Source organism: Microbacterium sp. NPDC056736, assembly GCF_042790415.1.
Lineage (GTDB): Bacteria > Actinomycetota > Actinomycetes > Actinomycetales > Microbacteriaceae > Microbacterium.
In genome coordinates this window covers 1-44,313 of record NZ_JBHTZE010000010.1, presented here as the reverse complement: position 1 = coordinate 44,313, position 44,313 = coordinate 1, and the positions used below count along the sequence as shown (strand labels likewise).

Annotated in this window: 34 protein-coding genes; 24 read left to right on the top strand and 10 right to left on the bottom strand. The window is 72.4% G+C overall.

Features of this window, described 5'->3' with window-relative positions; genetic code table 11:
* Window positions 1–168: 168 nt before the first annotated feature.
* A complete protein-coding gene (locus ACFRAL_RS16525; protein ID WP_336394548.1) occupies window positions 169–1,446 on the bottom strand; it encodes an extracellular solute-binding protein in 1,278 nt (425 codons plus the stop codon).
* 241 nt (window positions 1,447–1,687) lie between these two features.
* Between ACFRAL_RS16525 and ACFRAL_RS16520 the strand changes: the two genes are divergently transcribed.
* The 7 genes from ACFRAL_RS16520 to ACFRAL_RS16490 all read left to right on the top strand — a co-directional run bounded on the left by ACFRAL_RS16520 (window position 1,688) and on the right by ACFRAL_RS16490 (window position 12,128).
* On the top strand, window positions 1,688–4,594 hold the full coding sequence (locus tag ACFRAL_RS16520; RefSeq protein ID WP_378885005.1) for a glycoside hydrolase family 2 TIM barrel-domain containing protein: 2,907 nt from the start codon (window positions 1,688–1,690) through the stop codon (window positions 4,592–4,594).
* 58 nt (window positions 4,595–4,652) lie between these two features.
* Window positions 4,653–6,185, top strand: coding sequence for an alpha-N-arabinofuranosidase (locus tag ACFRAL_RS16515; protein ID WP_378885002.1), 1,533 nt, complete (start codon window positions 4,653–4,655; stop codon window positions 6,183–6,185).
* Complete coding sequence (locus tag ACFRAL_RS16510; protein ID WP_378884999.1) at window positions 6,182–7,486, top strand: alpha-galactosidase; 1,305 nt, start codon at window positions 6,182–6,184, stop codon at window positions 7,484–7,486. The genes ACFRAL_RS16515 and ACFRAL_RS16510 overlap by 4 nt, the downstream gene beginning before the upstream one ends.
* A gap of 228 nt (window positions 7,487–7,714) precedes the next feature.
* Window positions 7,715–8,917, top strand: a complete 1,203-nt coding sequence (locus tag ACFRAL_RS16505; RefSeq protein WP_378884996.1) for a Gfo/Idh/MocA family protein — start codon at window positions 7,715–7,717, stop codon at window positions 8,915–8,917.
* 12 nt (window positions 8,918–8,929) lie between these two features.
* On the top strand, window positions 8,930–10,147 hold the full coding sequence (locus ACFRAL_RS16500; protein WP_378884994.1) for a dihydrodipicolinate synthase family protein: 1,218 nt from the start codon (window positions 8,930–8,932) through the stop codon (window positions 10,145–10,147).
* Complete coding sequence (locus ACFRAL_RS16495; protein ID WP_378884991.1) at window positions 10,144–11,022, top strand: sugar phosphate isomerase/epimerase family protein; 879 nt, start codon at window positions 10,144–10,146, stop codon at window positions 11,020–11,022. The genes ACFRAL_RS16500 and ACFRAL_RS16495 overlap by 4 nt, the downstream gene beginning before the upstream one ends.
* Before the next feature lie 8 nt (window positions 11,023–11,030).
* A complete protein-coding gene (locus ACFRAL_RS16490) occupies window positions 11,031–12,128 on the top strand; it encodes a dienelactone hydrolase family protein (RefSeq protein WP_378884988.1) in 1,098 nt (365 codons plus the stop codon).
* A 110-nt stretch (window positions 12,129–12,238) separates the two neighbouring features.
* On the opposite strand, the gene ACFRAL_RS16485 is transcribed toward ACFRAL_RS16490, so the two are convergent.
* A complete protein-coding gene (locus tag ACFRAL_RS16485) occupies window positions 12,239–14,563 on the bottom strand; it encodes a beta-L-arabinofuranosidase domain-containing protein (RefSeq protein WP_378884985.1) in 2,325 nt (774 codons plus the stop codon).
* A 106-nt stretch (window positions 14,564–14,669) separates the two neighbouring features.
* Here ACFRAL_RS16485 and ACFRAL_RS16480 point away from each other — a divergent pair, with 106 nt between their 5' ends.
* The 7 genes from ACFRAL_RS16480 (at window position 14,670) to ACFRAL_RS16450 (ending at window position 23,196) form a co-directional block, all read left to right on the top strand.
* On the top strand, window positions 14,670–15,704 hold the full coding sequence (locus tag ACFRAL_RS16480) for a LacI family DNA-binding transcriptional regulator (protein ID WP_378884982.1): 1,035 nt from the start codon (window positions 14,670–14,672) through the stop codon (window positions 15,702–15,704).
* Between the two features lie 468 nt (window positions 15,705–16,172).
* The gene (locus ACFRAL_RS16475) at window positions 16,173–17,183 is read left to right on the top strand and encodes a LacI family DNA-binding transcriptional regulator (protein WP_378884979.1); all 1,011 of its coding nucleotides are present in this window, start codon (window positions 16,173–16,175) and stop codon (window positions 17,181–17,183) included.
* An 87-nt stretch (window positions 17,184–17,270) separates the two neighbouring features.
* On the top strand, window positions 17,271–18,626 hold the full coding sequence (locus tag ACFRAL_RS16470) for a Gfo/Idh/MocA family oxidoreductase (RefSeq protein ID WP_336394537.1): 1,356 nt from the start codon (window positions 17,271–17,273) through the stop codon (window positions 18,624–18,626).
* Entirely contained in the window at window positions 18,623–19,573 is a 951-nt protein-coding gene (locus tag ACFRAL_RS16465) for an NAD(P)-dependent oxidoreductase (RefSeq protein ID WP_336394536.1), read from the top strand. The genes ACFRAL_RS16470 and ACFRAL_RS16465 overlap by 4 nt, the downstream gene beginning before the upstream one ends.
* On the top strand, window positions 19,570–20,472 hold the full coding sequence (locus tag ACFRAL_RS16460; RefSeq protein WP_378884974.1) for a 5-dehydro-4-deoxyglucarate dehydratase: 903 nt from the start codon (window positions 19,570–19,572) through the stop codon (window positions 20,470–20,472). The genes ACFRAL_RS16465 and ACFRAL_RS16460 overlap by 4 nt, the downstream gene beginning before the upstream one ends.
* Window positions 20,469–21,611, top strand: a complete 1,143-nt coding sequence (locus ACFRAL_RS16455) for a mandelate racemase/muconate lactonizing enzyme family protein (RefSeq protein WP_378884971.1) — start codon at window positions 20,469–20,471, stop codon at window positions 21,609–21,611. Before ACFRAL_RS16460 ends, ACFRAL_RS16455 begins: the two co-directional genes overlap by 4 nt.
* Window positions 21,612–21,735: 124 nt before the next feature.
* Window positions 21,736–23,196 (top strand): aldehyde dehydrogenase (NADP(+)), encoded by a 1,461-nt coding sequence (locus tag ACFRAL_RS16450; RefSeq protein WP_378884968.1) that lies wholly within the window; start codon window positions 21,736–21,738, stop codon window positions 23,194–23,196.
* Between the two features lie 117 nt (window positions 23,197–23,313).
* Here ACFRAL_RS16450 and ACFRAL_RS16445 read toward each other — a convergent pair whose 3' ends face one another.
* Window positions 23,314–24,444 (bottom strand): glycerate kinase, encoded by a 1,131-nt coding sequence (locus tag ACFRAL_RS16445; RefSeq protein ID WP_378884965.1) that lies wholly within the window; start codon window positions 24,442–24,444, stop codon window positions 23,314–23,316.
* Window positions 24,445–24,516: 72 nt separating this feature from the next.
* On the opposite strand from ACFRAL_RS16445, the gene ACFRAL_RS16440 reads away from it, so the two are divergent.
* Together ACFRAL_RS16440 and galE are read left to right on the top strand one after the other, a co-directional pair.
* A complete protein-coding gene (locus ACFRAL_RS16440) occupies window positions 24,517–25,218 on the top strand; it encodes a ThuA domain-containing protein (RefSeq protein ID WP_378884962.1) in 702 nt (233 codons plus the stop codon).
* A gap of 206 nt (window positions 25,219–25,424) precedes the next feature.
* A complete protein-coding gene (gene galE / locus ACFRAL_RS16435; protein ID WP_378884959.1) occupies window positions 25,425–26,405 on the top strand; it encodes a UDP-glucose 4-epimerase GalE in 981 nt (326 codons plus the stop codon).
* 224 nt (window positions 26,406–26,629) lie between these two features.
* Here galE and ACFRAL_RS16430 read toward each other — a convergent pair whose 3' ends face one another.
* The gene (locus ACFRAL_RS16430; RefSeq protein WP_378884957.1) at window positions 26,630–27,625 is read right to left on the bottom strand and encodes a LacI family DNA-binding transcriptional regulator; all 996 of its coding nucleotides are present in this window, start codon (window positions 27,623–27,625) and stop codon (window positions 26,630–26,632) included.
* A 122-nt stretch (window positions 27,626–27,747) separates the two neighbouring features.
* Here ACFRAL_RS16430 and galT point away from each other — a divergent pair, with 122 nt between their 5' ends.
* The 5 genes from galT (at window position 27,748) to ACFRAL_RS16405 (ending at window position 33,408) form a co-directional block, all read left to right on the top strand.
* Complete coding sequence (gene galT / locus ACFRAL_RS16425; protein WP_336395047.1) at window positions 27,748–28,932, top strand: galactose-1-phosphate uridylyltransferase; 1,185 nt, start codon at window positions 27,748–27,750, stop codon at window positions 28,930–28,932.
* Window positions 28,929–30,119 (top strand): galactokinase, encoded by a 1,191-nt coding sequence (gene galK / locus ACFRAL_RS16420; RefSeq protein WP_378884954.1) that lies wholly within the window; start codon window positions 28,929–28,931, stop codon window positions 30,117–30,119. The genes galT and galK overlap by 4 nt, the downstream gene beginning before the upstream one ends.
* 195 nt (window positions 30,120–30,314) lie before the next feature.
* Entirely contained in the window at window positions 30,315–31,157 is an 843-nt protein-coding gene (locus ACFRAL_RS16415; RefSeq protein ID WP_336394528.1) for an alpha/beta hydrolase, read from the top strand.
* A gap of 122 nt (window positions 31,158–31,279) precedes the next feature.
* On the top strand, window positions 31,280–31,912 hold the full coding sequence (locus ACFRAL_RS16410; RefSeq protein ID WP_378884951.1) for a TetR/AcrR family transcriptional regulator: 633 nt from the start codon (window positions 31,280–31,282) through the stop codon (window positions 31,910–31,912).
* The gene (locus ACFRAL_RS16405) at window positions 31,909–33,408 is read left to right on the top strand and encodes a carboxylesterase/lipase family protein (RefSeq protein WP_378884948.1); all 1,500 of its coding nucleotides are present in this window, start codon (window positions 31,909–31,911) and stop codon (window positions 33,406–33,408) included. Before ACFRAL_RS16410 ends, ACFRAL_RS16405 begins: the two co-directional genes overlap by 4 nt.
* A gap of 12 nt (window positions 33,409–33,420) precedes the next feature.
* Here ACFRAL_RS16405 and ACFRAL_RS16400 read toward each other — a convergent pair whose 3' ends face one another.
* The 4 genes from ACFRAL_RS16400 to ACFRAL_RS16385 form a co-directional block, all read right to left on the bottom strand.
* Window positions 33,421–34,407, bottom strand: a complete 987-nt coding sequence (locus ACFRAL_RS16400; RefSeq protein WP_378884945.1) for an LLM class F420-dependent oxidoreductase — start codon at window positions 34,405–34,407, stop codon at window positions 33,421–33,423.
* Between the two features lie 112 nt (window positions 34,408–34,519).
* A complete protein-coding gene (locus ACFRAL_RS16395; protein WP_378884942.1) occupies window positions 34,520–35,434 on the bottom strand; it encodes a DNA-methyltransferase in 915 nt (304 codons plus the stop codon).
* Entirely contained in the window at window positions 35,413–36,462 is a 1,050-nt protein-coding gene (locus ACFRAL_RS16390) for a biotin/lipoate A/B protein ligase family protein (RefSeq protein ID WP_378884939.1), read from the bottom strand. Before ACFRAL_RS16390 ends, ACFRAL_RS16395 begins: the two co-directional genes overlap by 22 nt.
* 29 nt (window positions 36,463–36,491) lie before the next feature.
* On the bottom strand, window positions 36,492–37,343 hold the full coding sequence (locus tag ACFRAL_RS16385) for an alpha/beta hydrolase (RefSeq protein WP_336394523.1): 852 nt from the start codon (window positions 37,341–37,343) through the stop codon (window positions 36,492–36,494).
* A 116-nt stretch (window positions 37,344–37,459) separates the two neighbouring features.
* Here ACFRAL_RS16385 and ACFRAL_RS16380 point away from each other — a divergent pair, with 116 nt between their 5' ends.
* Together ACFRAL_RS16380 and ACFRAL_RS16375 are read left to right on the top strand one after the other, a co-directional pair.
* Window positions 37,460–37,933, top strand: coding sequence for a MarR family transcriptional regulator (locus ACFRAL_RS16380; protein WP_336394522.1), 474 nt, complete (start codon window positions 37,460–37,462; stop codon window positions 37,931–37,933).
* On the top strand, window positions 37,930–39,285 hold the full coding sequence (locus ACFRAL_RS16375) for an MFS transporter (RefSeq protein WP_336394521.1): 1,356 nt from the start codon (window positions 37,930–37,932) through the stop codon (window positions 39,283–39,285). Before ACFRAL_RS16380 ends, ACFRAL_RS16375 begins: the two co-directional genes overlap by 4 nt.
* A gap of 27 nt (window positions 39,286–39,312) precedes the next feature.
* Here the strand turns inward: ACFRAL_RS16375 and ACFRAL_RS16370 are convergent, their stop codons facing one another.
* Window positions 39,313–41,742, bottom strand: coding sequence for a glycoside hydrolase family 2 TIM barrel-domain containing protein (locus ACFRAL_RS16370; protein ID WP_378884934.1), 2,430 nt, complete (start codon window positions 41,740–41,742; stop codon window positions 39,313–39,315).
* Window positions 41,739–42,500 carry a TetR/AcrR family transcriptional regulator gene (locus tag ACFRAL_RS16365; protein ID WP_378884931.1) on the bottom strand — a complete coding sequence of 254 codons (762 nt, stop codon included), beginning with the start codon at window positions 42,498–42,500 and terminating at the stop codon, window positions 41,739–41,741. The genes ACFRAL_RS16370 and ACFRAL_RS16365 overlap by 4 nt, the downstream gene beginning before the upstream one ends.
* Before the next feature lie 196 nt (window positions 42,501–42,696).
* Between ACFRAL_RS16365 and ACFRAL_RS16360 the strand changes: the two genes are divergently transcribed.
* Window positions 42,697–44,226: an ABC transporter substrate-binding protein gene (locus tag ACFRAL_RS16360; RefSeq protein ID WP_336394518.1), complete on the top strand. Its 1,530-nt coding sequence runs from the start codon at window positions 42,697–42,699 to the stop codon at window positions 44,224–44,226.
* Window positions 44,227–44,313 lie beyond the last annotated feature (87 nt).

The window sequence follows — 44,313 nt, the reverse complement described above, 5'->3', positions numbered from 1 at the left end:
CCCGGCCTAACCCCCCCCCGGAGCGGGTTTTTAGGGTGCGGGGCCCCTGTATTTTGGTCGTCGTGCGGCCCGGCGGGGGGGGGGGGCGCCCCGGCGCCCCCCCCCCCACGGTGATGAGCGCAGAGGTTTCGGCGCTGCGCCCATCGACGGTCTTGGTGGTGGACACGGTCACTCCAGAGCGCCCAGCTGGTCGGTGAACAGGGCGTTGATGTTCTCGATCGTGGTGTCGACGTCCTGCTCGCCGTTGAGGTACTTGACGGTCTCGTCGCGCACCGGGTCGCCGTCGGTCGTCACGCCCTGCGCGCCGTACTGCAGCTCCATCGCCTTGATCTCGCCCACGATGTCGGGAGAGGCCGCGATGTCCTGGTTGTAGATGTCGAAGGCGTCCGCGTGCGCCGCGTACTCGATGTCCAGGCCGCCGATGGCGGGGATGAACGACGACGTCTCCGACAGCTCGGTGTAGTTCTCGGGCTCGTACAGCCACTCGATGAAGTCGTGCGCGGCCTCCTGCTGAGGGCCCTCGAAGACGACGATCGATGCGGCGTTGCCGAAGTTGGTCGCGCGCTCCTCCTCCTGCGGCATGTAGACCGACGCCCACTCGAAGTCGGCGATGTTCACGGCGAAGTCCGCGATCTGCCACGAGCCGGAGAGGTACGACACGACGTCGCCGCTCTTGAACAGCGCGTTCGGGTCGGCATCCGACAGCCACACCGAGCGCGGCATGAAGGAGTCGTCGTTCAGCGAGCCGAAGAACTCCAGCGCGTCCTTCGTGTTGTCGTTCGTGCTGAAGACACCCTCGTCATCGGCCTGGAAGTAGTCCGAGCCGAATTCGTAGAAGAGGGCCTTGAGGCGGTGCGAGGACTTGTCCATCACCATGCCGTACGTGGTGCCGGTCGCGGCCTGGACCTCCTTGACCGCAGCGACGTACTCGTCCCACGTCCAGATGTCGTCCTCGCTGGTGGGGTAGGCGACGCCGGCCTCGTCGAACAGCGTCTTGTTGATGAACATGCCGACCGCGGTGATGTCGGAGGGGAGCGAGATGACGTTGCCGTCGTCGTCCTTGTCGGAGAGGTCCGTGCGGATCTCGCTGCCTTCGGTGATGTCCGACAGATCGGTCGTCGCGTTGCGCCAGACCGGGTCGACGGCGCCGACGCGAGCGATCGCCGGGAGGTCGTTGGCCTGCGCGGCGTTGCGGAGCTTGGTGGCGAGGTCGTCGTTCGCGATGTCGACGATCTCGACCTCGACGCCGGTCTCCTCCTCGTACTTCTCGGCCATGTGGGCGTAGCCGCCGCCCTGGTTGGCGTCGCCCGAGAGGAAGAACTGGATCGGCTCGTCGGTCTGGGCGGCTTCGCCGTTCGAGCCGCAGCCGGTGAGCGCGACAGCGGTGACCGCGGCGGCGGCGAGGGCGAGAGTCACCCGCAGGCGGGGCTTTGCTGAATGCTTCATTGGATTTCCCTTTCGCCCTGGATGTCCAGGGGCCAACGTCCTTGTCGATGCGGCGCGGGATTTCGCGCCTCTGGTGCGGAGCCGGAGCCGGAGCCCGGTGCGGATCGCTGATACGATGTTAGGACATTAGAGCAAAGTTCGTCTACCGGCAAGCGCCTTCCCTCAATTTCCCAGCGAATGGGTAAGCGCCTTCCGTGTAGGGTCGGTGCTTTGACGCTCTTCACTCACCGACGAGGAACCCATGGAGATCGCCACCACCAGCCCCGGCTCCGGCACCACCGCCCCGCGCGCTCGTCTGTGCTCCGATGCGCCCAGCCGGTCGCTCGACGGGCGCTGGAGATTCCGCGTCTCGCCCTCCCTCCGGGCCGCGCCCGAGGACTGGCGCGTCGCAGACGCCGACGGCTGGGGAGTCGTCGAGGTCCCCGGCCACTGGAACCTGCAGGGCTACGGGTCGCCGGCCTACTCCAACGTGCAGATGCCCTTCCCGGTGGACCCGCCGCACCCGCCCGACGTCAATCCGATCGGCGACTACCGGCTCGACTTCGCGGCGTCGGACGAGGTCATCGCGCATCGCCGCCGCATCCTCCGGTTCGACGGCATCGAGTCGGCCGCCGAGGTGTGGTTGAACGACGTGCTCCTCGGGACGACCCGTGGAAGCAGGCTCACGCACGAGTTCGACGTGTCGGACGTCCTCGTCCCCGGGACGAACCGGCTCGCGGTCCGCGTCGCGCAGTTCAGCGACGCCACCTACCTCGAGAACCAGGACATGTGGTGGCTGCCGGGGATCTTCCGGAGCGTGACGATCCTCGCCCGGCCCGACGGCGGGGTCGACGACGTGTTCGTGCGTGCGGACTACGACGCCGACACCGGAGCGGGCACCCTCGACGTCTCGGTCCGCGTCGACGGCGAGGCCGCGGCGCGCATCGTGATCCCCGAGCTCGGCATCGACGCGCCCGCAGCGGACACACTGCGGATCGCCGGGGTCGAGCCGTGGACCGCCGAGCAGCCGCGGCTCTACGACGCCGAGGTCCGCACCCACGCGGAGGTCGTCGCCCTTCGCATCGGGTTCCGACGGGTGGAGGTGCGGGACACGCAGCTCCTCGTGAACGGTGCGCCGATCATGCTGCGCGGCGTGAACCGCCACGAGCACCGCCCGCGGCACGGTCGCGTCTACGACGCCGACGTGGCCCGTGACGAGCTGCTCCTGATGAAGCGCCACAACATCAACGCGGTCCGTACCTCCCACTACCCCCCGCATCCGGACGTCCTCGACCTCTTCGACGAGCTCGGGTTCTGGGTGATCGACGAGTGCGACCTCGAGACCCACGGCTTCGAGCACGTCGACTGGCGCCGCAACCCGAGCGCCGACCCCGCGTGGCGCGACGCGTTCCTGGACCGCATCCGCCGGACGGTGCATCGCGACAAGAACCATCCGAGCGTCATCATGTGGTCGCTGGGCAACGAGTCGCACGTCGGTGCGAATCTCGAGGAGATGGCGCGATGGGCGAAGACCGCCGATCCCACCCGGCTCATCCACTATGAGGGCGATCGCGCGAGCCGCTACGTCGACGTCTACTCGCGCATGTACGCCACGCACGACGAGGTGCGCGCGATCGGCGAGGAGGCGCTGGTGCCGGCACCCTTCGACGCCACGCCGGCCGAGGTGCGCCGCCGCACCCTGCCGTTCCTCCAGTGCGAGTTCGCGCACGCGATGGGGACCGGCCCCGGCGGCCTCCAGGAGTACTGGGACCTCTTCGAGACCTTCCCGCGCCACGCGGGCGGCTTCGTGTGGGAGTGGCTCGAGCACGGCATCGCGGTCGACGGCCCGGACGGCACGAGCCGGACCCTCTACGGCGGCGACTTCGGAGAGGACGTGCACGACGGCAACTTCGTCATCGACGGACTCGTCGACGCGGACCGCAATCCCCGGCCCGGGCTGCTGCACTATGCGGCCGTCATCGCCCCCATCGTCGTGGGGATCGACGGCGCGCGCACGCGCGTGCGCCTCGAGAACCGGTACGACTTCCGCGACCTCGCCGACGTCGCGCTGCGCTGGACGCGCACCGTCGACGGCGAGGTCGTGGCCTCCGGAACCCTTCCCACACCCCCTTGCGGACCGCGTTCCGCCGCGATGGTGGACCTGCCCGACGAGTGCCGGACGGATGCCGCGGCCCGCGTGGCCGACGCGCTCACGGTAGAGGCGGTCTCGGCCGCACCATCGGCCTGGGCGGAGGCCGGCCACGTGATCGCGAGCGGCCAGGACGTCCGCGACGGACGACCCGTCGCACCCGCCCCCGCCGCGGTCGCCGCGACCGCCGACGTCGTCGGCGCCGCGCGGTTCGACCGCACGGGCGGAGGCCTGCAGAGCCTGGGCGGTCTGGCGATCGCGGGACCGACGGTGGGCGTCTGGCGTGCTCCGACGGACAACGACCGAGACATCGGCGACGACGAGCTCGACCTGCCCTCCTACGCCGAGCGCTGGCGCGCGGCCGGCATGGACCGCACCGTGACCCGGCTGGTGGACGCCCTGACCGAGGGCGACGCCGTCACGGTGCGCACCCGCACCGGGACGCCCATCCTCGACAGCGCCGTCGACGCCCGACTGCGGTGGACCGCCCTCGAGGGCGGCGCCGTGCGGCTCGACGCCGAGCTCGAGCCCCACGGCACCTGGATCACGGAGTGGGCGAGGATCGGGCTGGACTTCGTCCTCGCCTCGGCGCCCGTCGGGGTGGACCTGGCGGGATACGGCCCGATGCCCAGCTACCCCGACCTGCGCGCGGCCGCGCGGTTCGGCTGGTGGCACCTCGACGCCGACGAGCTCACCGTGGACCACGTCCGTCCGCAGGAGAGCGGCTCGAGGATCGGCGTGCGCGAGGCCGCGATCGCGACCGAGGCCGGTACCCTGCACGTATCCTCGCTCGACGCCCCCTTCGCGCTCACCGTGTCGCGTCACAGCCGGCGATCCCTCGCCGGCGCCGCCCACAACTGGGAGCTGACTCCGGACGGGCAGACGCACGTGACGATCGACCTCGCCCAGTCGGGTGTCGGCACCGCCACCTGCGGGCCGGGGGTGCTCCCCCGGTACCGCCTCCCCGCGAGGCCGGCCGCCATCTCGCTGATCCTCCGGCACGAGCCGGCATCCCACTGAACCGTCGCCGGCGACGCACGTCCGCATCGCCGGCGCTTCGACCTCCAAGGAGCACCCCGTGACCGACGCGCAGGACGCGACCGCCCGCCTCGACCCGCACCACGAGATCGCCGACATCGACCGGCGGCTGTTCGGCGGATTCGTCGAGCACCTCGGGCGCCACATCTACGACGGCATCTTCGAGCCGGGGCATCCATCCGCCGACGAGGAGGGCTTCCGCACCGACGTCGTCGAGCTGGTGAAGGAGCTCGGCGTCTCGACCATCCGCTACCCCGGCGGCAACTTCGTCTCGGCGTACCGCTGGGAGGACGGCATCGGGCCGAAGGCCGAGCGCCCGCGACGGCTCGACCTCGCATGGCACTCGACGGAGACGAACGAGGTCGGCCTCCACGAGTTCCAGGCGTGGCTCGACCGCGTCGGGAGCGACCTCATGCTCGCGGTCAACCTCGGCACGCGCGGCACGCAGGAGGCGCTCGACCTGCTCGAGTACGCCAACGCCGACACGCAGACAACGTGGACCGACCGGCGCGCGGCGAACGGCCGCGAGACGCCCTTCGGCGTGAGCATGTGGTGCCTGGGCAACGAGATGGACGGCCCGTGGCAGGTCGGCCACAAGAACGCCGACGACTACGGCAAGCTCGCCTCGCAGACCGCGAAGGCGATGCGCATGCTCGACCCCGACATCGAGCTCGTCGTGTGCGGCTCGTCGGGCCGGGGCATGCCGACGTTCGGGTCGTGGGAGCGCACCGTCCTCGAGCACACCTTCGACGACGTCGAGTACATCTCGTGCCACTCGTACTACCAGGAGCAGGACGGAAACGCGCAGGAGTTCCTGGCCTCCGGCGTCGACATGGCGCGCTTCATCGAGGCCGTCGCCGCCATCGCCGACTCCGTGGCCGCGGAGAAGAAGAGCGACAAGCGCATCATGATCTCGTTCGACGAGTGGAACGTCTGGTACCTGCACAAGGAGGACGGCACCGAGTCGGGCCACGAGTTCAAGGGCGGGGCGTGGCCCGTGGCTCCGCGTCTGCTCGAGGACCAGTACCACGCGCTCGACGCCGTCGTCTTCGGCGACCTGCTGATCACGCTGCTGCAGCACGCCGACCGGGTGCGCTCGGCTTCGCTCGCGCAGCTGGTCAACGTGATCGCGCCGATCATGACCGAGCCCGGCGGACCCGCTTGGCGGCAGACCACGTTCTTCCCGTTCTCGATCACCTCGCGCCTGGCACGCGGCAACGCGGTGCGTGTGCCGGTCGCGTCGAGCACCTTCGCCAGCGAGAGGTTCGGCGACGTCCCGGCGCTGAACGCGGTGGCGACCATCGACGACGAGGGCGTGTCGCTGTTCGCGGTGAACCGTTCGACGACGGATGCCGCGACCCTCCGCGTCGACCTCGCCGCCCTGGTGCGCGAGCTCGGCCGCGAGGTCTCGGTCGTGGAGTCGCACCTCCTGCACGAGGACGACCTGTACGCCGCCAACACGCTGGAGGCGCCCGAGCGGGTGGGCGTACGCGAGGCGGAGGCATCCGTCGACGGCGAGCAGCTGTCGGTGACGCTCCCCGCCGTCTCGTGGACGGCGATCCGGCTCGCATGACGCTGCGGAAGACGCCCACCCCGCCGATGGGGTGGAACAGCTGGGACAGCTACGGCACCACCGTCACCGAGGAGGAGGTGCTCGCCAACGCCGCCTTCATGGCCGAGCACCTCCTCCCCCACGGATGGGACACAGTGGTGGTCGACATCGACTGGGCCGATCCGACCGCGCGGTCGCACGGGTACAACGACGCCGCGCCGCTGGTGATCGACGAGTTCGGCCGCGTGCAGCCCGACCCGGTGCGGTTCCCGTCGTCGGCCGGAGGCCGCGGGTTCGCCCCGCTGGCCGCCCGCGTGCACGAACTCGGCCTGAAGTTCGGCATCCACATCATGCGCGGCATCCCGCGCCTGGCCGTCGAGCGCGACCTGCCCGTGCAGGGCGCCGAGGCCACGGCGGCGGCCATCGCCGACTCTGCCAACGTCTGCGAGTGGAACCCGCACTACCTCGGCCTGGACCACTCGAAGCCCGGCGCCGCGGCGTACTACCGCTCGATCGCGGACCAGTACGCGCTGTGGGGCGTCGACTTCATCAAAGCCGACGATCTTCTGTGGTCCTACCAGGCCGCCGAGATCGAAGCCCTCTCGACGGCGATCGAGACCGCGCCGCGCGCCATCGCGCTGTCGCTCTCGCCCGGACGGGACCTTTCGGCGGCCCACCTCGAGCACCTGCGGCAGCACGCCACGATGTGGCGGATCTGCGACGACCTGTGGGACCGGTGGGACGACGTCGAGGCGAACTTCGCGCGGCTGGCACGCTGGGCGCCGCTGGCAGGACCGGAGGGCTGGCCCGACGCCGACATGCTGCCCCTCGGCCGCATCGGTATCCGCGCCGAGCGCGGCGAACCCCGCGAGGGCGCGCTCACCCTGGCCGAGCGCAGGTCGCTGGTCACCCTGTGGGTCATGGCGCGATCCCCGCTCATGATCGGCGGAGACCTCCCCACCAGTGCCCCCGAGACCATCGCCCTCTTCACGAACGACGACGTGCTCGAGGTGCTGCGCGAGTCCACCGGCAACCGCGAGCTGCTGCGCGAGCGAGACCTCGTGGTGTGGGCGGCCGAGCGCGGCGAGACACGCTGGGTCGCCGTCTTCAACACCGCCGACCAACCCCGCGAGGTGCCGTTCGACACGCGGTCGCTCGGCCTCGGCCCCGCCCCCGCAGGCGTCGTGGACGTGTGGGACGCGGCATCCGTCGCCGTGGAGGCCGTCCACGAGCAGTCGGATGCGGCGCGCGGTGTGGCTCCGGGCAGCTCCGTCGTCCGGCTGACGCTCGAGCCGCACGGGTGCGTGCTGCTGCGGGCCTGACCTCGCCACGCGGCGCCGGCCCGGCGCGGCACAGCGTCGGACTTCTTGGGCGACACGCCGGGAGGCGGCATCCGCTCTCGGGCGTGTCGCTCGAAACCTCCGATTCTGTGCGCTCCGGATAGCGCTTGCGAACCGACAAATCCCGTGTCACACTATTGGAAAGCGTTTACCCGCGTCACTGCCCGGTGAGCGGGTACCCACAGCCTTCAGAGAAGAAAGCAGGACCCCATGACCGACACGACACTCGCTCCGGCTTCGGCGGAGACCTCGGCACGTCCGCAGGTGCGCGAGATCGGCATCATCATGAACGGCGTCTCGGGCCGCATGGGCTACCGCCAGCACCTGGTGCGCTCGATCCTCGCGATCCGCGACCAAGGCGGCATCGAGCTCGCCGACGGCACCAAGGTCACCGTCAAGCCGCTGCTCGTCGGCCGCAGCGAGGCGAAGCTCGCCGACCTCGCCGCCAAGCACGGCATCGAGGACTACACGACCGACCTCGACGCCGCCCTGGCCGACCCGCGCTGGGAGATCTACGCCGACTTCCTGGTGACCAAGGCCCGCGCCTCGGCCCTGCGCAAGGCGATCGCCGCCGGCAAGACGATCTACACCGAGAAGCCGACGGCCGAGACGGTCGAAGAGGCGCTCGAGCTCGCGAAGCTCGCGAAGGAGGCCGGCGTCAAGACCGGCGTCGTCCACGACAAGCTCTACCTCCCCGGCCTGCAGAAGCTCAAGCGCCTCATCGACTCCGGCTTCTTCGGCCGCATCCTGTCGGTGCGCGGCGAGTTCGGCTACTGGGTGTTCGAGGGCGACTGGCAGCCCGCCCAGCGTCCCTCGTGGAACTACCGCGCCGAGGACGGCGGCGGCATCATCGTCGACATGTTCCCGCACTGGAACTACGTGATGGAGAACCTCTTCGGCGAGGTCAAGACGGTCTACGCACAGGCCGCCGTGCACATCAAGGACCGCTGGGACGAGAAGGGCGAGCACTACACCGCGACCGCCGAGGACGCCGCCTACGGCGTCTTCGAGCTCGAGGGCGACATCGTCGCGCAGATCAACTCGTCGTGGACCGTCCGCGTGAACCGCGACGAGCTCGTCGAGTTCCACGTCGACGGCACGCACGGCTCGGCCGTCGTGGGCCTCTTCGGCGCGAAGATCCAGCACCGCAACGCCACCCCCAAGCCGGTCTGGAACCCCGACCTCGCCGACGACCACGACTACGACGCCGACTGGGCCGAGGTGCCCACGAACGACGTGTTCCAGAACGGCTTCCGTCAGCAGTGGGAGGAGTTCCTCGAGTCGTACGTGCTGGGCACCGACTACGAGTTCGACCTGCTCTCCGGCGCGCGCGGCGTGCTGCTGGCCGAGGCCGGCCTGCAGTCCAGCCGCGAGGGCCGCAAGGTCGAGCTGCCCGCGCTGTCGCTGGACTGATCGGGAGAACGGATGCCGAAGCTCACACTTCTCTCGGCCGACGGCGCGACGTCGGCGGTCTCGCTGAACGAGTCCCCGGGCTACACGAAGCCCGGGGGCCCGCTCCGCAGCCGCGTGGCGTACGCCGCCGCGCACGTCGTGCCCCACACCTGGGCCGACAACACCCCGGGCCGTCCCGCCGAGGTCGACTGGGACGCCACGCTGGACTTCCGCCGATCGGTGTACTCCTGGGGTCTCGGCGTCGCCGACGCCATGGACACCGCACAGCGGAACATGGGTCTGGACGCCGCCGCGACGCGCGACCTCATCGCCCGCTCGGCGCAGGTCGCCCGCGAGGAGGGCGGCTCGGTCGTCGTCGGCGTCAACACCGACCATGTCGACGAGGAGCGCATCTCGATCGACCAGGTCATCGACGCCTACAAGGAGCAGCTGCACTTCACCGAGGAGCAGGGTGCCGGCCCGGTGCTGATGGCGTCCCGCCACCTCGCGCGGGTGGCGCAGTCGGCCGACGACTACCGGCGCGTCTACCGCGAGGTGCTGCAGTCCGCGACCACCCCGGTCGTGCTGCACTGGCTCGGCACCGCCTTCGACCCGGTGCTGGAGGGCTACTTCGGGTCGCCCGACTGGCGCGACGCGTCGGCGGTGCTGCTGGAGATCATCGAGGAGAACGCCGACAAGGTCGCGGGCGTCAAGATGAGCCTGCTCGACGCGGCCTCCGAGGTGTCGGTGCGCGAGCGCCTGCCCCAGGGCGTGCGCATGTTCACCGGCGACGACTTCAACTACGTCGGCCTCATCGGCGGGCAGGACGTGCCCGACGCGACGCAGCCGGCCCGCAACCCCGACAGCACCCGTCAGCACTCGGACGCGCTGCTCGGCGCCTTCGCCGCGATCACGCCGGTCGCGTCGGCGGCCATCCAGGCGCTCGACGCGGGCGATCCGGCACGCTACCTCGAGATCCTCGGCCCCACCGAGGAGCTCAGCCGCCAGGTGTTCGCCGCGCCCACGTTCTACTACAAGACCGGCGTCGCGTTCCTTTCGTGGCTCAACGGCCACCAGCCGGCGTTCCAGATGGTCGGCGGCCTGCACTCCGCGCGCAGCCTCCCCCACCTGTCGCGCATCGTCGAGCTCGCGAACGCGTCGCTCGCCCTGGAGAAGCCCGAGCTCGCCGCCATCCGCTGGCACGGCATGCTGCGTCACAACGGCATCGACGTCCCGGGGGTGATCGCGTGACCGTGGACCCGCGTCTGTCGATCAACCAGGCCACCATCAAGCACGCCGACCTGGCGACCGCGCTGCGCGTGACCGCCGAAGCGGGCGTGCAGGCGATCGGCCTGTGGCGCGAGCCCGTGCAGCAGGTGGGCCTGGCCACGGCCGCCTCGATGCTGACCGACTCGGGCCTGCGCTTCACGACGCACTGCCGCGCCGGCTTCTTCACGATGCCCGAGGGGCCCGCCCGCCGGGCGTCGATCGACGACAACCGCGTCGCCATCGAAGAGGCGGCGACGCTCGCGGCGGCCGGGGCCGAGGGGTCGACCGCCATCCTCGTGCTCGTCGCGGGCGGTCTGCCCGAGGGGTCGCGCGACCTGATCGGCGCGCGCGAGCGCGTGCGCGACGCGATCGGCGAGCTGGTTCCGGATGCCGCGGCCGCCGGTGTGACGCTCGCGATCGAGCCGCTGCATCCGATGTACGCCTCCGACCGCTGCGTCGTCTCGACGCTCGGCCAGGCGCTCGACATCGCGGCGGACTTCGACCCCGCCGTCGTGGGAGCGACCGTCGACACGTTCCACATCTGGTGGGACCCGGACGTGCTCCCGTCGATCGAGCGCGCGGGCCGCGAGGGCCGCATCGCCACGTACCAGGTCTGCGACTGGAAGACGCCGCTCCCCGCGGACGTGCTCCTCGGCCGCCATTACCCGGGCGACGGCGTCATCGACTTCGCATCGCTCACGCGCGCGGTCGAGGCCACCGGCTACGACCGCGACATCGAGGTCGAGATCTTCAACGAGGACATCTGGGCCACCGACCCGCTCGTCGCCGTGCAGCGCACGGCCGCCGGGTTCGCGGCATCCGTCACTCCTCACCTGCGCGCTCGCGTCGCGCACTGACGCGCCGCATGGGCACCGGAGCGCTGGCGGGGTACGCCGATTGGCCGGCCTACCTCGCGGGCGCTTCCGTGCTCTCGCCGGCCGATCCGCGCCGTCGGGCGCTGGCCGAGGTGCTCGGAGTGCGGGTCGCGCCCGCCCGCGACGTCCGTGTCGAGCGGACCTGGACCGCCGCGGGTGTGCAGGGACGCGAGCTCACGTGGTGGCTCGGGTTCGGCCCGCGCACGCGTGCGTTCCTGCTGACTCCCGTCGGGGCGCATGGGCCGCTCCCCGGGGTGCTGACTCTTCACGCGCACGGCGGGGTCCGCTCCACCGGAGCCGAGCAGCTCGTCGACACGGGGCACGCTCCGAGCCCGTCGGCCGCGCGCATGCGTGCGCGCTGCTACGCCGGCCGCACCCTCGCGAACGATCTCGCTCGTGACGGCTTCGCGGTGCTCGCGCCCGACGCCTTCTCGTGGGCGAGCCGGGCGTTCGACCTGTCGTCGCCTCCCGCCGTGCTCGCGCGTCTCGGTGAGGCACTGGACGCGCTGCACCGCGAGCGGGGCGAGACCCTCTCCCCCGACGAGCGCTTCGACGAGCTGTCGTCGCTGCACGAGTACGGCCTGGCCAAGGCCGCGGGTGCGCTCGGCACGAGCTTCGCGGGAGCCGTCGCCACCGACGACCTGGCTGCGGCCGGGGTGCTCGCCGGGCTCCCCGAGGTCGACGCGTCGCGGCTGGGCGTCGTCGGGTTCTCAGGAGGCGGCGGGCGTGCGCTGTTCACCGCCGCGCTGGACGACAGGTTCGCGGTGACGGCGATCGCCGGCATGATGGCGACGTCGGCGTCGCTCGTGCCCGATTATCTGGAGACCCACTCGTGGCTGCTGCACAGTCCGGGACTGGCCGCACGCTTCGACCTGCCCGACATCGCCGCGCTCGGGCAGCGTGTGCTCGTGCAGTACGGCGCACGTGACGAGCTGTTCCCCCGTGAGGGGATGACGGATGCCGACACCCGCCTGCGCGCTCTGCTCGGGTCGCGCTACACCGGCGCGTGGCATGACGCACCGCACGAGTTCACGGCCGCGATGCAGGACGAGGCGCGGGGGTTCCTGCGGTCCGCTCTCGCGGTCTGACGCCTGCCCGGCGACGGCCCGCACCGTGACCCGCTCACCGGGCACACCGTGATCGGCGGGTCGCGTCTTCGGTGATCGCGGGCGGCCGCGTGGCTGTGCGACAGCTCCGGTCAGCGATCCGACGCCGCGGCGAGCGCGCCGAGCTCGGTCAGACGCGGGGTGACCGAGCCCGCCGCCTCGATGCGCACCGGCAGATCCGACGCGCCGGTCGCGTCGCCGAGCGGCACCTCGCGCGTCCCGTCGCTCGACGACGCCGGCACGACCTCGTCGAGCACCACCGCGCCGCCCACGACGACACGCACGCGGGAGTCCTCGTCGCCGCCGAGCCACGACAGTCGCAGCGTGTCGGCCGTGCCGCTCCAGTCGCGCAGCGTCACCGCGATCGTGCCGCGGGTCCGACGCCAGCGGGTGTCGCCGCGCACGCCGATCTCCTCGTCGGTGGCCGTGAGGGCGTGGTCGGACTCCGGCTGCTGCTCACCGAATGCGACGACGTCCCGGGTGCGGGCTTCGAGACCGAGCGAGTCGGTGTCGATCCGCTCGAGCGCCGCCCGCCGGGCCGGCACGTCCCGGGCGTGGGCGGCGAGCGGCCACGCCACGATGTAGCGGGCGTCGTGGACCCCGGCGAACGGCTCGAGATCGACGCTGCCGCCGTCCGCGGTGGGCACGCGCACCGAGCCCGGGCCGAGCCGGACGGCGTGCTCGAGGGCGTCGCCTGTCAGCACCGGTGCGCCGGCGAGCGGGCGGAGCGGGCCGACCGCGATGTGCCCCATGCGTGCCCCGGTGCCGCGGTAGGCGACCGCGTCGTCGGGCACGCGGTGCGCGAGCACATCGGGGCCGTCGACGATCCACGCCCAGTCCGACCCGTCCGCCGCGCGCTCCCAGCGCAGGCTGCGCGCGAGCGACAGCTGCACGACCGTCTCGCCCTCCGCCGCGTCGAACCGCAGCCGCGAGCCGGCGGGCGCGCGCCGCGGGGCAGCATCCGTCATCCCCTCGGCGATGGTCGCGAACGCGTCGCCGTCGACCCAGCCGGGGATCAGCACGGCCACGCGGGTGGGGCGGGCGGCCCGCACGCGGAGCGTGACGTCCACGGCCGCGGCGTCGGAGCGGTCGTCGACGGCGATCACGACCTCGGCCCCGTCGGACTCGAACCGCGACGGCACGAGCGCGTTGACGCGCACCTCGTCCGGTGCGGCGGAGTAGACCAGCGCGGCGTGGCGCGACTGCGCCTCGAAGCCCGAGCCCATGCAGCACCAGAATCCGTCGGCCTCGGGCGAGTAGACGCGGTAGTGCGCGGGCCGCTGCGGCGTGAAGTACACGAGTCCGCCGTGGACCGGATGCTGCGCTGAGCGCAGGTGGTTCGCGCGGGCCCGCTCCGCCCACAGCACGTATGCGTCGTCACCGGTGAGCTGATGCAGCTCGGCGGCGAGCTTGACCATGTTGTGCGTGTTGCACGTCTCCGGCCCCTCGCGCGCCGTGAGCATGCTGGAGAGGTCCTGCGGGAAGTGCTCGCGCACGCTGTTGCCGCCGATTGCGGCGCTGCGACGGCGGGCGACGCGCTCGAAGAAGAAGCGAGCCGCGGCACCCTCGCGCGCCTCGATACCGGTCAGGAGCTCCGGCGCGAGGTCGCGGGCCGCACGCTCGATGGTGGCGAACCCGACGACCACCGGGATCTGCGTGTTGGCATGCAGCCCGTCGAGCTCGTCGCGTCCCGCAGCCAGCGGCTCGACCAGCCCGCGACGTACGAAGCGGCGGGCGAGATGCAGCTGGGCGGGCTCGCGCGTGAGCAGCGCCAGCCGCGCGAAGGCCTCGGTCATGCCCCCGAACTCGCAGTCGAGGATGCGCTCGAACGTGTCGTCCCCGAGCTCGCCGGCCACGCGGAGCCACCACGCGCCGAGGTCGTCGAGCGTCGCCCGCGCGTCGGGGTCGCCGGTCAGCTCGGCGGCGTCGATGAGCCCGGCGAGGGTCTTGTGGAGGTTGTACAGCGGCACCCACCGCCCGTTGAGGTGGAAGGCGCCCGCCTCCACCCGGCCGGCGCGCAGCTCGTCCCACAGCGCCTCTCCGTCCGGCACGCCGCCGACGTAGCCGCTGCCGCGCGCGAGCTGACAGTGACGGATGCCGCGCACCAGCGTTCGTGCGAGCTGTGCGGCGGCCTCGTCCCCCGCGGCGGCCAGCGTGCTCGCGGCCGACAGGACGTGGCCGGCGGTGTGGCCGTCGAGCCCATCGGACTCCCACCCTCCGTACGGCTCGGCGTGCTGGGCGAGGCCGGCCTCCCGACGGAACGGGGCGAGGAGCCGCTCGGGATCCAGCCGCTGCAGCGTCGCGCTCACGGTGCGCTGCGCGTCGAGGTCGGGGCCGGGCGCGAGGCGCACGCGCGCGGGTGGTGCGAAGGGAACGGTGGCGGGCGGCGCGACGCTCGATGCGGCGGGTCGTGTCATGGTGCTCCTCGGGGACGACGCTGTTGCCGAGAGGATCTCGAGCCGGATTGGGAAACCGCTTCCCAATCTAGTGCTCGAACCGGACACAGGGCCTAGACTCTGGCTCGTGAGCGACATCATCGCGCCGACCCGAGGCGCCGCCACCCTTCACGACGTCGCGCGCGAGGCCGGAGTCTCGCTCGCGACCGCGTCGCGTGTGCTCAACGGCTCGACCCGCAAGGTCGCCGAGAGCTACCGCGAGCGCGTCCAGGCCGCCGCCGACAAGCTCGGCTACACGGCGAACCTGTCGGCGCAGGCGACCGCGCGCGGCACGGCCGCGATCGTCGCCCTCCTCGTGGCCGACATCGCCGACCCGTACTTCGGCCAGCTCGCGTCCGGCGTGGCGCGGGGTGCCGACGAGGCCGGCCTCGTGGTGACCATCGCCATCACCGAGCGCGACCCGCAGCGCGAGGTCAAGCTCGTCCGCGCGCTGCGCGGCCAGCGCCCGCGCGGCCTCATCCTCGCGGCCTCCCGCGTGGAGGGCCCCGACGCGGTGGGACTCCAGGGCGAGCTCGACGCCTTCTCGCAGATGGGCGGGCGGGTCGTCGTGGTCGGGCCCGGCGGCGGGTCCGCCCGGTCGGTCGCCGTCGACAACCGCGGCGGCTCGGCCGCGCTCGGCGCCCAGCTGGCGGGCGTCGGCTATCGCGACGCGATCGTGGTCGCAGCATCCGAGGGCATCCGCACCTCGGACGACCGCATCGCCGGCTTCACCGAGGGCTTCACGTCCGCCGGCGGCACCGTGCGCGAGGTGCGCCGCGCGGGCTTCACGCGCGACGCGGGCTATGCCGCCGCCACCGAGCTGCTGCAGGGCGACGTGCCCGCCGGCACCCTGATCTTCGGCATCAGCGACGTCGTGGCCATCGGCGTCATGTCCGCCGTGCGCGACGCCGGGCGCAGAGTCGGCGACGACATCGCCGTCGCCGGCTTCGACGACATCGCGACCGGCCGCGACATCCGCCCCGGGCTCACCACGGTCCGCGTCCCGCTCGAGGACCTCGGCTACCGCGCCCTGCACGCCGCGACCGACGCGGAGTGGGAGGACGACGAGCCGTCCCTGCCCCTCGAGGTGATCCTCCGCGGCAGCACGCCGCCGCGGGCCTGACCCCGCCGGGCGACGCGCCGCCGGGCGCCGCGTCGCCGGCGCGGCGTCGCCGGTTCGCGGGGTCCGCCGGGTCGAGGCATCCGTCGCCCGTCTTGCGCCGCTGTGGCGCCTGCGCGCACGATCCGAGATTCGGAGAATCCGCTGGTTTTCGGATCCAGATGCCGCGCGCGATCCGGAAAGCGGCGAGAAGTCCGAATTCCGGATCCGCGAAAAGGCACGCGCGCGAGACCCGAGCCCCCGAGCCCGCGAAAGGGCACGCGCACAGCCTTGAGCTTCCGGATGGGCGCGAGCCCCGAGCCCGCGAAAGGGCACGCGCACAGCGTCGAGCTTCCGGAAGGGCACGCGCACGAACCCCCGAGCACCCGAACGGCAGGGCCCACAACCCCCAGAGTGCGCGACCCCTCCCCACCGCGGGCGAGGAAACGTTTCCGGGTAGGCTGAGCGCGCCCCGGACCGAAGGAGCACCCGATGCCTCGCCCGCCACGCGCCGACGGATCGCGCGTCACCATCGCAGACGTCGCCGCTCGCGCCGGCGTGTCGCTGTCGACGGTGTCGCGCGCGCTGAACGGCAACCCGACCGTCGATCCGGCTCTCGCGGAGCGGGTGAAGGATGCCGCGGCCGCCCTCGACTACACCGCGAGCCCCGTCGCCCGCAGCCTGGTGCTCGGGCGCACGCAGACGGTGGCGGTCGTCGTTCCCGACCTCGGCAACCCCACGTTCCAGGCGATCCTCCGCGGGCTCAGCCGCGCCGCCGCCGCTGACGACTACCACGTGCTTGTCGCCGACTCGGCGGAGTCCGTCGACGAGGAGCGCGTCCTCGCCGGCGCGACGCGGCGCCGCACCGACGGCGTCATCCTGTGCTCGCCGCGCCTGCCGCAGGACGAGCTCGACCGCCTCGTGGGGGGCCTGCGCCCCGTCGTGCTGATCAACCGCGCGTCGGGCGACGTGCCGAGCGTGCGTGCGGACTACCGCAGCGCGCTGGCCGCCGAGCTCGCGCACCTCCACGCACTCGGTCACCGCCGCATCGTGTTCCTGGCGGGAGCCCCGCGCAGCGTGGCGAACGCGGCCCGGCTCGAGGCGATCGCCGGCTTCGTGGCCGCGCACCCCGACACCGACGTCACCGAGATCCCCTGCGGCGTCGACTTCGAGTCGGGCGCCGCCGCCGGCGACGACGTGCTCGCCTCGGGTGCGACGGCCGCGCTCGCCTTCAACGATCTCGTCGCGATGGGTCTCTTGAGCGCCGTGCAGGCCCGCGGATGCCGCGTCCCGGCCGACCTGTCGATCGTGGGCTTCGACGACATCCCGTTCGCCCGGTACACGACTCCGCCGCTGACGACGGCGGCCGTGCCCGCTTCCGAGCTGGGCGCACAGGCATGGGCGCGGATGCGGCAGCTGCTGGAAGGCGCGGAGCCGGGGCATCCGCTCACCCTCCTCCCCGAGGTCACCGTCCGGGGAACGACGGGACCCGCCGCCGCGTGACGCCGGCACCGCGGCACTGATCCGGGTTCCGAGGACGGCCCCACGGGCCCCGTGCTATCCTGAGAAAACGTTTCCTGAAGGAGAGAGATGAGCCACCGCCGGTATGCCCTCGTCGGTGCGGGACACCGCGCTCAGATGTACGTCGACGCGATCATCGGGCGCTACGCGGACGACGCGGCGCTCGTGGCGATCTGCGAGCCCAACCCGGTGCGCGCGCAGTACTACGTCGACCGCGTCACCGAAGCGGGCCTGCCCGCTCCCGCGGTGTACGGCCCGGACGACCTCGAGGCGATGGTCCGCGAGCAGCGGGTGGACCGCGTGGTGATCTGCGCGCGCGACGACCTGCACGCGCCGTTGATCGTCAGGTCGCTGGATGCCGGCGCGGACGTCGTCGTCGAGAAGCCGCTGACCATCGACGGGCCGTCCGCTGCGGCGATCGAGGACGCCATCGACCGCACCGGCCGCGAGGTCGTCATCACCTTCAACTACCGCTACTCCCCGCGCAACTCCGCGCTGCGCCAGGTCATCCAGGACGGCGTCATCGGCGAGGTCACGAGCGTGGACTTCTCGTGGGTGCTGGACACCAAGCACGGGGCGGACTACTTCCGCCGGTGGCACCGCGAGAAGGAGCACTCCGGCGGCCTGCTCGTCCACAAGGCCAGCCACCACTTCGACCTGGTGAACTGGTGGATCCGCTCCGCGCCCCGGCGCGTCTACGCGTCGGGCGGCCTCCGCTTCTACGGGGCCGACAACGCCGCGGCCCGCGGCATCGGGAACCGTCCCGCCCGCGGCACCCACGACGGTGCCGACGCGTTCGAGCTGGACCTGCGCGACGACGAGCGCCTCAAGGCGCTCTACCTGGACGCGGAGCAGCACGACGGCTACCTGCGCGACCGGGACGTGTTCGGCGAGGGCATCACCATCGAGGACAACCTCGCCCTGGTCGTGGACTACGCCTCCGGCGCGACCCTGTCGTACTCGCTGAACGCCCACGCGCCGTGGGAGGGCTACCGGGTCGCGGTCAACGGCACGCTCGGCCGCGCCGAGCTGGAGGTCGTCGAGCGCGGTGCCGTGCTCGCCGACGAGGGGCTGCACCCCGTGCTCGACCCGTCCGCCGTCCACGCCGGCGCATCCGGATCGCTCCGCCCCGAAGGCGAGCGGCTCATCGTGCAGCGGCACTGGGAGGCGGCCTACGAGGTGCCGCTCGAGGGCAACAGCGACGGCCACGGCGGCGGCGACGCCCTGCTCCTGGCCGACGTGTTCGAAGGTCCCGGCGACGACCCGCTGGCCCGCCCCGCCGACTGGCGCGACGGCGTCCGCTCCATCGCCGTCGGCATCGCCGGCAACCGCTCGCTCGAGACCGGGCTCCCCGTCCAGGTCGCCGAGCTCGGCATCCGCCTCCTCACCACGCCCGCCGCCGAAGCGGCCGCGGTCCGCGCATGAGCCGGATCGCCGTCACCGGCGGCGCGGGGCGCCTCGGCCGCAGCCTCGTCGCGGGACTCGCGGCGGCGGGTCATGAGCTGGTGTCGCTCGACCGCGCCGTGTCGGATGCCCCCGAGCTGGGCGACGTCGAGCAGGTCGCCGTGGACCTCACCGAGACGGATGCCGCCGCCCGCGCGATCGCCGGCACGCGGGCGGACGCGCTCATCCACCTCGCCGCCATCGCGGTGCCGTTCAGCGCACCAGAGGATGTGATCCTCCGCACGAACGCGACGATGGCGCTCAACGTGCTCTCGGCCGGCGCGCACGCGGGCATCCGCAGGATCGTGACCGCGTCGAGCCCCACCGTGCTGGGCTACGGCGCGCCCACCGGGTGGCTGCCCGAGCGGCTCCCTCTCGACGAGGAGTCGACGCCGAAGCCCTGGAATGCCTACGCGCTGTCCAAGCACCTCGCCGAGCAGACCATCGCGATGCTCGCCCGCCAGACCGGTGACGCCGTCCGCTTCGCGGCCTTCCGCCCCTGCTACGTCATCGCGCCCGAGGAGTGGCAGGGCGCGCTCACGCAGCAGGGCCACACGGTGCACGAGCGGCTGGCGGATCCGGCGCTGTCGGCGCCCGCCCTCTTCAACTACGTCGATGCCCGCGACGTCGCCACGTTCGTCGATACGCTGCTGCTGGCCCTGCCCGAGATCCCTAACGCCGAGGTGTTCTTCGTCGGCGCCGACGACGCGCTGGCGCGCCGGCCGCTCGCCGAACTGCTGCCCCGGTTCGTCCCCGGCACCGAGGACCTCGCCGCCGAGCTGACGGGCACGGCCCCCGCGTTCTCCAACGCCAAAGCGCGTCGCGTGCTCGGCTGGCGTCCCGCGCACACGTGGCGCGGCGAGCTCGGCGAGCCCGCGTACGACCCTGCCCCCTCTTCCGACCTCGCCCGAAAGGACGTGCTGGCGTGAACTTCGACGGCATCCTCTTCTTCCCCGTCACGCCGTTCGACGCCCAGGGACGCGTCGACGAGGACCTGCTGCGCACGCACGTCGCCACGACGCTCGAGCACTCCCCCGGCGGCGTGTTCCCGGCGTGCGGCACGGGCGAGTTCCACGCGCTGTCCACCGAAGAGGCGACACGCGTCGTGCAGGTCGCGACCGAGACCGTCGCCGGCCGCGTGCCCGTCGTCGCCGGCACCGGCGGCCCGCTCGGCCACGCGACGACGCTCGCCCGCGCGGCCGCCGATGCCGGAGCAGATGCGCTGCTCGTGCTGCCGCCCTACCTCGTCGGCGGCCCGCAGGCGGGACTGGTGGCGTACGTCGAGGCGGTGGCCGCGGCATCCGATCTCCCCGTCGTGATCTACCACCGCGGCAGCGCCCAGTACTCCGTCGACTCGGTGCGCCGCCTGGCGCGCAACCCGAAGGTCGTCGGCTTCAAGGACGGGGTCGGCGATGTCGGCCTCGCGCAGCAGATCGTGCGCGCCGTCGCCGCGGAGGGTCGCGACGACTTCGCCTTCTTCAACGGCCTGCTGACCGCCGAGCTGACGCAGGGCGCGTACCGGGGAATCGGCATCCCGCTGTACTCGTCGGCGGCGTTCGCGATGATCCCCGAGGTCGCGGGGGCGTACTACCGCGCGTACGTCGACGGCGACGAGGTGCGCCGCGCGGAGCTGCTCGACGGCTTCTACTCGCCCCTCGTTCAGCTGCGTGATGAGACCCCGGGCTTCGGCGTCTCGCTCATCAAGACGGGCCTGCGGCTCGGCGGGCTCCCGGTCGGCTCCGTGCGTGCGCCGCTCGTCGACCCCACCCCGGCGCAGGAGGAGCGCCTGGCCGAGATCCTCGAGGCGGGACGGGCGCTGCTGCCATGACCCGCGCTCGCGAGGCCGTGTCGGATGCCGCGGGCGCGGCGTTCGAGGCCGCACCGACGATCGCCGCCTTCGACGCGCGTCTGGTCCGGGTCGCCCTGACGCGCCCCTGGGCCGCGGACGTCACGTCGGTGGGCGTCATCGCCACGCACGTGGTGCGGTCGGACGGCGCCGAGGGCTGGGGCTTCGCGTGGACGCCGCAGATCGGTGCCGAGGCGGTCCACGCCCTGCTCGCGAACGACATCGCGGCCTTCGCCATCGGGCGCACCGCCGACCCGGGCGCCGAGTGGCGCACGCTGTGGCAGCACCTCCACGAGGCGGGAGGGGGCGGGATCACGACGATCGCGCAGGCGGGCCTCGACCTCGCACTGTGGGATGCCGCGACCCGCGCGGCCGGGACGTCGCTGACCGGCTTCCTCGGCGCCCAGCGCGAACGGGTGACGGCCTACGGCTCGGGCGTGAACCTGCACTACACGCAGGATGAACTCGTCGCCCAGGCGCGACGCTGGGTCGACGCCGGCTTCGGCGCCGTGAAGGTCAAGGTCGGCAAGCCCGATGTCGCGGAGGACCTCGAGCGCCTGCGGGCCGTCCGCGAGGTGCTCGGACCGGACCGCGCGCTCATGATCGATGCGAACCAGCGATGGGAGCTGGACCGCGCCACGCGCTCGCTGGAGGTGCTCGCCGAGGTGTCGCCGGCGTGGATCGAGGAGCCGCTGCGCGCCGACGACCTGTACGGGCACGTCGAACTGTCCCGGCGCCTCGCCGCCTCGAGCGGGATCCCGATCGCCGTGGGCGAGAACCTGCACAACGTCTACCGCTTCGACGACTTCCTGCGGCTGGGCGCCGCGCAGATCGTGCAGCCCAACGTGGTGCGCGTCGGCGGGATCACCCCGTTCCTCGGCATCGCGGCGATCGCCGCCGAGTACGGCGCGGCGCTGCACCCCCATCTGCTGCCGGAGCTCTCGGGCCAGCTCGCGCTCTGCCTGCGCGCCGTGCCCGGCGTCGCCGAGCCCATGGTCGAGGACGTCGAGGACGCCGGTTTCGCCTCCCTCGGCGCCCTCCGCGACGCATCCCCGGTGCGCATCGCCGACGGCACCCTCACCGACGTCCCCCACGCCGGCCTCGGCATCCGATTCTCATGACTCCCGTCTCCCGCCCCCTGATTCGTTCGCTGCGCCTGTCCGCCGTCACCCGTGATCCGCGTATGCCTGTGACGGACGAGCACGACGGACCGGGCGAGCGATGCACCGCACGAAAGGAACCCCGATGACCACCGCCGTCACGACCACCTCCACGACCGCGCTCGACAGCCTGGCCGCCGCGGCGGCCGCAGCCGCTCCGGTGTGGCGCGCGGCGGATGCCGCGACCCGCGCGTCCTGGCTCCGCGCCGCCGCTGACGCGCTCGATGTCCACGTCGACGAGCTGGTCGCGATCGCCGACGAGGAGACCCGGCTCGGCGCGACGCGCCTGCGCGGCGAGGTCGGCCGCACCACCGGGCAGCTGCGCCTGTTCGCGAGCGTCGTCGAGGAGGGCTCGTACCTCGAGCTGACCGTCGACGACGCCGACCCGGCCGCCGTGCCGCCGCGCCCGGAGCTGCGGCGCATGCTGGTCGGGGTGGGACCGGTGGCGGTGTTCTCGGCGTCGAACTTCCCGTTCGCGTTCTCGGTCGCCGGTGGCGACACCGCGTCCGCGCTGGCCTCCGGCAACCCCGTCATCGTCAAGGCGCACTCCGGACACCCGCGGCTCTCGCGGCGCACCGCCGAGATCGTCGCGGCCGCCCTCATCGCCGCGGGTGCGCCCGAAGGCTCGCTCGCTCTCGTCGAAGGCCGCGAGGCCGGCAACGCACTGGTGCAGCATCCGGTCATCCAAGCCGCAGGGTTCACCGGATCGCTCGGCGGCGGACGCGCGCTCTTCGACCTCGCCGCCGGACGCCCCGACCCCATCCCGTTCTACGGCGAGCTGGGATCGGTGAACCCGGTGGTCATCACCGAAGCGGCGATCGCAGAGCGTGGCGAGACGCTCGCGCAGGGCCTGGTGGGCTCGTTCACGCTCGGCGTCGGCCAGTTCTGCACCAAGCCGGGCGTCGTGTTCGTCCCGGAGGGCGCCGGCTTCGAGGACCTGGTGGCGGGCTTCGCCACCGGCGCCTCCGGCGGACCCCTGCTCACCGATCGCATCACCGAGGCCTTCCCGTCGGGCATCGAGCACCTCGAGTCCGACCCGTCCGTGGCGGTCGTCGCCGAGGGCCGGCCCGCAGAGCCGGGGTCTGCGCGCCCGATCGTGCTGTCGACGGATGCCGCGGCCGTCGCCGCTCGCCCCGAGACGCTGCTCGAGGAGTGCTTCGGACCGGTCACGCTCCTCGTGCGCTACTCCTCGGCCGCCGACCTGCGCGCTGCGCTGGAGGCGGTTCCCGGATCGCTCACGGCGACGCTGCACTCGCAGGCGTCCGACGAGGTGGCCGAGGTGCTCGAAGTGCTCACCCGCAAGGCCGGACGCGTGCTGTTCTCCGGCTGGCCCACCGGTGTCGCCGTGACCTGGTCGCAGCAGCACGGCGGCCCGTGGCCGGCGACGACGTCGCTGCACACGTCCGTGGGGGCGACGGCGATCCGCCGGTTCCTGCGGCCTGTGGTTTTCCAGGACGCCCCGGACGCGCTCCTCCCCGAGGTGCTGCGGGATGAGGCCCTCGCCACGCTGCCGCACCGCCGCAACGGCGCTCTGCTCGTGCCCTGAACCTCGCTGCAACCGACGCCCCTCCAGGGCATACACCGCGTTCGCGACGAGACACCGCGCCAGGCCCGGGTGTCTCGTCGCGGACGCGGTGTTCACGCGCGACGTCGGCCGGGAGCGTCAGGTGAGGGAACCTGCCAGCGTTGCGCCGGCTCGCTCGAGCCAGTGCGCGGCGTCGGCCATCGCCGCCTCCCCCGACCCAGCGAGGTCGGTCAGCGAGGCGGTGGCGGCGAACCCCGAGACGTCTGCGTCCGCGGCGATGCGCCCCGCGACCAGCGCGACCGGCGCACCGACGGCGCGGGCGACCGCGGCCACGTGGGCGGGCACCTTTCCGGCGGCGGACTGCCCGTCGTAGGACCCCTCGCCGGTGACGACGACGGATGCCGCGGCCACCGCCGCATCGAGTCCCACGAGCTCCGCGACGGCGGCCGAGCCGGGCACGAGCTCCGCGCCCCAGGCCAGCAGGCCGAACCCGGTGCCGCCGGCGGCACCGGCGCCCGGCGTCTCGGGATCGGTGGTCGCGAAGGCGTCCAGCCCGGCGAGCCGCGAGAGCGCGGCGTCGAGCCCGGCGACGTCGTCGGGGCTCGCGCCCTTCTGCGGGCCGAACACCGCCGCCGCGCCGCGGGCACCCAGCAGCGGGTTCGTCACGTCGCTGAGCACGGTCACACCGTGCGGCGGAAGCGGCGCGAGCCCCGACAGGTCGGCCGACGACGCCGTGGCGAGCCCGCGCGCGCCGTCGGCGATCGGCGCGCCCGAGGCATCCGTGATCCGCGCGCCGAGCACTGCGAGCAGGCCGGCACCGCCGTCGGTGGACGAGCTCGACCCGATGCCGAGCACGAGCCGCGACACGCCGTGGGCCAGCGCGGCGGCGATCCCCTCGCCGAAGCCTCGTGTGTGCGCGTCGAACGGTCGCAGCCGTGGCGGCGTCCCGAGCAGCTCGATGCCGCTGGTGTTCGCGAGCTCGACCACGCCGGTTCCGTTCGGAGCGTCCGCGCTCGGCGGGAGCAGGACCCAGGATGCCTCGACAGGCGTCCCCTCGGGCCCCGTCACCGTCACCGGCATCCGGCGCGCGCCCGGCACGGCGGCGGCGAACGCGTCGACGGTGCCCTCTCCGCCGTCGGCCATCGGCATGAGCCGCACCCGATCGTGGGGTCGCTCGCGTCGCCAGCCCGCCCCGAGGGCGTCGGCGGCTGCCGCTGCGCCGATGGTCCCCTTGAACGAATCGGGGGCGATCACGACGGTGTGGGTCATGCGGCCATTCTCCTCGCGCGGCGATGCGTTGCACCGGCGGGTACCGGTTCGGAAAGCGTTATCCTGCTGATCATGGTATCCATGGACCCGTCGCAGGCCCAGCCCGCGTCCCCGCGCGCCGTCATCGCCACCGGCACCGGCCGCTACGGCGATCCGTGGCATCCGTTCTCCGAGACCTCGGCGCGCATCGCCGCGCTGCTGCGTGACGACGGGTGGGACGTCACCGTGGACGACGACGTCGATCACGCGCTCGCGCACCTGGACGGCTTCGATCTGCTGGTCGTCAACGCCGGCGACCCGTGGCGGAACGGCGACACCGAGCTCGAGCACCACGCCGACCCGGCCGCCGACGCCGGTCTCACCACTGCGATCGCGCGTGGCATCGGGATCATCGCGGTGCATGCCGCGCTCTCGACGCTTCGCGACCACCCGGCGTGGCGCCGCGCGATCGGCGGGGAGTGGGAGCCGGGACGCTCGTGGCACCCGCCGATCGCCGACGCGCACGTGCGGATCGTCGACGCCGGTCACCCGATCACCGATCGGATGCCGGGCATCGACGTCTTCGACGAGCGCTACAGCGACCTCGCGGTCGACGACGGCGCCCGCGTGCTGGCCGAGCACGACGTGGACGGCACCGCCCACCCGGCGGTGTGGATCCGCGAAGACCCCACGCGGGCGGTCGTGTCGTCGCTCGGCCACGACGCGCGGGCCTACGACTCCCCCGAGCACGTGCGGCTGCTGCAGCGCGCCGCGCGCTGGGCCGCTCGCGCCTGAGCCGCGGCGCGGCGCACGGCGCACCGCGCGGCGCGCACAGAATCGGAGGATGTGGCCGACACGCCGGAGACGGATGCCGCAGCCCGGCGTGCCGCCCTGGTTCTCCGATTCTGTGCCCGGGCGCGAGCCCCGTGGCCGTGGGCATCCGGCCGGAGCGGGCACAATGGAGGACGGCGCCGCTCGGCGACCCCGACCCCCGGAGTGACATGACCTGGCTCGTGACCGGAGGCGCCGGCTATATCGGCGCCCACATCGTCCGCGCTCTCGGCGACGCGGGCCTCGCGCCCGTCGTCGTCGACGACCTCTCGAGCGGCCACGCCGAGTTCGTGCCTGACGGCGTGCCCTTCGTGCAGGGTTCGATCCTCGACCGGGAACTCGTCGAACGCGCGCTGCGCGACCACGGCGCCCAGGGCGTGATCCATCTGGCGGGGTTCAAGTACGCGGGCGTCTCCGTCCAGCGGCCGCTGCACACCTATGCCCAGAACGTCGAGGGCACCCGGGTGCTCCTCGAGGCGATGCAGGTCGCCGACGTCGCGAACCTGGTGTTCTCGTCCTCCGCGGCGGTGTACGGCACCCCCGACGTGCCGCTGGTCACCGAGGATCTGCCCAAGCGGCCCGCGTCGCCGTACGGCGAGTCCAAGCTGATCGGCGAGTGGCTCATCCGCGACCAGGCCGTCGCGACCGCCGAGTCGAAGCATCCGCTCCGCCACACCGCGCTCCGCTACTTCAACGTTGTCGGCTCCGGCGATCCCGCCGTGTACGACACCAGCCCGCACAATCTGTTCCCGCTGGTGTTCGAGGCGCTCCTCGAGGGACGCACGCCCCGCATCTACGGCGACGACTACGACACCCCCGACGGCACCAACGTGCGCGACTACGTGCACGTCGCCGACATCGCCGCCGCCCACGTCGCCGCCGCGCAGCGGCTGCTCACGGGCGCGCCGATCGAGCCCGCGTACAACCTCGGGTCGCAGAACGGCCTGAGCGTCCGCGAGATCATGGACGCCATGGCGCGCGTCACGGGCATCGACTTCACGCCCGAGGTCGCGCCGCGCCGCCCGGGCGACCCCGATCGGATCGTGGCGACGGGCGAGCTCGCCGCGCGGGACCTCGACTGGAAGAACCGCTACACCGTCGACGAGATGGTGCAGAGCGGCTGGGAGGCCCGCCGGGCCGCCCACGGCTGACGCCCGCCCCCATCCCGCGGATCCGGTATTCGGACTTCCGCACGCTTTCCGGACCCGCGGGCACCGAAGCCTCCGGAAACCCTCGCGAAGTCCGAAATCCGGAGCCGCGCCACCCGCGACCCGGAGCCGCGCGACCCGCAACCCGAAAGCGGCGCCACCCGCAGCCCGAAAGCGGCGCCACCCGCCACGCGAAAGCGGCGCCTCCCACGACCCGGACCCGCCCCTCAGCGGGCGGGGGGCGCGGTGCTGGCGCGCACGACGAGGCGCGTCGGCACGGTCACGAAGGCCGCGGCCGCGCCGGCCTCGATGCCGTCGACGAGCGCGGCCACCGCGAGCGAGCCGAGCGCGTCGAAGTCCTGGTGCACCGTGGTGAGCGGCGGGCGGTAGTCGGCGGCATCCGCCACGTCGTCGAACCCGACCACGCTGACGTCCCCCGGCACGGCACGCCCCGCGTCGGCGAAGGCCCGCAGCAGCCCGAGCGACATCTGGTCGTTCGCGGCGAAGACGGCGGTCGCGCCGGCATCGACGAGAGCGGATGCCGCAGCCGACCCCGACGCGGACGTCCAGTCGCCGCGCACGACCGGGGGCACCGCCGCGCCCGCCTGCACGAGCGCCTCGCGCCAGCCGCGCTCCCGCTCGGCCGCGGCGAACGAGCCCGCCGGTCCGGCGAGATGGTGCACCGTCCGGTGCCCGAGGTCCAGGAGGTGCCGGACGGCCTGGCCCGCACCGCCGGCGTGATCTGTCTCGACGACACCGAAGCGGTCGTCGCGCGGCGAGTCGACCACCACGAGCTGCAGCCCCGCCGCGCGCAGGTCCGCCTCCCGCACGCGCTCGGTGGCCTCGTTCAGCACGATCGCGCCGTCCACGGCCTGGTCGACGAGCCGCCCGAACGCGGCGGCGACGTCGCCCTCGGCGCCGAGCGTGACGACCGTGAGGGCGTAGCCGCGGGCGGCCGCGGCATCCGCCACCGCCTGAAGCATGCGGGAGTTGCCCACTGACGCGAGCGTCGACACGACCAGGCCGATCGTCTGCGTGCGGCCGGTGCGCAGCGCCCGGGCGGCACGGTGCGGGCGGTAGCCCAGCTCGGCCATCGCCGCCTCGATGCGCGCGCGCGTCTCGGGGTCGACGCGAGGGCTGGCGTTGACGACGCGCGACACGGTCTGCCCCGACACGCCGGCGCGGGCGGCGACGTCCGCCATCGAGACGCGTCTCGTCGTCATCCTCGAACTCCTCGCTCCCCGGCCCGTGCGCTCGCCACCGCAGCGCGAATCCCGAAACCGTGTTGACGCTAACATAGCGCTATAGCTAGCATGTTGACGTGAACACACCGGACTTGGACCCCATGGTCGCCGCCTCGACGGCAGAGCTGGCCGTGCAGGCGCTGAGCGCCGGCGTCGTCAAGCGCGCAACGCGACTGGCCGACGGCCGGGAGCTCATCTACTACGACGACCCGGGCACGACCCTCGGGGCCGAGCGCGCCGTCGACGCACGTGAGCTCGCACCGCGGCCCGAGACCGCGACGATGCGGCGCGACGTGTTGACCGGCGACTGGGTCTCGATCGCCGCGGCGCGCCAGAACCGTGCGTTCCTGCCTCCCGCTCACCTGGACCCGCTCGCTCCGCAGACGCCGACGAACCCGTCCGAGATCCCGTCCAGCTACGACGTCGCCGTCTTCGAGAACAAGTCGCCATCGTTCGGGCCCGCCCTGGCGGTCGCGCACGGCGACGCGCCGGCAGGCGTCGACGCGCCCCGCGACCTCGACGACCTCGTCGCCCCCGGGCTCGGCCGCACGCGCACGAGCGTGGGACGCTGCGAGGTCGTGTGCTTCAGCCCCGAGCACGCCGGATCGTTCGGCTCGCTCACGGCGACACGGGCGCGCACCGTCATCGAGGCGTGGGCCGACCGGACCGCGGCCCTGTCGGCGCTTCCCGGCATCGAGCAGGTCTTCCCGTTCGAGAACCGCGGCGAGGCGATCGGCGTCACGCTCCCCCACCCGCACGGGCAGATCTACGCGTACCCCTACATCACGCCCCGCACGACGAGCCTGCTCGCGTCGATCGATCGCGAGGGCCCCGACCTGTTCGAGCGCATCCTCGCCTTCGAGCGTGCGGGCGAGCGCGTGATCCTCGAGGGCGAGCACTGGACGGCGTTCGTGCCGTTCGCCGCGCGCTGGCCGATCGAGATCCATCTGCTGCCGCACCGTCACGTCGCGGACTTCGCCGAGACGACGGATGCCGAGCGCGACGAGCTCGCGCCCCTCTATCTGCGGCTGCTCCGCGGCGTCGACGCCCTGTACGACTCGGCGACGCCGTACATCGCCGCCTGGCACCAGGCGCCCGTGCACCGTGGCCGCGACACCGCCCGACTGCACCTGCAGCTGACGTCGCCGCGTCGCGCCGCGGACAAGCTCAAGTTCCTCGCCGGTTCCGAGGCCGCCATGGGCGCCTGGATCGGCGACATCCCGCCCGAGACGGCCGCCGCAAGGCTGCGCGAAGCCGTCGCCGCCGTCCCCGAGGAGACCCCGTGAGCGCCACCGACACCCGCACCGCCGACGCCGCGATCGCCCTGTTCGCCGAGCGCTTCGCCGCCGATCCGACGGGGACGTGGTCTGCTCCGGGCCGCGTGAACCTGATCGGCGAGCACACCGACTACAACGACGGGTTCGTGCTGCCCTTCGCGATCCAGCACCGGACGCACGTCGCGCTGGGCCTCCGCGACGACCATCGCATCCGTGTCGTCTCGACCTTCGACGGCAGCGCCGTCGAAGCGGGCCTCGCCGAGCTGCACACGCTGTTCCCCGAACGGCGCGACGAGGTCCCCGAGTGGGCGCGCTACCCGCTGGGCGTCGCGTGGGCGCTGCTCGCGGCATCCGGAATCGATCCGTCCCGCGTGCCGGGCGTCGACCTCGCCTTCGCGTCCGACGTGCCGGTCGGCGCCGGCCTCTCGTCATCGGCCGCGATCGAGGGAGCGACCGCCGTCGCCCTGGCCGAGACCTGGGCCGTCGACCTCGACCGCGTCGCCCTCGCCAAGGTCGGCCGCCGCGCCGAGAACGAGGCCGTGGGGGCGCCCACCGGGATCATGGATCAGATGGCGTCGCTGCTCGGCCGTGCCGACGCCGCGATCTTCCTGGACTGCCGCTCGCTCGAGGCGCAGATCATCGACCTCGGCTTCGCGGACGCGGGGCTCGAGCTGGTCGTGATCGACACCGGCGTGAAGCACTCCCACGCCACGGGGGGTTACGGCGAGCGCCGCGCGGCGTGCGAGCGGGGCGCGGCCGCGCTGGGCGTTCCGGCGCTGCGCGACGTCACTCCCGCCGACCTGCCGCGCCTCGCCGGTCTCGTCGACGACGTGACCCTCCGCCGCGTGCGCCACGTCGTGACCGAGAACCAGCGCGTGCTCGACACCGTCCGAACGCTCCGCGAGCAGGGGCCGACCGCGATCGGCGACCTGCTGGTGGCGTCGCACGCGTCGATGCGCGACGACTTCGAGATCTCGGTTCCCGAGCTCGACACCGCAGTCGAGGCGGCGCTGTCGGCCGGCGCGGTCGGCGCGCGCATGACCGGCGGCGGCTTCGGCGGTGCGGCGATCGCCCTGGTCGCCCGCGATCGGGTGCAGGCCGTGACGGATGCCGCCACCGCCGCCTTCGCGTCCGCCGGCTTCGCCGCCCCCACGATCTTCACCGTGGCCCCGTCCGCCGGCGCCGCCCGCGACTGACTCGCCCCCACAGCCTCATGCTTCACTTGCGCTGAACGTACGCCGATGCCGCGTGGACGCGTGCATCCAGCGCAGGTGAACACCGGGGGAAGGGGCGCCGGCCAGCCGGCGCAAGACCTGGCGGGAATGGATCGGGGACGCTTAGCGTCGAACCTGGTGCGCGGGCATCCGGTCCGCGCGTGTAAGGGAGCGATCGTGGCGTACATCACCGTCGGAACCGAGAACTCGGTCGACATCGACATCTACTACACCGATCAGGGACCGGCCGATGCGCAGCCGGTCGTGCTGATCCACGGGTTCCCGCTCAACGGCGAGTCGTGGGGCAAGCAGCAGGCGGCGCTCCTGGACGCCGGCTACCGCGTCATCGCCTACGACCGACGCGGCTTCGGCGCGTCGACCAAGGCCGGGTCGGGCTACGACTACGACACGTTCGCGTCCGACCTGCACGCCCTCGTCGAGGACCTCGACCTCCGCGACGCGGTCCTGGTGGGCTTCTCGATGGGCACCGGCGAGATCGCACGCTACCTGTCGCGGTACGGCAGCGGCCGCGTGGCGAAGGCGGCCTTCCTCGGGTCGCTCGAGCCGTACCTGCTGAAGACCGACGACAACCCGGGCGGCGCCGGCCCCCAGGAGTTCTTCGACGGCATCGCGCAGTCGGTGCGCGAGGACCGCTACGCGTTCATCGCCGGGTTCTACAAGGACTTCTACAACCTCGACGACAACCTCGGCACCCGCATCTCGCAGGAGGCTCTCGACGCGAGCGTCCAGGTCGCGAGCTACGCGGGGAACGCCGCGATCGCCGCGGCGCCGCTGACGTGGCCGACCGACTTCCGCGGCGACATCGGATCGATCGACGTGCCGGCGCTCATCCTCCACGGCACGGCCGACAACATCCTGCCGATCGACGTGACCGCCCGGCGCTTCAAGGAGCTCCTCCCCGACGCGACCTACGTCGAGCTCGAAGGCGCGCCGCACGGCCTGCTGTGGACGCACGGCGCCGAGGTGAACGAGGCGCTGCTCGCCTTCCTGAAGAGCTGACGACGACGGATGCCTCGGCCCTCGGTCCCCGCGACCGCCCGGGCCGAGGCATCCGACCCGGCAGCCGGTCCTTGACGAGCCCCGCCGGAGAAATCGAGCACCGCTCGGGTTTACTGTGAGCTATGGCAGAGAACGGCACGGGGCGGCGGGGCTCCTACGCCAAGGGGGTGGCCAAGCGCGAGGAGATCCTCACGCGCGCGCTGGAGGTCATCGCCCGTGAGGGGTACCGAGGCGCGTCGGTGAAAGAGCTGGCGGATGCCGTCGGCCTCAGCCAGGCGGGACTCCTCCACTACTTCGAGGGCAAGGAGGAGCTGTTCACCGAGATCCTCCGCAAGCGCGACGAACGGGACTCGGCCGACATGGGGCTCGACGCCGCGACGGCCTCACCGGAGGCCGCACCGGCCGACCTCCGCGAGCTCCGGGACGGGTACGTCGGGATCGTCCGTCACAACGCCGAGGTCCCGGGGCTCGTGCAGCTCTTCGCGCGGCTGTCGGTCGACGCCGCCGATCCGGAGCATCCCGCCCACCGGTTCTTCGTGGCGCGCGGCGAGACCCTGCGCGGCTACTTCGCCGCAGCGATCGCCGCCGGGCAGGAGTCGGGCGAGATCACGGACCGGATCGACCCCGCGACGCTCGCGAGGATCTTCCAGGCCGTCGCCGACGGACTGCAGCTGCAGTGGATGCAGCAGCCCGACGTCGACATGGCCGCAACGATCGACGCCCTGTTCGAACTGCTCACCACGGAGAAGCGATGACCGACACCACCACGACCATCCGGTACGCCGAGGCACGCACGACGACCGGACGGGTCCGCGGCGCCTGGCGCGGCGAGCCCGGCGCCGGCGGGTCGGCGGCGTTCCTCGGCATCCCGTTCGCCAAGGCTCCCGTCGGGGACCTCCGGTTCGCCGCTCCCGTGCCGGTCGACCCGTGGGAGGGGGTTCGCGACGCCCTCGAGTTCGGCGCGACCGCGCAGCGCGGCGACACCGGGATCACGCTCATCCCCGAGCCGTCGGTGCCGGGCGAGTCGACGCTCAACGTCAACGTCTTCACGCCGGCACCCGGAGCGACCGGGACGCCGCTGCCGGTGCTCGTGTGGATCCACGGGGGCGGCTACGTCTCCGGCTCACCCGCGAGTCCCTGGTACGACGGCCGCGCCTTCAACCGCGACGGCGTCGTCACCGTGACGATCTCGTACCGCCTCGGCTTCGACGGATTCGGCCGCATCGACGGCGCCCCGTCCAATCGAGGCGTGCGCGACTGGCTCGCGGCGCTGCAGTGGGTGCAGGACGACATCGCGAACTTCGGGGGCGACCCCTCGCGTGTGACGATCGCCGGCCAGTCCGCCGGCGGAGGCGCGGTGCTGCGGCTGCTCGCGCTGCCGGCCGCCCAGCACCTTTTCCACTCGGCGTGGGCGCTGTCCGCCGCCCTGGCGGACGTGCCGCCTGACCGCGCCGAGGCCGCCTCGGCCCGGCTCGCGGCGCTCGCGGGCGTCGCCCCGACGCGCGACGGCTTCGCCTCGGCGCCGGAGGCGACGCTGCACGGGCTGCAGTCGAAGGCGAGCCGGGCCCCCTCGCGCGACCGCCTCGCCGGCGTCCGCGCCATGCTGGACGACGGGCTCTCGTGGGGCCCCGCCGTCGACGGAGACCTCGTGCCGCAGCCGACGGTCGCCGCGCTGCGGGACGGCGTCGGCGCCGACAAGCCGCTCGTGCTGGGTTCGACGGACGACGAGTTCACGATGGTCCTGGACGGGGCGGCGCGCGCGCTGCGCCTGGTCCCGGCCGGTCTCGCGCTCTCGAGGCTGGGCGTGCCGCGCGATCGCCGCCGCGATTACCTCGCCGACAACGCGGCGCAGCGGCGCAAGGGCACGGCCGCCGTGCTCGGCCGCTATGTCACCGACGCGATCTTCCGCTCCACGGTGGCGAGGGTCGCCGAGGCGCGGGGCGCAGCGCCCACCTGGGTGTATCGCTTCTCGTGGCCCTCCCCGACGAAGCGGTGGGCCCTGCACTGCCTCGACGTGCCGTTCTGGTTCGACTGCCTCGACGAGCCCGGCGTCGCCGCGATCGCGGGAGACGCGCCCCCGCGGCGGATCGCCGCCGCACTCCACGGCGCCGCGGTGGCGCTGGTGCGCGGCGACGACCCCGGCTGGCCGGCCTGGTCGAGCACGCCGGGGACGACGCGCGTCTTCGGCGGCGAGGCATCCGCCTCCGACGTCATCGGCGACGGCTACCGCAGCGTCCGCGCGCTCGTCTGAACGAAGCGTCGATCAGCGCAGCGCCGGAACGACCTCGCGCTCGAACAGCTCCATGCCCGACACGTCGTAGGCCGCCTCGGGGAAGTAGTGGATCGCATAGGCGATGCCGTGCCGCTCGCGCTCGGCGAGCTGCTCGACGACCTGCTCCACCGAGCCGAACCCGGGCGACGCGAGGTACTCGTGCTCGATGTGGTCGGCCCGCTCCTGCCCGACGTGCGGGAGCAGCCGCTCCTTGACGACGGCGAGCCGCTCGCGGGCCTCACCCTCGGTCGCCCCGACGATCGTGTTGAAGTTCGAGCTGCGCGTGATCTCGGAGAAGTCGCGTCCCAGCGCGTCGCAGTGTTCACGCAGCACGGCGCTCTTGCGGTCGATGTCCTCGAGCGATCCCGAGAAGTTCGTGTACGACGCGTACTTCGCAGCGATCTTGAGCGTGACCTTCTCGCCGCCGCCGGCGATCCAGAACGGGATGCCGCCGTCCTGCAGCGGCAGCGGCTGCACGATCGCGCCGTCGACCTGGTAGTGCCGGCCGTCGAGCGTCGCCCGGCCGGTGGTCCACGCCTGCTGCATGATGTCGACGCCTTCGCGGAGCATCCGCAGCCGCTCGGGGACCGGCGGGAACCCGTAGCCGTACGCGTTCCACTCGTGCTCGTACCAGCCGCCGCCGATGCCCATCTCGGTGCGGCCGCCCGACACGATGTCGACCGTCGCGGCGACCTTCGCGAGATACGCGGGGTTGCGGTAGCCCATGCACGTGCACATCTGGCCGAGACGGATGCGGCTGGTCGAGGCCGCGAAGGCGGCCATCAGCGTCCACGCCTCGTGCGTCGCCTCGTCCGAGTGCACCGGGGTCGTGTGGAAGTGGTCGTACACCCACAGCGACTCCCACGGGCCTGCATCCGCGCGCTGCGCGAGGCCGTTCATCACCTCCCAGTGGGCGGAGGGGTCGATGCCCACGAGATCGAATCGCCAGCCTTGGGGGATGAAGGTTCCGAAGCGCATGGCTCCCACCCTAGAGCGGGTGACGGATGCCGCCCCCCGGCGCCGCGGAGGCTCGACGACCGCCTCGCGGAGGGGTATATTCCGCCGGTCGCCCGGCCCGCCGGCCGCCCGGTCAGTCCGCGACCACGCGGGCGCGCGGCATCCGCTGTCGCATGACCGCGATCGCCTCGGGGTTGTGGTCCACGAGCACCGCGTCGCGGCCGAGTGACGACGCGACGGCGCCGGTGGTGCCGCTCCCCGCGAAGAAGTCGAGCACACGGTCGCCGGGGCGCGAGGACGCCTGCACGATGCGGCGCAGGATGCCCTCGGGCTTCTGGGTGGGATACCCGGTCTTCTCACGCCCGGTCGTCGGCACGATCGTGTGCCACCAGACGTCGGTGGGCAGCTTGCCCCGCTCGGCCTTCTCCGCCGTCACGAGCCCCGGCGCCATGTAGGGCTCGCGGTCGACGGCGTCGGAGTCGAACCAGTACGCCCGCGGATCCTTCACGTACACCAGGATCGTGTCGTGCTTGGTCGGCCAGCGCTTGCGCGTCTTGGCGCCGAAGTCGTACGCCCAGATGAGCTCGTTGAGGAACCGCTCCCGCCCCACGAGGGCGTCCATGAGCACCTTGGCGTAGTGAGCCTCGCGGTAGTCGAGGTGGAGGTAGAGGGTGCCGTCCTCGGTGAGAAGCCGCCACGCCTCGAGCAGTCGCGGCTCGAGGAAGCCCCAGTAGTCGTCGAACCGGTCGTCGTAGGCGCGAAGGTCGCCGCGGATCCGCTCGTACTCGCGCCCGTGGAACCCGCGTCGCACGATCCCGGCGGGTTCCGCCGCCTGCTCGACGGGGGACGGATGCCGCGTCCGCGCCGTCTCGACGGCCCGCTCCTGCGTGCGGCCGGTGTTGAACGGCGGGTCGAGGTAGATGAGCGTGAAGGAGGCGTCGGCGAAGCCGCGGACGACGTCGAGGTTGTCGCCCTCGTGGATCTCGACGGCCCCCTCGGCGGGCGCGGGGGCCGGCCCGTCGTCGGTCACGGCACCCGGCGCAGCCACGCGTCGGTGGCGAACTTGGACTCCACGAGCGCCTCCGCCTCGGCGTACTCGTCCTCGGCGATGCGCCCGGGCACGGCGCCGTAGAGCTTCGTGAACGTCTGCTCGAGCTTGGCGATGATCGCCTCGCGCGGCAGCCCGGTCTGGCGACGCAGCGGATCGACGCGCTTCGCGGCCGAGGTCGTGCCCTTGTCGCTCAGCTTCTCGCGCCCGATGCGGAGCACCTCGGTCATCATCTGGCCGTCCATGTCGTAGCTGAGCGTCGCGTGGTGCAGCACTCCCCCGTTCGCCAGTCGCTTCTGCGCGGCGCCGCCGATCTTGCCCTGCGGCGAGGCGATGTCGTTGAGCGGCTGGTAGGTGGCGTCGACGCCCAGGGCGCGCAGCCCCTGCAGCACCCAGTCGTCGAGGAACGCGTACGAGTCCGCGAAGGTGAGACCGGCGACGAGCGATGCCGGGACGTAGAGCGAGTACGTGATGATCGAGTTCGCGCCCATGAGCATGGCGCCCCCGCCCGAGATGCGGCGCACGACGTCGAAGCCGTGGCGCGCGGCACCCTCGGGATCCACCTCGTTGCGCAGCGACTGGAACGACCCGATGACCACGGCGTTCTCGTTCCACTCCCAGATGCGCAGCGTCGGGCGCCGCCGGCCGTCGCCGACCCGGGCGGTGAGCACTTCGTCGAGCGCCAGGTTCATGCGCGGCGAGACCGGGCGCTCGTGCACGATCTCCCAGTCGAAGTCCCGCCAGCCGGGCGCGGTGACCAAGGCCCGGCGCACCGCCGTGCCCACCGCCTCGGGCGTGAAGCCGAGCAGCTGGGCGCCCTCGGGGAGCGCGGAGCGCACGGCCGCGGCGATCGCGGCGACGTCCGCCTCGACCGGGAGGCCGTTGACCGCCGCGTCGATGTCGTCGAGCGCGTCGTCCGGCTCGAGGAAGAAGTCGCCCGCGAGGTGGAAGTCCGCGATGCGGCCATCGCGCTCCTCGAGGTCGACGACGACGAGCTTCCCGCCGGGCACCTTGTATTCGCCGTGCATCCGCTCAGCCTATTGCCGAGCCGGGGCGATCAGCCCTTCGCCGGGAACCGCCGGTCGAGCCACGCGAGGAGATCGGCGCGCACATCCTTCTGCATGACCTCGTTGAAGATCTCGTGGCGGGCGCCGGGGTAGACGAGGGTCGTGACGTCGGTGAACCCCGAGCGCGTCCGGTACGCGTCGGCGAGCCGGTGGACGCTGCGCGGGCCGCCGACCCGGTCGTCGCGACCCACCATGAGCAGGGTGGGCAGGTCGCGCGGCGAGTCGCGCAGCGGAAGACCGTACATCCGGAGGGAGTCCGGGATCCCGATGAGCTTGAGCGGGTCCTCGCTGGTGGTCAAGGGGTCGTCCAGGAACGCTCGCCCCACGGCGAGATCGCTCGAGAGCCACTCCGTGCCCATCGCACCGGGCCCGTCCCACGGTTTGTTGAGCGCGGTCGTGCGGATCCAGCGCGGCATCCGCAGGGCCGAGCCGGTGAGGACGAGACCGTCATACGCGTCGGGGTGGGCGTTGACCAGCATCTGCGCGAGGATCGATCCGCCCGAATGCCCCAGCAGCACGAGCGGCAGCTCCTGATTCTCGGCGCGGATGTGCTCGGTGAACTGCCACATGGCGGCCAGTGCGGCGCGCAGGCCCCCGGGACCCAGGTGGCCGAGCCGAGAGGCATCGCCACCGTGCTGCGCCATTCCGGTGCGGCCGTGGCCGCGGTGGTCGGCCGCGTAGACGGTGCAGCCCTGTCCGGTGAGTGCCTCGATGAGGGCGGCGTACCTCCCGGCGTGCTCACCGATGCCGTGCAGGAGCTGCACGACAGCCCGCGGCTCGGTCTTCGCCGGGTGGACATCGAAGAAGATCGTGATGCCGTGGGCATCGATGAACTCGGGCATGCGCAGGAGTCTATGCGGACGGATGCCGCCGCCCGCCGCATGCGGTGCGCGCCGGGGCGCGGCATCCGCTTTCCGACTTTGTTTAGCAAGACTAATGAGCTAAGCTAACTAACCGTATGAGCAGCGACGAGACCACCACGACAGCGACCGGCCCGAGCGCCGTCGACCAGCCGGACCTCTCCCCTGCCGCCTCCCGCCTCCGGATCGCGATCTTCCGTCTCGCGCGGCGCATGCGCACGCAGCGCGCCGTCGACTCGATGAGCGACGGCCAGTTCGCCGTCCTCGCCGCCCTCAAGGTGCACGGTCCCCACACGCTCGGCGAGCTCGCCGAGCGGGAGCGGGTCTCGGCTCCCTCGATGAACCGCACCGTCAACTGCCTCCAGGAGTCGGGCTACATCGTGCGCGGCGCCGACGAGCGGGACGGCCGCAAGGTCGTCATCTCGCTCACGCCCGAGGGCGAGGCGGTCGTCGAAGAGACCGCGCGCCGCCGCGACGCGTGGGTCGAGGCATCCCTCGCCCAGCTCACCGCGCGCGAGCGCGAGACGCTCGAGGCCGCCGCCGAGATCATGCAGCGGATGGTCGATCGATGAGCGCGATGTTCCGGTCCTTCTCCGCCTTCAACTACCGCGTCTGGTTCATCGGCGCGCTGGTGTCGAACATCGGCGCGTGGATGCAGGCGACGGCCATCAGCTGGGTCGTGCTCACCGAGCTCACCGACAACGACGCCGCCGCGATGGGCGTCACGATGGCGCTGCAGTTCGCGCCGCCGCTGCTGCTGGTCGGCGTGACGGGCCTCGTCGCGGACCGGTTCGACCGCCGCCGGCTCCTGCTGGTGACGCAGAGCCTGCTGCTGATCCTCGGACTCGGCATCGGCGCGCTGATCTTCGCCGGCGTCATGAACCTGCTGATCATGTACGCATTCGCCCTCGCCCTCGGCGTCGTGGCCGCGTTCGACAACCCGGCGCGCCAGGCGTTCGTGTCGGACCTCGTGGCACGCGAGAACGCCTCCAACGCCGTCGCGCTGAACGCCGCGTCGTTCAACGGCGCCCGCATGATCGGCCCGGCCGTCGCCGGCATCGTCATCGTGGCGGTCGGAACCGGGTGGGTGTTCGTCGCCAACGCCGTCACCTTCCTCGCGATGCTCGCCGCGCTCGTGCTCATCCGCACCCACGAGCTCATCCCGCGCGTGAAGGCGCCCCAGTCGTCGCGGCTCGCCGACGGCTTCCGCTACGTGGCCGGGCGACCCGACCTGATCGTCACCTTCGCGATGGTGTTCCTCATCGGCGCGTTCGGCATGAACTTCCCGATCCTGGCCTCGACGATGGCGGTCGAGTTCGGCAAGGAGGCCGACGGCTTCGGACTGCTGAGCTCGATCCTCGCCATCGGCTCGGTCGCCGGAGCCCTCATGGCGGCACGGCGCGATCGCGCGCGGCTGCGGGTGCTCATCGCCGGCACGGCGATGTTCGGATTCGCCGCCCTCGTGTCAGCCTTCATGCCCTCGTACTGGCTGTATGCCGTCACGCTCATGTTCACCGGCTTCGCCGTGGTGACGATGATGACGACCGCCAACGGCTACGTGCAGACCACGACCGATCCCGTGCTGCGCGGCCGGGTGCTGGCCCTGTACATGGCGATCCTCATGGGCGGCACGCCGATCGGCGCACCCATCGTCGGATGGGTGGCGGCGGAGTGGGGTCCGCGCGTGGCGATCCTCCTCGGCGCGGCAGCGGCCTTCGTGGCTTTCGCGATCGGTGCGACCTGGCTCTTCGTCTCGGGCCGGCTCCACCGCCACGAGCACAGGCGGTTCCGCCTGACGCTCGACGAGACGCGCCCCCTCTCGGTCATCGCTCCCGAGGAGTTCAGCGACGAGGTCGCCGGCACCACCCCGATCCGCGTCGTGCCCGAGGACAAGGGCGACGTGCGCGTCCGCCGCGCGAGCTGACGTCGCCGCGCGGCACCGCGGTCCGCGTCAGGAGACGGTGAGGGTGACGGATGCCGCGGCCAGGCCGTCGGCCGCCACCGTCACCGTCGCCCGTCCCGGCCCCGTCGCCCGCACGATCGCGAGCGCCCGCCCGTCGTGCGTCGTGACGGCGGGGCCCGCGAAGGACTCCTCGGTGCGGATGCGCCCGGTGCCGAGGCCGACGAGCTCGGCATCGCCCTCGACCGTCACGGTGACCGCGCGATCGGCGTCGCACGCGACGACCCCGTTCGCATCGGCGAGGAGGATCCGGACGAAGCCGAGGCCGTCCGTCGTGATCTCGTCGCGCTCGGCCATCGCCACGAGGGCGGTGTCCGCCGCGGTGCGCAGCGTCGTGCGGCCGACCTCGCGACCGCCGGAGCGCGCGACGGCGACCAGCTCGCCCGGCCGGTACTCCGTCTCGAAGCGCGCACGGAACGACTTCTCGGCGCCGACCGGCGCCACGCCCAGCGAGACGCCGTCGAGCTGCAGCTCGACCTCCTCCGCGGGCGCGTAGACGTCGACGGTGACCGGGGCGCCGGGCGCGGCATCCCACGTCCATGACGACACCGAGTCGTCCCACGACCACGGCGTGGTCGCCGTGGGCCGGCCGTGGTGCCGGGGCGGATGCACCGCCAGGTACGGCTCGGTGCGCAGCCCGAAGACGATCTCGCGGTAGTACGAGGCGGGGCGGCGGTGGCCGGTGATGTCGAGGTCGCCGCAGCCGGCGAGCAGATGCGGGAACGGTCCGGCGGTCCCGGTCGGCTGATAGCCGGGCTCATCGGTGTAGTCGACGCGGCCGATGCCGGCCTCCCCCAGGTAGTCCCACCCCGTCCAGGTGAAGTCGCCGATGACGTGCGGCAGGCGCTGGACCAGCTCCCACATCTTCTCGATCCGCGAGGGGAAGGTCTCGGAGCCCACGATGACCCGGTTCGGGAACAGCTCGGCATCCAGCTCGTAGCGGGACTCCGCGTAGTTGAACCCCACGACGTCGAGCACCGACGCCGACTCCTCGGTCGACGCCGTCACGAGCTCCGACGCGTTGGCGCGGGCCATCACGTCGCCCATCGTCGCCATCATGGTGTTCGGATCGGTGGGCTCTCCCTCGCCCTCCGGCCCGGCATCGGCCTCCCGCATGCGGTCGAGGTTGGCGATGATGCCGTTGATGCCGTTGGTGACCAGACGGGTGTCGTCGCGCTCGCGGATCCGCTCGGCCAGGCGCCTGCTCCACGCCGACCCGGCGGGCGACGCGAGCTCGAGGATCTCGTTGCCGATCGAGTACATGATGACGCTCGGGTGGTTGAGGTCCTTCGCGACGAGGGCGTCGACGTCGCGCCGCCATCGCTCGGCGAACCCCGGCGCGGCGTCGAAGGCCACCTTCGACCGTGTCCAGGTGTCGGTGAGCTCGTCCATGACGAACACGCCGTGCCGGTCGCACGCGTCCAGCATCGCGCGGCTCATCGGGTTGTGCGCGCTGCGCAGGGCGTTGAAGCCCGCCTCCTTGAGGAGCCGCACCCGCCGGTCCTCCGCGTCGGCGAAGGTGGCGGCGCCGAGCGGCCCGCCGTCGTGGTGGACGCAGGCGCCCCGGAGCGTCACGGGCTCGCCGTTGATCCGCAGGCCGCGCCGCGCGTCCACTTGGAGGCGACGGATGCCGAAGCTCGCGGCATCCGTGTCCAGCTCGGTTCCGTCCTCGGCCGTGAGGGCGGTGCGCACCCGGTGCAGCGCGGGCGACGCCTCGCTCCAGAGCGCCGGCGCCTCGACCGCGAGGCGGAGCCGTGCGACGGCCTCGCTCCCGGGGAGCACGGTCACGGGCGCTGACCCGGTCGCGACCTGCGCGCCGTCGGGTCCCGCGACCGTCCACGTGAGCCGCAGCGTGCGCGTGTGGCGCGAGCCGTTCCGCACGGTCGTCGCCACGTTCACGATCGCACGGTCGGCGTCGATGTCGGGGGTCGTGACGACGGTGCCGTCGAGCGGGATGTGCACCGGATCGGCGACGACGAGGTGCACGGGACGATAGATGCCCGCGCCGGAGTACCATCGGCTGTCGCGGTGCGCGCGGGCTTCGACGGTGATGCGGTTCGCCTCCCCGTGGCGCAGATACGGGTCCAGCACCGCCTCGAAGGCGTTGTAGCCGTTCGGCTCGTGCACGACCGCGTCGCCGTTGACGAAGACGACCGCGTCACGGTAGACACCCTCGAACTCGAGCCGCACCGTCTTGTCGCGCCACGAAGCGGGTACGTCGATCGTCTTCGCGTACTCGAACACCCCGCCCTGCACGTAGCCGGTGTGCACGCCCTGGTCGCTGCCGGAGGACCGCGGCAGGTCGCGCACGGCGTCGTGCGGCAGCCGGACGGGCCGCGGGACCGACTCGGGCGTGGGCGCCTCGAAGGCACCGAGCTTGGGACCGACGGTCCAGCCCTCGAGGAACGGCTGCCGGATCACGCGCCGACCTCGCGGGAGCCGTCGGCCTCCGCGGGTCCCGGGTCCGCCCCGGCGCCGTCCGCGGGTTCAGCGCCGCCCGATCTCGCATCGAGCACCGCTTCGATCCCCGCGAGGTCGTAGCCGCTGATCATGCCGCGGAAGAACTCCGCCAGCGCCTCGGCCATGTCCGTCGACGACGGGTCGAGGAGCCATTGCACCTGGAGGCCGTCCATGAGCGCGATCGTCGCGACCGCCGCACGTCGCGGGTCGACCCCCGGCAGCAGCCGATCGGCGGAGGCGATGCGCGCGAAGGCGCGGGTGGTGCTCTCCCGCACGTATTCGTATCGCTGCACGAAGTACCCGTGGGCGGGATGATCGGACGACGTCGCCTCTGCCGAAAGCGTGCAGTAGAGCTCGACGACCCCCGGGATGGACGCATTGTGCCGCGCGAGCGCGACGAGGCCGCGCAGGGCCTCGACGCCGTCGGGCACGTCGAAGTCGACGAGTTCGCGCGCCAGGTCGTCTCGGTGGTCGAGCACCGCCTGAAGCAGTGCGCTCTTGCTTCGGAAGTGGTGAAGCAGCCCGGCCTCGCTCATGCCCACGCGCTCGGCGACCTCCCGCAGGGATCCGGCTCGATATCCGGATTCGGCGAACACCTCGAGGGCTGCATCCAGGATCGCCGTCCGCGTCGCCGCCGACTTCGCATACTCGCCGCGCGGCTTGCGCGTCCGCGTGGGAGCGGTCCCCTTCCGCGCTGCGGCGGAGGTGGTCTCGGTCATCGTCTCACCGTATCCCCGGGTCGTCTCGCGCACCTACATCGGTGGCCGCCGGGTTCCTTCCCCTCCGTTCTATAACGAAATTCGAGCGCACGCTAGATTTTTGCGTCAAAAACCTAGCGTTGACTAGGAATTGGTGTTAGCGTCTCCCGCCAGAAGGCGATCCGCAGGGGCATCGCCACCTATGAAGGGACCAAGGATGTTCCGTTGGAAGGCCACAGCAGCCACCATCGCGATCGCCGCTCTCGCCCTCACCGGCTGCGCCGGTGCCGGGGACGACGGGTCGGGCGCAGGCGAATCCGGCCGGGCAGACCGGCTCACGCTCACCGCGATCATCGGGCCCACGAGCTACGACATCGGCCAGGGCGCCGAATACGGCAACCGCAGCCCGTTCTTCCAGGCGGTGTTCGACACGCTGCTGCAGAAGAACGCCGCCGGTGAGATCGAGCCGTGGCTCGCCACCGAGTGGGAGTACAACGACGACAACACCGTGCTGACCCTGACCCTGCGCGACGACGTCGAGTTCACCGACGGCACGCCGCTGGACGCCGACGCCGTCGTCGCCAGCCTCGAGCGCTTCCGCGACGGCACCGCCCCGCAGGCCGCCACCCTCGCCGGCAAGGAGTTCGCCGCGGTCGACCCGACGACCGTCACCATCACGCAGCCCACGCCCGACCCCTCGCTCGTGAACCTGCTGTCGATCGCCCCGGGCCTCATCCAGGCGCCGTCGACGTTCGACGACCCGGACTCCGCCACCGAGCCGGTCGGCTCCGGCCCCTACATCCTCGACACCGCGGCGACGGTCACCGGCACCACGTACGTGTACACCGCCAACCCGGACTACTGGAACCCCGACGCCGTCAAGTACGACAACCTCACGATCAACGTCATCGAGGACCCGACGGCGACGCTGAACGCGCTCAAGGCGGGCGAGGCGAACGGCGCGAAGATCGTCAACAACGACACGATCCCCGAGATCGAGGCATCCGGCTGGACGATCGAGTCCAACGAGCTCGACTTCCAGGGCCTCCTGCTCTTCGACCGCGCCGGAACCATGGCCCCCGAGCTGGCCGACGTGCGGGTGCGCCAGGCCATCAACATGGCGTTCGACCGCGAGGCGCTGCTCGACGCTCTGCAGGCCGGCTACGGCACGGTGACCGAGCAGGTCTTCCCCGAGACGTCCGTCGGCTACGACGAGGCGCTCGACAGCACCTACGGATACGACCCCGAGGCCGCCAAGGAGCTGCTCGCCGAGGCCGGCTACCCCGACGGCTTCACGCTCGACATGATGTCCACGCCGGCTTTCCAGACGACGTTCGACCTCGTGGCGCAGCAGCTCGCCGACATCGGGATCACGGTGAACTACACCGACCCCGGCACCGGCAACTTCATCACCGACATGCTCGCGCCGAAGTACCCGGCGACATGGATGGCGCTGGAGCAGAACCCCGACTGGCAGCTGATCAACTTCATGATCGCCCCCCAGGCGACCTTCAACCCGTTCCGCTCGCAGGACCCGCAGGTCGACGAGTACATCGCCACCATCCAGATGGGCGGCGACGACGCCGAGCAGGCCACGAAGGACCTCAACGCGTACATCGTCGAGCAGGCCTGGTTCGCGCCGTTCTTCCGGGTCCAGGGGACCTACGCGGTGGACGCGAACACGAACCTCGAGTTCTGGCCCACCAATGCCTACCCGTCGATCTTCGGGTTCTCGCCGAAGAGCTGAAGCCTCGCCCCGCCCCCCCGGGCCACCGCGGGCGGGGGGGCACCCCCCACCCGCAAAACAAAAGCTTTGAATAAAACAACCGCGCCA

Coding starts and splice junctions, on each gene's coding strand:
- ACFRAL_RS16525 (WP_336394548.1), bottom strand. CDS start 1,446: ATGAAGCATTCAGCAAAGCCCCGCCTGCGGGTGACTCTCGCCCTCGCC.
- ACFRAL_RS16520 (WP_378885005.1), top strand. CDS start 1,688: ATGGAGATCGCCACCACCAGCCCCGGCTCCGGCACCACCGCCCCGCGC.
- ACFRAL_RS16510 (WP_378884999.1), top strand. CDS start 6,182: ATGACGCTGCGGAAGACGCCCACCCCGCCGATGGGGTGGAACAGCTGG.
- ACFRAL_RS16505 (WP_378884996.1), top strand. CDS start 7,715: ATGACCGACACGACACTCGCTCCGGCTTCGGCGGAGACCTCGGCACGT.
- ACFRAL_RS16500 (WP_378884994.1), top strand. CDS start 8,930: ATGCCGAAGCTCACACTTCTCTCGGCCGACGGCGCGACGTCGGCGGTC.
- ACFRAL_RS16490 (WP_378884988.1), top strand. CDS start 11,031: ATGGGCACCGGAGCGCTGGCGGGGTACGCCGATTGGCCGGCCTACCTC.
- ACFRAL_RS16485 (WP_378884985.1), bottom strand. CDS start 14,563: ATGACACGACCCGCCGCATCGAGCGTCGCGCCGCCCGCCACCGTTCCC.
- ACFRAL_RS16475 (WP_378884979.1), top strand. CDS start 16,173: ATGCCTCGCCCGCCACGCGCCGACGGATCGCGCGTCACCATCGCAGAC.
- ACFRAL_RS16470 (WP_336394537.1), top strand. CDS start 17,271: ATGAGCCACCGCCGGTATGCCCTCGTCGGTGCGGGACACCGCGCTCAG.
- ACFRAL_RS16465 (WP_336394536.1), top strand. CDS start 18,623: ATGAGCCGGATCGCCGTCACCGGCGGCGCGGGGCGCCTCGGCCGCAGC.
- ACFRAL_RS16455 (WP_378884971.1), top strand. CDS start 20,469: ATGACCCGCGCTCGCGAGGCCGTGTCGGATGCCGCGGGCGCGGCGTTC.
- ACFRAL_RS16450 (WP_378884968.1), top strand. CDS start 21,736: ATGACCACCGCCGTCACGACCACCTCCACGACCGCGCTCGACAGCCTG.
- ACFRAL_RS16445 (WP_378884965.1), bottom strand. CDS start 24,444: ATGACCCACACCGTCGTGATCGCCCCCGATTCGTTCAAGGGGACCATC.
- ACFRAL_RS16440 (WP_378884962.1), top strand. CDS start 24,517: ATGGTATCCATGGACCCGTCGCAGGCCCAGCCCGCGTCCCCGCGCGCC.
- galE (WP_378884959.1), top strand. CDS start 25,425: ATGACCTGGCTCGTGACCGGAGGCGCCGGCTATATCGGCGCCCACATC.
- ACFRAL_RS16430 (WP_378884957.1), bottom strand. CDS start 27,625: ATGACGACGAGACGCGTCTCGATGGCGGACGTCGCCGCCCGCGCCGGC.
- galT (WP_336395047.1), top strand. CDS start 27,748: ATGGTCGCCGCCTCGACGGCAGAGCTGGCCGTGCAGGCGCTGAGCGCC.
- ACFRAL_RS16410 (WP_378884951.1), top strand. CDS start 31,280: ATGGCAGAGAACGGCACGGGGCGGCGGGGCTCCTACGCCAAGGGGGTG.
- ACFRAL_RS16405 (WP_378884948.1), top strand. CDS start 31,909: ATGACCGACACCACCACGACCATCCGGTACGCCGAGGCACGCACGACG.
- ACFRAL_RS16400 (WP_378884945.1), bottom strand. CDS start 34,407: ATGCGCTTCGGAACCTTCATCCCCCAAGGCTGGCGATTCGATCTCGTG.
- ACFRAL_RS16390 (WP_378884939.1), bottom strand. CDS start 36,462: ATGCACGGCGAATACAAGGTGCCCGGCGGGAAGCTCGTCGTCGTCGAC.
- ACFRAL_RS16385 (WP_336394523.1), bottom strand. CDS start 37,343: ATGCCCGAGTTCATCGATGCCCACGGCATCACGATCTTCTTCGATGTC.
- ACFRAL_RS16380 (WP_336394522.1), top strand. CDS start 37,460: ATGAGCAGCGACGAGACCACCACGACAGCGACCGGCCCGAGCGCCGTC.
- ACFRAL_RS16375 (WP_336394521.1), top strand. CDS start 37,930: ATGAGCGCGATGTTCCGGTCCTTCTCCGCCTTCAACTACCGCGTCTGG.
- ACFRAL_RS16365 (WP_378884931.1), bottom strand. CDS start 42,500: ATGACCGAGACCACCTCCGCCGCAGCGCGGAAGGGGACCGCTCCCACG.
- ACFRAL_RS16360 (WP_336394518.1), top strand. CDS start 42,697: ATGTTCCGTTGGAAGGCCACAGCAGCCACCATCGCGATCGCCGCTCTC.